This window comes from Geobacillus sp. FJAT-46040, from assembly GCF_002335725.1.
Classification (GTDB): domain Bacteria; phylum Bacillota; class Bacilli; order Bacillales; family Anoxybacillaceae; genus Geobacillus; species Geobacillus thermoleovorans.
In genome coordinates, this window is the sequence record NZ_NISS01000001.1 from 3,255,374 (window position 1) to 3,313,044 (window position 57,671).

The following is a 57,671-nucleotide window of genomic DNA, read 5'->3' on the forward strand; positions in this document are numbered from 1 at the left end:
ACCCGTGGTGCTAGTTGAGCTTTAGCGCTCAACTAGCCCAAGTGTAACCAGGGAATAAGCTAACAATATACCGTCTAGTGCCACTTCAAATCCGATAATCGAATTGGCTCGGATCCCCGTGATGTGATAGTGGTCAACCAGAACCGAGAACACCGTCTCGATCACTTTGCGTTTTTGTTGGATCCACTGCTCCCATGTCTCAGACGCACGATGTTTCTGGTTTTTTCGAGACGGAGTCCAAAGCGCCATTTGGTATTCTTCGTACAGCCTTTTTTGCAAGTCACGGCTAATGAATCCTTTGTCCCCAAAGTTATACGGGTGGGGAATTTGGGTCATCACGCTTTCGGCTGCGATTCGATCGTGGCAAGATGCTTCCGTCACCACATACCCCATCGGCAGCCCTTGATCGGTCACTTGAAGGTGCAGCTTCAACCCGTAGTACCATTGCTTTTTGGAAGCGCAATACCCGATGTCGGCGATCTCTTGAAACCGTTTAACGCGATGCATTCTTGCCGTATGGCACAACGGGAGCGGCAAGCTGTCAACGACGGCATAGGCATGATGTTGACCGCGTTTTGCCAGCTCATGCCGGATCCATTTGATGGCGAAACCAAGCGCCCGGCAACGGCGGTTGTATCGGGAGCGTTCAAGAAACGAGCCGTTTGTGAACAAATTTCCCGTGACAAAACGATGCCATGCCCGTTCGGATGTAAAACCGGGCAGCTTTCCTAAAAGATGAATGGCGATGATGACAGCGTCCTCTTGCTTGACCAAATGGCGATTTCGACGATGAAGATGCACCTGAATGCATGAAAGTTGAGCAGAAACAAAAACGAAAATGGCGGCATATTGCTTTTGAATCTTGGCTCGATCTGTAGTAAAATGAAAGTGCTCTTGCATGGGGATTCTCCTTTCGAATGGCAGGTCGCACTTTCATTCTACAGGAGATCCGCCAGCAAGGGCTATTTTTATGCTTGCTCAAGTTTATCTAGCACCACGGGTTAAGATAAATGTATTGAACCCCTTTTTGCGCCAACGAGCGGATGTAGCCGCTGGTCAGCCGTACGCCGCGCGACAAAAGGACGCTGCCGTTGGCGGCGAACAAGTCGACAGCGAGCACGTCGCCGCTTTTTGCATGAGAAATATGGATCTTTCGCATTGTTCACACACTCCGTACTTTCCACACCGATTAAGAAAAAACGCCCATGCCTATTTTACCATATTTTCCTATGATTTTCACAAAATCTTCGAAAATATTTTTGATTGAAGCAGGGGTTTGATGGGTAATGAAAAAATGTAGGGATCTATAGTTTGAAAATAAGGAGTGGTCAGCCATGATGTATCACATTCGCGGGGAAAACATCGAAGTCACGCCAGCGCTGCGCGAGTACGTGGAGAAAAAAATCGGCAAGTTGGAGCGCTATTTCGACCGCACCGATGACGTGAATGTCCATGTCAATTTAAAAGTCTACAACGATGGACAAGGGAAAATCGAAGTGACCATTCCGATGCCGCATTTGTTGCTGCGCGCTGAAGAGCGCCATGAGGATATGTATGCGGCGATCGATTTAGTAACCGATAAACTGGAGCGGCAAATCCGCAAACATAAAACGAAAGTCAATCGGAAGCTGCGTGACCGTGAGAAAGAAGCGAAGCTGGCTGCCCCTGTCTCGATCGGCGCTTCCGCAGCGGAGAATGAAGAGGAGTTTGAAATCGTGCGCACGAAACACTTCAGCTTGAAGCCGATGGACAGCGAAGAAGCGATTTTGCAGATGAACTTGTTGGGGCACAACTTCTTCATTTTCACGAACGCGGAAACGAACCGGACGAACATCGTCTACCGCCGCAAAGACGGAAAATACGGATTGATCGAGGCGAATTGAACAGCCTCCCTATGCGCATCCCCTGCTTTTTTGGGCAGGGGATGTTATAATATGCATGAGAAAAATCAAAATGGGGGAGAGCGATGGAGGAATTGTTGCGTCAAATCTTGTCCAAGTTGGACAACATGGAAAAAGGGTTTTTGGTGTTCCAAGAAGAAACTCGCCAACGGTTTGAGCAGATGGATGGCCGTTTGACGGAGATGAATGGACGCCTCGTCGGCCTCGAACAGGAAATGGGCGCGGTGAAAGAGCGGTTAGACCGTGTGGAAACGCGGTTGAATGGCGTAGAGGCCCGATTGGACGGCGTAGAGACCCGGTTGGATGGTGTAGAGTTCCGATTGGACGGCGTGGAAACGCGGTTGAATGGCGTAGAAACCCGGTTGGACGGCGTGGAAACGCGGTTGAATGGTGTGGAGACCCGGTTGGATGGTGTGGAAAACGAATTGAGGGAAGTGAAAGAGACGCTTCATCGGGTCGAAACGCAGCTTGTGGATGATGTGCAAATCTTGCTTCGCAAAATTCACGAAAAAGTGGAGGAGAAAAGTTTTGAAATTTATGCGCTGAACCGGCGGCTTCACCATGCGGAAGCGGCGATTGAGCAGCTTCAGTCCAAGGCGTGATTCCCTCTTTTGGACATGCCCCTCTCGAAAAGGCTGTTGATTTAGTGGAAAGTCGCGGAAAACAGATTCTTTCTCAAATTGAGAAGTTCTGTAAAATGACCGCTCCTGTTTCAGGCGAACGCAACGATTTCGGCGAAATTGGTCATTTTTCACCAGCCCTCTAAGCCTGTGCAACAGTTGTCACTGATCCCTGTATAATGATATGATGAAGAAGTGAGTCCATGAAAAATAAGGAGCGTTTCCTATGCTTGGAGTCTTAAAAAAAGTATTTGACCCGAACAAGCGTCAGTTGGCAAGGCTTGAGAAAATTGCCGATCAAGTCGACGCGCTCGGTCCGGAGATGGCCCGACTGTCCGATGAACAGCTGCGGCAAAAAACCGAGGAATTCAAAGCCCGCTACCAACAAGGCGAATCGCTCGATGATTTGCTTGTCGAGGCGTTTGCCGTTGTGCGCGAAGGGGCGAAGCGCGTCCTTGGCTTGTACCCATATAAAGTGCAAATTATGGGCGGCGTCGTCTTGCATGAGGGCGACATCGCCGAGATGAAAACCGGGGAAGGGAAAACGTTGACGGCGACGATGCCCGTCTATTTGAACGCCTTGACGGGGCGCGGCGTGCATGTCGTGACGGTCAACGAATACTTGGCGACGCGCGATGCGACGGAAATGGGCAAACTGTATGAGTTTTTAGGCATGACCGTCGGCTTGAACTTAAGCGGCATGTCGCGCGAGGAGAAGCAGGCGGCGTACAACGCCGACATTACGTACGGGACGAACAACGAGTTTGGCTTTGACTATTTGCGCGACAACATGGTGCTCTATAAAGAGCACATTGTGCAGCGGCCGCTCTATTATGCGATCATCGACGAGGTTGACTCGATTTTGATCGATGAAGCGCGGACGCCGCTCATCATTTCAGGGACGGCGCAGAAGTCGACCAAGCTGTATGTGCAGGCGAATGCGTTTGTCCGCACGTTGCGCAAAGATGTCGATTACACATACGATGAAAAAACGAAAAGCGTCCAGCTGACGGAAGAAGGAATCAACAAAGCGGAGCGCGCGTTTGGCATCGACAACTTGTTCGATTTGAAACACGTCACGCTCAACCACCATATTCAGCTGGCGCTAAGGGCGCACGTGACGATGCAGCGCGATGTCGACTATGTCGTGCAAGACGGAAAAGTGATCATCGTCGACCCGTTCACCGGGCGCTTGATGCACGGCCGCCGCTACAGCGATGGGCTTCATCAAGCCATTGAGGCGAAAGAGGGGCTCGAGATTCAAAACGAGTCGATGACCTTAGCCACGATCACGTTCCAAAACTATTTCCGCATGTACGAAAAATTGGCGGGGATGACGGGGACGGCGAAGACGGAAGAGGAAGAGTTCCGCAACATTTACAACATGCGCGTCGTCGTCATTCCGACGAATCGCCCGGTCATTCGTGAAGACCGTCCGGATTTGATTTATCGGACGATGGAAGGGAAGTTCCGCGCCGTGGTTGAGGACATCGCCGCCCGCCATGCGAAAGGGCAGCCCGTGCTTGTCGGCACGGTGGCGATCGAAACGTCCGAGATGTTGTCGGAGATGCTCAAAAAACGGGGCATCCCGCACAACGTCTTAAACGCGAAAAACCATGCGAAAGAGGCGGAAATCATCGCCCAAGCCGGGCAAAAAGGCGCGGTGACGATTGCGACGAACATGGCCGGGCGCGGGACGGACATTAAGCTTGGCGAAGGGGTAAAGGAGCTTGGCGGATTGGCCGTCATTGGCACGGAGCGTCACGAAAGCCGGAGGATCGATAACCAGCTGCGCGGCCGTTCCGGGCGTCAAGGCGATCCTGGGGTGTCGCAGTTTTACTTGTCGCTTGAAGACGAATTGATGCGCCGTTTCGGCTCGGAAAGCTTAATGGCGATGATGGACCGCCTTGGAATGGACGACTCGCAGCCGATCCAAAGCAAAATGGTGACACGGGCCGTTGAGTCGGCGCAAAAGCGGGTTGAAGGCAACAACTTCGACGCCCGCAAACAGCTGCTTCAATATGACGATGTCCTGCGCGAGCAGCGGGAAATCATTTACCGCCAGCGCTATGAAGTGCTCGATTCCGACAACTTGCGCGGCATTATCGAAAAGATGATCCAATCGGTCATTGAACGCGTCGTCAACGCTCATACGCCGAAAGAAGAGGTTCCGGAAGAATGGAATTTGAAAGGGCTCGTTGAGTATCTCAACGCCCATCTGCTTCCGGAAGGGGATGTAACGGAAGCTGACTTGCGCGGCAAAGAGCCCGAAGAGATGATCGAGCTCATTTGGGCGAAAGTGAAGGCGCGCTATGATGAGAAAGAAGCGCAAATCCCGCCGGAACAAATGCGCGAGTTTGAACGCGTCGTCGTCTTGCGCGCTGTCGATATGAAATGGATGAACCATATTGACGCGATGGAGCAGCTCCGCCAAGGCATCCATTTGCGCGCCTACGGGCAAGTCGACCCGTTGCGCGAATACCAAATGGAAGGCTATGCGATGTTTGAAAACATGATTGCCGCGATCGAAGAGGAAGTCGCGACGTATATCATGAAAGCGGAAATCCATCAAAACCTCGAACGCCAAGAAGTGGCGAAAGGCGAAGCCGTGCATCCGAAAGAAGACGGCGAAGAGCCGAAGCGAAAACCGGTCCGCAAGGCGGTGCGCGTCGGCCGCAACGAACCGTGCCCGTGCGGGAGCGGGAAAAAATATAAACATTGTTGCGGAAGAACGGTGTAACGGTTTATAAATAATAGGGGGGCGCTGCCTCCCTTTTGAATGGCAGATATGAACCATTGACATACTATATTCATGATGAGGTGAGGACAACATGATCGATTTGGTGGAAATTAAGCAAGAGCTTGAGAAAATGGCTAAGCGATTAGCGGAAATTAGGGGGTCTCTTTGACCTCGAAGCGAAGCAGGCGCGCATTCGCGAATTAGAAGAGCAAATGGCCGCGCCAAACTTTTGGGATGATCAAAAATCGGCGCAGGCGGTCATTTCCGAAGCGAATGCGCTCAAAGATCTCGTCGAGGAATTTTCCTCGCTTGAAGAACGGTTTGACAACTTGGAAGTGACGTACGAATTGTTCAAGGAAGAGCCGGATGACGAGCTCCAAGCTGAACTCGTCGAGGAAGCGAAAAAGCTGACAAAAGACTTCAGCGAGTTTGAGTTGCAGCTGCTGCTCAATGAGCCGTACGATCAAAACAATGCGATTTTGGAACTCCATCCCGGCGCGGGCGGCACGGAGTCGCAAGACTGGGCGTCGATGCTTTTGCGCATGTACACGCGCTGGGCGGAGAAAAAAGGGTTTAAAGTCGAGACGCTCGATTACCTCCCGGGCGAGGAAGCCGGGATTAAAAGCGTCACGCTGCTCATTAAAGGGCACAACGCTTACGGCTATTTAAAAGCGGAAAAAGGGGTGCATCGGCTGGTTCGCATCTCGCCGTTTGACGCCTCAGGCCGCCGCCATACGTCGTTCGTGTCGTGCGAGGTTGTGCCGGAATTGGATGATAACATTGAAATTGAGATCCGGCCGGAAGAGCTGAAAATCGACACGTACCGCTCAAGCGGCGCGGGCGGGCAGCACGTCAACACGACCGACTCGGCCGTGCGCATCACCCACTTGCCGACCGGGATCGTCGTCACGTGCCAATCGGAGCGGTCGCAAATCAAAAACCGCGAAAAAGCGATGAATATGTTGAAGGCGAAATTGTACCAAAAGAAACTCGAGGAGCAACAAGCCGAACTCGCTGAGCTGCGCGGCGAGCAAAAAGAAATCGGCTGGGGCAACCAAATTCGTTCGTACGTCTTCCATCCGTATTCGCTTGTCAAAGACCATCGGACGAACGTCGAGGTCGGCAATGTGCAAGCGGTGATGGATGGGGAAATTGATGTGTTTATTGACGCGTATTTGCGTGCGAAGTTGAAGTAAAGGGCGATCATCGGATCGTCCTTTTTTCCTTTATCATAGCAGACCATTATCGCGTTAACCGGCTGTCATTTACTTGCCAAAACGGGCATGCTATACTCACAGAGGAAGGTGGGGAAGCATGCGGAAGCGAAGAGAGAAGACCATGCCTCCGGCGGTGGAGGCGGCTTTGGAGTATGCGTATGTTCTGGTCGGCGCGGCAGTTGTCGCGGTGGCGTTTAACGTGTTTTTGCTGCCGAATCGGATCGCCTCGGGCGGGGTAAGCGGCATCAGCACGATTATGCACGCGCTGTTTGGCATTGAGCCTGCCTACGTCCAATGGGCGCTTAACATTCCGCTCTTTATCGCTGGCGTTGTGCTTTTGGGCCGGCAGTTTGGCGTCAAGACGTTTGTCGGAACGGTGTTTTTGCCGCTGGTCGTCTACATGACGAAAGGGATGGAGCCGGCAACGACGAATCCGCTTCTTGGCGCGATCTTTGGCGGTATCGGTGTCGGACTCGGCCTTGGCATTGTATTTCGCGGCCGCGCTTCGACGGGCGGCACCGATTTGGCGGCGCAAATCATCCATAAATATACCGGGCTGTCGCTCGGCATGTGTGTGATTTTGATTGACGGCTTGATCGTGTTGACCGCGGCGTTTGTCTTTGACATTGAGCGAGCGCTCTACGCGCTGATCGCCTTGTATGTGACGAGCAAAACGATCGACCTCGTCCAAGTCGGGCTTGGCTATTCGAAAATTGCCTTGATTATTACCAATGAAGAGGAAAAAGTGCGCCGCGCCATTTTGCACGAAATCGATCGCGGGGTAACGCGGCTGCCGGCGTACGGCGGTTACACGGAACATGAGCGGCCGGTGTTGATGTGCGTCGTCGCGCAATCGGAGTTCACAAAATTGAAACAATTGGTCCGAACCATTGATCCGACAGCGTTTGTCGTCGTGGCCAACGCCGCCGAAGTGCTTGGAGAGGGATTTCAACGTACGTAAAGCGGAAAAAATCGGTTATAATAAAGGAGAATGAAATTTTTGTTTTCTGGGGGGAGTTCGCCATGAAGTGGAAGTTGGCTGCGATGTTCCTTGGCGTTTCGCTCGCGCTTGCAGCATGTGGCGGCGGTGGCGGGGACAACGCTGGGGAGAAAAACGGCGGCAATAACAACGGTGGAGGGGATACCGTTGCCGCTGCTGAACAAATCTATCAGCAAAACTGTGCATCATGCCACGGGCAAGACCTTTCGGGCGGGGTCGGCCCGAACTTGCAAAAGGTTGGAAGCAAGTACTCCAAAGAGCAGATCAAAGAGATCATTGTCAACGGCCGCGGCGCCATGCCGGCCGGAATCATCAAAGGGGAAGACGCTGATAAAGTGGCCGAGTGGCTGGCCGCGAAAAAATAATGGATGGATGTTTCTGACTCTTTGAAAGAAAAGATCGTTTCACTCAAGGAAAGTGCACCGCCTTGTTCGCTCAAGAACGGGGCGGTGTTTTCTGTTTTTGCGTCTTTTGTCCTAGTTTCTCCATTGTTCCCCATTTGAAATATAAATGTAAAATTCGACAATAGAAAATCGTGTTATAATAATCCTTGCGGAATTTTGCGGGATTCATTCGAAACAGCTCGAGAAATGGCAACAGGAAAGTCGAAAATAGGTGATGATGATGATTGAAATGCAAGATGTATACAAAACGTATCCAAACGGCGTTGTGGCGCTAAACGGCATCAACGTTCGCATCAAGCAAGGAGAATTCGTCTACGTCGTTGGGCCCAGCGGAGCTGGGAAGTCGACGTTTATTAAAATGATGTACCGCGAGGAAAAGCCGACGAGCGGGACCATTATGGTCAACGGCGTCAACCTTGCCAAGCTGAAAGACAGCAAAGTTCCTCTTTTGCGCCGCCATATCGGCGTTGTGTTTCAAGATTTCAAGCTGCTTCCGAAGCTCAATGTCTATGAAAATGTGGCGTTTGCGTTGGAAGTCATTGAAGAATCGCCGAAAGCGATCCGCCAAAAAGTGATGGAAGTACTCGACTTAGTCGGCCTCAAACATAAAGTCCGCTCTTACCCGAACGAACTGTCCGGGGGCGAACAGCAGCGCGTTTCGATTGCCCGCTCAATCGTCAACTCCCCGAAGATCGTGATTGCCGACGAACCGACAGGAAACTTGGACCCGGAAACCTCATGGGGCATTGTGGAGCTGTTTGAAAAAATCAATGACCGGGGAACGACGATTGTGATGGCGACTCACAACAAAGAGATCGTCAACGCGACCCGGCGGCGCGTCATCGCCATCGAAAACGGGAAAATCGTCCGCGACGAGGCGAGGGGGGAATACGGCTATGACGCTTCATACGTTTAAGCGCCACGTCCGGGAGAGCATGAAAAGCCTCGGCCGCAACGGTTGGATGACATTTGCGTCCGCGAGCGCCGTTACGGTGACGCTGTTGCTTGTCGGTGTCTTTTTTGTCGTCATGTTCAACATCAACCATTTTGCCCAGAAAGTCGAAAACGATGTCGAAATTCGCGTCCATATCGAGCTGACCGCTGACAGCCGGCAAAAAAACGCTTTGCGCCGGCAAATTGAAGCCATTCCAAACGTGAAGGAAGTGCGCTATTCATCAAAGGACGAAGAGCTGAAGCGGCTGATCAAAAGCATGGGGGACGAAGGCTCGTCGTTCCGCTTATTTGAACAGGACAATCCGTTGAGCGATGTATACGTCGTGAAAGCGGCCCATCCGCAAGATACGGTGAAAATCGCCAAACAAATCGAAACATTGCCGTTCGTCCATAAAGTCAATTATGGCCAAGGGACGGTCGAGAAGCTGTTTGACGCGCTGAAAGTGGCGCGCAACGTCGGGCTCGTGCTCATTCTCGGATTGTTGTTTACGGCGATGTTTCTCATTTCCAACACGATCAAAATTACGATTTTCGCCCGCCGCCGCGAAATCGAAATTATGCGGCTCGTGGGCGCGACGAACGGGTTTATCCGCTGGCCGTTCTTTTTGGAAGGGCTATGGCTTGGAATGCTTGGCGCTCTCTTCCCGATCGCGGCGCTTTCGATCGTGTACTACAACGTGTATCAAGTGTATGAACAGTGGGTTTCCTTGCCGTTTTTTGAACTTCTTCCGTTTTCGCCGTTTATGTGGCAGTTGAGCGCACTGCTGCTGGCGATTGGCGCGGGCATCGGCGTCTGGGGAAGCGTTATGTCTGTGCGCAAGTTTTTAAAAGTATAAATGATAGAAAGGGAGAGGGGAAAGATGAAAAAGAAACGCATGTTGGCGCTCGCTGTTGCCGGGGCGCTTGGGCTGGGCATTCTCCCGCCGGCGGCGGACGCCGTCAGCACTCGTGATATCGAACAAAAGCGGAGCGAGATCGACGCGCTTCGTTCGAAACGGTCAGAGGTGCAGGAAAAAATCAGCGAGGCGCAAAAAAACATCGAAGCCCTTCAGTCGCAACAAAAACAAGTCGCCAACGATATTGAAAAGCTGAACATGGCCATTGAGGAAACGAGCGGCAAAATCCGCAACGTCAGCGCAGATATTGACCAAACGGAGCAAGCCATTGACCAATTGAAACAAGAAATTGCCGAAATTCAAGAACGGATTGAAAAGCGGAATGAAATTTTGAAGGAGCGGCTTCGTTCCTTGCAGGAAAGCGGCGGAGCGATCAGCTACTTGGAAGTGTTGCTCGGCGCGCAAAGCTTCAGCGACTTCATTGACCGGATGAGCGCCGTGACGACGATCATGGAAGCGGACCAACAAATCATCCGCGAGCAGGAAGCTGATAAAACGTTAAAAGAGAAAAAGGAAGCCGAATTGACGGAGAAGCGGAACAAGCTGCAAGCGGATTTGCAAGAATTGAAGCAGCTGCAGGCCGAACTGGCTGGCCAGCTCGAACAAAAAAATCGCCTGATGGCCGATTTGAAGCAAAAAGAGGAAGAAGAGCATGATCATAAGATGGCGCTTGAAGAAGAAAAAGAACTGATCGCCAAACAAGAAGCGGCAGTGAAACAACAGCTTGCCGAACTTGAGCGGCAAAAACGGGCCGAAGAAGAAGCGAAACAGAGAGGACGTACATATGCCTCGCCAAACGGTGGAGGAGCGTCATCAGGAGAAACGCCATCGGGCGGCAGCACACCGCCTGTGTCGAGCGGGGCCTTCACCCGTCCAGCCAACGGGCCGATCACCTCGGGCTTTGGCTACCGGTTTGGCGGCACGGACTTCCATCCGGGAGTCGACATCGGCAAGCGGGCTGCTGTCGTTCCCGTTGTGGCGGCCGCAGATGGCATCGTGTTCCGGTCCTATTATTCTAGCAGCTATGGCAACGTCATTTTCATCAGTCATGTGATTAATGGGCAAACCTATATGACCGTGTATGCTCATTTAGAAGCGCGTCTTGTTGGCGAAGGGCAGCACGTCCGCAAAGGGCAAGTTATCGGTTATATGGGTAATACTGGGAATTCGACCGGTCCGCACCTTCATTTTGAACTGCACCGCGGCGGCTGGAACCAAGGAAAAACGAATGCGGTCGATCCGCTTGACTATATTCCTTTCTAATTTCGAATGGTAGGTGGCATTGCGCAACTTGTCTGTCTATGAGGCGGACAAGTTGCGTATTTTTTTGATTGATTGGACATCAAGGAAAATGGTTTGGCTGCATCACATTCCCCCCTTGACTCTGTACCTTAGTACACTGTTTATCTTTCCGATTTGGAAGCCGGGCATGAGCTGACGTTTACTCAGCCAGAAGGGCGGAACATCTTTGTCTTTGTCATTGAGGGGGATTTGGCGTTAAACGGCGAGGCCCATCTCGAACGGCGCGATGCGGCCCGTATTACGGACACGCCGGCGCTTCGCTTGGTGACGAACGAAGGAGCGCAGTTCATGCTCATTGATTTGCCCAAAGAGAAGTAAGAGCATTTCGTTTTTGTGCGGTTCATTGGTTTGGCTTCCATTTCTAGGAGGCTGGTGATTTAATCGTGAATACGGCTTTACCATGTCATTTCTCAATTAGAAAAACCTTGTTGCATCGATCCTGCTTTTCGCCCATTCCCCCCATTGAGTAAGGGAATCAGCCGTTTTTCACCGCCCTCCTAGATCGTGCCAAGAAGACGAATCAAAAAGAGGCATCGTTCGCCGCCAAGGGCGAGGGGTGCCTCTTTTTTCCGTTCTGTATGAGTTGAGAAATCAACAAGGAGCGTGTAAACTAGTAAAGGATAGACAACGAATGAGCATACTCGGTACAAGCCTAACATATGATGGAGATAAAGGCATGGCACGGCGTTTGGGCGGTGCTTTTCCTTTTCTCATTGGCGGAAGCCGCCGCCGTCTAGGCGGCAGAGGCGTCCGCTTGCTTCACCGAAGGAGAACGAAGAGACCCCCTTTCCCTTCCGTTGCAGGCAATGGAAAGGGCAGGTTTAGGGTGAGGAGGAAGCAACGTGAAAAAATCGACGACGGCCGCACTCATGGCCATCTCGATGCTCATCGGGGCCGGCGGGACGTATGCCGGTTTGCAGCTGGCTGGCGGAGCAGAAGACGGGCCGATGCCGGCGGCCATTTCTGAGGAACTGTCCAAGACGGCCAGCGATCATGACGAAATGAAAAAAGTCCGCCAGGCGTACGAACTCATTAAAAACCGGTATGTGGAAAAAGTGGATGAAGAAACATTAACGGAAGGCGCCATTCAAGGGATGATCGACACGCTCGATGATCCGTATTCCGTCTACATGGATGCGGAAACGACGGAGCAGTTCAACGAGTCGCTCGACTCGTCGTTTGAAGGAATCGGCGCCGAAGTGAGCATGATCGACGGCAAGGTGACGATCGTGGCTCCGATCAAAAACTCGCCGGCGGAAAAAGCGGGGCTGAAGCCGAACGACCAAATTTTGCGAGTGAACGGGGAAAGCCTAGAGGGGCTTGACTTGTATGAAGCGGTGCTGAAAATCCGCGGCAAAAAAGGGACGACAGTGGAGCTTGACATTTTGCGCCCCGGCGTCAAAAACGTGATGAAAGTCAAAGTCGTCCGCGACAAAATTCCGATTCAGACGGTGTATGACTCGATCAAAACATACAACGGCAAAAAGGCGGGCTATTTGCAAATTACGTCGTTTTCGGAAAACACAGCCGCCGATTTTAAAAAGAAATTGGCGAAGCTTGAGGCCGAACATATTGATGGCTTGATCATCGATGTGCGCGGCAACCCGGGCGGCTATTTGCAAAGCGTTGAGGAAATTTTGAAACAGCTCATCCCGAAAGGCAAACCATATGTGCAAATTGAAGAACGCGATGGCGATCGGCAAAAGTTTTATTCCGATTTAACGGCGAAAAAGCCATACCCGATCGTTGTGCTCATCGACAAAGGAAGCGCATCCGCGTCAGAGATTTTGGCCGGAGCGATGAAGGAAGCGGGCGGCTACAAGCTGGTCGGCGAGGCAACGTTCGGCAAAGGGACGGTGCAGCAGGCGATTCCGATGGGCGACGGCAGCAACATCAAATTGACGCTGTACAAATGGCTGACGCCGGACGGGCATTGGATCCATAAAAAAGGGATCAAGCCGGATGTCGCGGTGGCGCAGCCGGATTATTTCCACGTCGCTCCGCTTCATGTGGAAAAACCGCTTCGGTATGACATGAACGACGAGCAAATCGCCAATGCGCAAAAAATGCTCAAAGGGCTTGGGTTCGACCCGGGCCGCACGGACGGCTACTTCAGCAAAGAAACCGAACAAGCCGTTCAAGCGTTCCAAAAAGCGAATCAGCTGCCGGTTACGGGACGAATCGATGAGACGACGGCGGATGTGCTGCAAACGAAAATCATGGAAGCCGTCCGCGATCCGAAGCATGATGTGCAGCTGAAAAAAGCGCTTGGCGTGTTGTTTCCGTCGTAAGCGAGCCAATGATGACGAGTAAAGAGAAAAGGTGCCTCTGACAACGCAGAGGCACCCTTTTCTTTGTGACTGATTTGCCTGTGGACTATCGCTGGCTTCCTACAAATGGGCTGGTGTTTTCTCCTTTTCTGATGGAAGCGGCAGCTGCACGGTTTTTTCGACCGCAAACCGGGGCCGCCGTTTCACCTCTTGATACATTTTGCCGATGTATTCCCTGATGAGGCCGAGGCTCATGAGCACCAGCCCGCCGATGAACCAAATGGAGATCATGAGCGACGTCCAGCCTGATTCGGCGTGCCCGAGAAGTTTGCTGATGAGGGCGTACAGCCCGGCTGCACCGCTCGCGAGAAAGGCCAAAAAACCGATGAGCGTAATGGCGCGAATCGGTGCGACGCTCAAGGACGTGATGCCGTCAAAGGCGAAGGCGAGCATCTTTTTGAGCGGGTATTTCGACTGTCCAGCCCACCGCTCATGCCGGTCGTAAAAGACGCACGTCGAGCGGAAGCCGACGAGCGGAACCAACCCGCGCAAAAAGAGATTGACTTCCGTGTAACGGCTCAGTTCATCTTCGCTTCGTTGAAGTGGGAGTCTTCTCGCCTAATTAAGATAAAACTGCTCGAACGATGGCGTGCCAGCGAGGCGATAGCGGATTTCCTCGTTAAACCCGCCAAGCAAAAGCAGCTGCAGCGCCAAGGCGATCGGCACGAGGCGCCGCCATGCGGTCCGTTCCTTGGCTAAGATTTGCAAGGCCAAGGCAAAATCGACGTAAATGACCATCGGCCGCAAAAAATGGAAGCGGGCGAAATTGAACGTATTCAAAAGTGAAATCCGTTCTTTCAGCGGCTGCCACCCTTTGTAAAACCAAAACGCATACCAAGCCGATAAGGCGATGTTCAACCAAAACAGCAAAAGGAAGCGCCGCTCCAATGACCCGCGCTGACGGCGGCGCAAAACGAGAAAAAACGCCGCCCAAAGCACCGGCAAGATGATCGGCCCATGGACGGTCATCACATGCGTATGGCAGAGCACATAATTTTTCAACGTTAAACGAAGACAATGGACGAAGCTGAGCCGCGAGGAGAGGAACTCGTTCCGGCTCGTCGGTTCGCCGCTGAAGACAAGCGAGTACACGAGGCGGTACTCGATGGCCAAAAAGATGCCGGTCATGAGGGCGATCGCGGCGAAAAACCGCTTGTTCCACTGCTTGCGGACAACGCCGTCAAACAGCCACACCGCCGCCATCGCGGCGAGGAAAAAGAAAAATCCGAGCACAAAGCTGGCGTAAAACGGAAGCAAGATGATCGCAAGCCATTCTTTCCATGTCGCTTCTCCGTTGCGGATCGACAGAAACGCCCAAAGCGCCAGCGGCATGCCGAGCGTGCTTAACATGCCGGACGGCCAAAACGGTGTCAGCGCAAAAGCAAGCGCCGCCCCGACGCGAATGAGCCATGATTCCGGTGAAGGCAAAAAGTGGCGCCTGAGCAGCCAATACATGCCTAAAAAGGCGAATACCCTCGTGATCGTCTGGCTGATGGCGTACGCCACCATGGAGGGAAACAAAGCGTGCAGCCACACGATGCCGCTGAATTCTGTGCCGAAGGCGTTGCGCGGCAACCCGTTGATCACTTGCGGGATGACGGCATCGATTGGGCCAAATAGTTGGCCGCTGCGAACGAGCACGCGATACCAGGCGATGTTCGAATCCATATTGTCGTGCACGCGAATATGGGCGTGTTCGCCTAACATGTACAGCGGAGAAAGGTAGAGAGCCAATACGATGAACGCGATGGCGACCGCTTTTCGTTCTCTTTGTTCCATCTCGCGCGCCCTCCTTTCCCATACGGGAAGATTGCACAACATGGTCCATTATAAACCGCTGCGATTAAAAAAGCATAAAAAATTGTAAAGAAGTAGTGAAGGGGGAGAACAAGGGGAAAGAAGCAACCAAAAAAACACCCTGCGTCAAGCAGGGAGGATGGAACCATTAGGCAAACAACCCCATCACCCGCCCAAGGCCGCGCCGTTTCTGCTTTGGTTCGTCCGATGTTTCATGGGAGGAAGGCGGCCGATTGTTCAGCTGCTGTTCAAGGCGGGCGACAAGCTGCTCCAACGCAGTGAGGCGGGCGACGATTTCTTCCATTTCTTGGCGGTGATGCAACAGTTGAATGGAGACGACGTCATCTGCTTTTTGCTCCAGTTGCTGCTCGAGTTGATCAAGGCGCAGGGAGACGCGGCTGATTTCCGGTCCGACATATTCTTGAAACAGGGCATGAATAGGAACGTTCGGCGGCGATGTTGAAGGACGGCTAGGGGCCGGCGGTGTTTTCGGTTCTGCTTTCGGCTGCGTTTCCAGCGCGGCGCCTTGTTCAAATTTGACCCGTTCGAGCAAGGCGACTGTTTTTTCATCAAACAAGTAGTGGCCGGCCTCGTTTCTCCGCAACGGAATGTTGTATTTGCGCACCCAGCGCTGGATCGTTTTCGGCGATACACCAAGGCGAATAGCGACGTCGGACGTTTTCAATTCCATCGTTTCACTCCTCCTTGTTTCGTCTTGTTTATCCTTTTTCCTCTGCATCTTTGAAAATCCTTCCCAGCCGACAAAACTAGTGTTGATTCGGCAAAGAAAGTGGAAAACAGCGAAGATTCGCCATTGGCGAAAAAAGATGGCTGTGGGCATGGGAATTGGCCATGCCATTTGGTAGAATAGAAGATAAAGAATGATGAACGACGCAAGGGGTGAAGCGGATGGCAACATGGTGGCTGGAATGGCTTGAGGGCGTCGCGTCGGTTTGGCGGCAGCCGCTTCTTTATTATGGCGCCGCGCTCGCTTTGGCCGTCGGTTGGCGGCGGGTGAAGCGGGAGCGCCGCGATTTTCATGTGCGCGTCTACAGCCTATGGCAAGAGTGGCGCGGGCTTTGGACGAAGGGATGGATGGCTGGAGCGATGTTGTCGGCGGCGGCCGTCGGCATCGGGATCGCGGTGCCGCAGGAAGCGGTTTGGACGGTGACGGTGCTGACGGTGCTCTTTAGTTTGACGATGGAAGCGCGGTTGCTGTCGCCTGCTTATACGGTTGGCGGCGCGCTTCTCGTGTTCGGTTTGGCGGAGCGAAGCAGCGCGTTGTCCCGATGGCTTCCCGATGGCATGGCGGCCGCGCCCGCTTTGGCGGTGTGGCTTGCGTTGCTTTTGCTTTCGGAAGGATGGCTCATCATTCGCACGCGAAACGAGGCGGCCTCGCCGCAGCTTGCGAAAAGCAAGCGAGGGATGACGGTCGGCCTGCAATGGACGCAGCGTCTTTGGTTTGTGCCGGTTGTGCTGCCCGTATCAGGCGGCGCGCTGCCTCCGGCTTCCTGGTGGCCGCTCGTTTCGACGGGAGACAGCTATTCATTTTGGCTCGTGCCGTTTCTTCTCGGCTTTTCCCAGCGCCGCCAGCACATGCTGCCGGCGGAAGCGGCGCGCGCGGAGGGGCGGCTTGTTGTTCGGCTGGCGTTCGTTGTCGCCCTGTTGGCCGCTTCGGGTATATGGTATCCACCGCTCGCGGTGGCGGCGGGGGCTATGGCCATCATCGGCCGCGAATGGATTGCGTTTTCCGGGCATCGCGCCGACCGCGCCCGCCCGCCCCGCTTTGCCCGCCATCCGCACGGCTTGGTGATTGTCGGCGTGCTTCCCGGCTCGAAAGCGGAAAAAATGGGGCTTTCGATCGGGGAAGTCATCATCAAAACAAACGGCGCCCCGGTGCGGACCGAAACCGAGTTTTACGAGGCGCTCCAACGCAACCGCGCGTTCTGCAAGTTGGATGTCGTCGGACATAACGGCGAAGTCCGTTTCGTCCAAGGGGCGCTCTATGAGGATGAGCATCATGAACTCGGGCTGCTGTTCGTCCGTGATCGGAACGCATCAGCGTCTGAAGCTGTTTCGTAAAGGAGAATGGATCATGTGGTTTTTGGCGGCACTCATCATTCCGTGCTTATTGGTGCTGTTGTTTGCGCGGGTGACGTACAATCGGTACATCGCTGTGCTGTTGACGACGGCGCTGCTTGTCGCTTCCTACTTGAAAGGCTATACGGATGAGCTGCATGAAATCGTCGCTGACATTGCATCGACGATCGCCGGCTTTCTTTGGGCCGGCCGCATGCTCGACTATCTGAAGCAAAAATGAAGCGGCGTTGTCGGTTCAACCGTCTGTTTTTGGAAAAAGGCATCGTCGGCTGAACCTCGGATTGTCGAAACGGAACGGAGCGAAGACGCGGACCTTGGGCATGAATGGGTCCGCTTTTTCGCGTTTTTCGGTGCGAAGCGATGGAAAACGCTGAGTGGATTGGTACGAATATGAGTTCGCATTTTTGATGCATGGATCATCACGATGTGATACAATGGGGAAAGATGGTACGAAGGAGGAGGCGAAACGGTGGAGGGCCGTTTTCAATTAGTGTCGCCATACGAACCGCAAGGCGATCAGCCGCAGGCGATCGCCAAGCTCGTTGACGGCCTGCGCCGCGGGGTGAAGCATCAAACGCTGCTTGGGGCGACGGGGACGGGCAAAACGTTTACGATCTCGAACGTGATCGCCCAAGTCAACAAACCGACGCTTGTCATCGCCCACAACAAAACGCTCGCTGGCCAATTGTACAGCGAGCTGAAAGAGTTTTTCCCGCACAACGCCGTCGAATATTTTGTCAGCTATTACGATTACTATCAGCCGGAAGCGTATGTGCCGCAGACGGATACGTACATTGAAAAAGACGCGAAAATCAACGATGAAATCGACAAATTGCGGCACTCGGCGACATCAGCCTTGTTGGAGCGCCGGGACGTGATTATCGTTGCGAGCGTGTCGTGCATTTACGGTTTAGGGTCGCCGGAAGAGTACCGCGAACTGGTCGTATCGCTGCGCGTTGGGATGGAGATCGAGCGCAACGCGTTGCTTCGGCGGCTTGTCGACATCCAATACGACCGCAATGACATCGATTTTCGCCGCGGCACGTTCCGCGTCCGCGGCGATGTTGTCGAAATTTTCCCCGCGTCGCGCGATGAACATTGCATCCGCGTCGAATTTTTCGGCGATGAAATCGAGCGCATCCGCGAGGTGGACGCCTTAACCGGCGAGGTGCTCGGCGAGCGCGAGCATGTCGCCATTTTCCCGGCGTCGCACTTCGTGACGCGCGAGGAGAAAATGCGGCTCGCCATTCAAAACATCGAACAAGAGCTTGAGGAGCGGCTTGCCGAACTGCGCGCGCAAGGAAAGCTCTTAGAGGCGCAGCGGCTTGAGCAGCGGACGCGCTATGACCTTGAAATGATGCGCGAGATGGGCTTTTGTTCCGGCATCGAAAACTACTCGCGCCATTTGGCGCTGCGGCCGCCAGGCTCGACGCCGTATACATTGCTTGACTATTTTCCGGACGATTTTTTGATCATCGTTGATGAGTCGCACGTCACCTTGCCGCAGCTGCGCGGCATGTACAACGGCGACCGGGCGCGCAAGCAAGTGCTTGTCGACCACGGCTTCCGTCTGCCGTCGGCGCTCGACAACCGGCCGCTCACGTTTGAAGAGTTCGAGCAAAAAATCAATCAAATTATTTACGTCTCAGCGACGCCGGGGCCGTATGAGCTTGAACACAGCCCGGGCGTTGTCGAACAAATCATCCGCCCGACCGGGCTTCTCGACCCAACGATCGACGTCCGCCCGACGAAAGGGCAAATCGACGATTTGATCGGCGAAATTCGCGAGCGCGTCGAGCGGAACGAGCGGACGTTGGTGACGACGCTGACGAAAAAGATGGCGGAAGATTTGACCGATTATTTGAAAGAAGCGGGGATCAAGGTGGCGTATTTGCATTCGGAAATTAAGACGCTCGAGCGCATTGAAATCATCCGCGATTTGCGGCTCGGCAAATACGATGTACTGGTCGGCATCAACTTGCTTCGCGAAGGGCTCGACATCCCAGAAGTGTCGCTTGTCGCCATTTTGGACGCCGACAAAGAAGGGTTTTTGCGCTCGGAGCGCTCGCTCATCCAGACGATCGGCCGGGCGGCGCGCAACGCGAACGGCCATGTGATCATGTACGCCGATACAGTGACGAAATCGATGGAAATCGCCATTCAAGAGACGAAGCGGCGCCGCGCGATTCAAGAAGAGTACAACCGAAAGCATGGCATAGTGCCGCGCACGGTGAAAAAGGAGATTCGCGACGTCATCCGCGCGACGTATGCGGCGGAAGAGACGGAGATGTACGAGGCAAAGCCGGCGGCAGCGATGACGAAACAAGAGCGGGAAGAGCTGATTCGAACGCTCGAAGCGGAGATGAAAGAGGCGGCCAAAGCGCTCGACTTCGAGCGGGCCGCCCAACTGCGCGACGTCATTTTCGAATTGAAAGCGGAAGGATGATGGCCGGGTGAACGGAATGGATAAAATTGTCGTCAAAGGGGCGCGCGCCCACAACTTGAAAAACATTGACGTCGAAATCCCGCGCGGCAAGCTCGTCGTCTTGACCGGGCTGTCCGGGTCGGGGAAGTCGTCGCTGGCGTTTGATACGATTTACGCGGAAGGCCAGCGGCGCTACGTCGAATCGCTGTCGGCGTACGCCCGCCAGTTTTTAGGGCAGATGGAAAAACCGGACGTCGATGCGATTGAAGGATTGTCGCCGGCCATTTCGATCGACCAAAAAACGACGAGCCGCAACCCGCGCTCAACCGTCGGCACGGTGACAGAAATTTACGATTACTTGCGGCTCCTGTTCGCCCGCATCGGCCGCCCTGTTTGTCCGACGCACGGCATTGAAATCGAATCGCAGACGGTCGAGCAAATGGTCGACCGGCTGCTTGCTTATCCAGAGCGGACGAAAATGCAAATTTTGGCGCCGATCGTCTCGGGAAAAAAAGGGACGCACGCCAAGACATTGGAGGATATTCGCAAACAAGGGTATGTGCGCGTTCGCATTGACGGCGAGATGCGCGAGTTGACGGAGGACATTGAGCTGGAAAAAAACAAAAAACATTCGATTGATGTCGTCGTCGACCGCATCATCATCAAAGACGGCATCGCATCAAGGCTTGCCGATTCGCTTGAGACGGCGCTGAAGCTCGCCGATGGCAAAGTGGTCGTTGACGTGATCGGCGAGGGGGAGCTCTTGTTCAGCGAAAAGCACGCTTGTCCGTACTGCGGCTTTTCGATCGGGGAGCTTGAACCGCGTCTGTTTTCGTTCAACAGTCCATTCGGCGCCTGCCCGGACTGCGACGGGCTCGGGGCGAAGCTCGAAGTGGATCTCGATTTGGTCATCCCGAACGATGAGCTGACGTTAAAAGAACACGCCATCGCTCCGTGGGAGCCGCAAAGCTCGCAATATTACCCGCAGCTGCTCGAAGCCGTGTGCCGCCATTACGGCATCCCGATGGACGTGCCGGTCAGAGATTTGCCGAAAGAGCAGCTCGATAAAATTTTGTACGGCAGCGGCGGAGAGCCGATTTATTTCCGCTATACGAATGATTTCGGACAAGTGCGCGAACAATACATCGCATTTGAAGGCGTCATTCCGAACGTCGAACGCCGCTATCGCGAGACGAGCTCGGACTACATCCGCGAGCAGATGGAAAAGTATATGGCGGAACAACCATGTCCGACATGCCAAGGCTACCGGCTGAAAAAAGAAAGCCTGGCCGTCCTTGTCGGCGGCAAGCATATCGGCGAGGTCACCGCCATGTCGGTGACCGAGGCGCTCGCCTTTTTTGACGGGCTCGAGCTGACCGAAAAAGAAGCGCAAATCGCCCGCCTTATTTTGCGTGAAATTCGCGACCGGCTCGGCTTTTTGCAAAACGTCGGCCTCGACTATTTGACGCTCAGCCGCTCGGCAGGAACGCTCTCCGGCGGCGAGGCGCAGCGCATCCGCTTGGCGACGCAGATCGGCTCGCGGCTGACGGGGGTGCTGTACGTGCTCGACGAGCCGTCGATCGGGCTTCATCAGCGCGACAACGACCGGCTGATCGCGACGTTGAAAAGCATGCGCGACCTCGGCAATACGCTCATTGTGGTGGAGCACGACGAGGATACCATGCTGGCCGCGGACTATTTGATTGACATTGGTCCGGGGGCGGGCATCCACGGCGGCGAGGTCGTCGCCGCCGGCACGCCGGAAGAAGTGATGAACGACCCGAACTCGCTCACCGGCCAGTATTTATCGGGGAAAAAATTCATCCCGATTCCGGCCGAGCGTCGCCGTCCGGACGGACGTTGGCTTGAGGTCGTCGGCGCGCGCGAGCATAACTTGAAAAACGTATCGGTGAAAATCCCGCTCGGCACGTTTGTCGCTGTCACCGGGGTGTCGGGCTCGGGCAAAAGCACGCTCGTGAACGAAGTGTTGTATAAGGCGCTGGCGCAAAAGCTGCACCGGGCGAAAGCAAAGCCGGGCGAGCACCGCGACATTCGCGGGCTGGAGCATCTCGATAAAGTCATTGACATCGACCAGTCGCCGATCGGCCGCACGCCACGCTCGAACCCGGCGACGTACACCGGGGTGTTTGACGACATCCGCGACGTGTTTGCCTCGACGAACGAAGCGAAAGTGCGCGGCTACAAAAAAGGGCGGTTCAGCTTCAATGTCAAAGGCGGGCGCTGCGAGGCGTGCCATGGCGATGGCATCATCAAAATTGAGATGCACTTTTTGCCGGACGTGTACGTCCCGTGCGAAGTGTGCCACGGCAAACGGTACAACCGCGAGACGCTCGAGGTGACGTATAAAGGAAAAAACATCGCCGAGGTGCTCGACATGACGGTCGAAGATGCGCTCGACTTTTTCGCCTCGATCCCGAAAATCAAACGCAAGCTCGAGACGCTCTATGACGTCGGGCTCGGTTATATGAAGCTCGGCCAGCCGGCGACGACGCTCTCGGGCGGCGAGGCGCAGCGCGTCAAGCTCGCCGCTGAGCTTCACCGCCGCTCCAACGGCCGGACGCTCTACATTTTGGACGAGCCGACGACCGGGCTTCATGTCGATGACATCGCCCGGCTGCTTGATGTGCTCCACCGGCTCGTCGACAACGGCGATACCGTGCTTGTCATTGAACATAACTTGGACGTCATCAAAACCGCGGACTATATCATTGACTTAGGTCCGGAAGGCGGCGACCGAGGCGGACAAATCGTCGCTGTCGGCACGCCGGAAGAGGTGGCCGAGGTGGAGGGGTCGCACACCGGCCGCTACTTAAAACCGATTCTCGAGCGCGACCGGGCGCGCATGCAGGCGCAATATGAAGCGGTGAAGGCGTAAAGGCCTTTGCGGCTTTGTCCGCCGCTTGGGGCACCGGCGGCCGCCGCCTTTTTTTGCCGTCGGCAGGAAACTTTTCCTAGCGGCCGTCGTATATACAGGTAAAGGAAACTTGGAAAGGGGATTGCCGATTGTCGACGAACAAAGTGTTGTCCGCGCTTTGTTATTTCAGCGTCTTTTTTGCGCCGTTCATTTTGCCGATTGTCGTCTATTTTGTTGTCGAAGATCTCGAAGTCAAACGCCATGCGAAGCGGTCGCTCGTGTCGCATTTGATTCCGGCCGTTACGATCCTCTTGTTCATTGCGTTGGCCGCGTCGCCGGTGCTGTTCGGCCATTGGGGCGAGGAATCGCTTCTTTTTGGCGGCGGGCTCGTCTGGCTTGGGTTCCTCGTTGCTGGGGCGGTAAATCTCGTTGTCATCGTTTGGAATGTCATAAAAGGGATTCAAGTGTTAAAATAAGAGAAAGCGCCCGTTTGCCGGCGAATGCCGTGGCCCCGTTTCTTTGGGACTGTAACAAGGTGTGGCCGGCGGGCGCGAGACTCGAATAAAGATGGTGATGGGATGCTCAATTGGCTGATCGGTGTGTTGATCAATACGATGTTGCTGATGGCGATTGACGGCTATTTTGACGATATTCACTTCAGCGGCATTGGCGCGGCGTTTTTGGCGAGCGTGATTTTGGCGGTGCTCAACGCCGTCGTTCGCCCTGTGCTCATCTTGTTGACGCTGCCGGTGACCGTGTTGACGCTCGGTTTGTTTTTGTTTGTCATTAACGCCATCACGCTCATGATGACTGCAGGGCTGATGGGCGATGCGTTTCAAATCGGCGGCTTTGGCACGGCGCTGCTCGCATCGATCGTCTTGTCGTTTTTCCACCTGCTCGTGCAAAAAGCGATTATCGAGCCGCTGCGCAACCGGTCGTAACGGGGGCGTGATCCATTGGAAGGCCGGTGGCGCCATGGTTTTCCGTGATCGTGTGAAAAGATGGCGAATGCGGCAAGGGGTTGCAATGGGAGAAACGATGCGGTGAAGATCGTTTCGGTTTGATGTGTTTGGCTTGATCGGGACGGGGGGAGCCGTCCCTGTTTTGTTTTCCCCGATGTTTTCCATTCAATTGCGGAACGAAACGTGTTACAATGGAAAAAGATGAAGAAAGGGGAGAAAGGCGACGTATGCCAAAAGTGCGGACGAAAGACATCATTGAACAGTTCCAGCTCGAGCTCGTCAGCGGCGCGGAGGGCATTTACCGCCCGATTACGACAAGCGATTTGTCGCGGCCGGGGATTGAAATGGCCGGCTATTTCGCCTATTACCCGGCGGAGCGTCTGCAGCTGCTCGGACGGACGGAGCTGTCGTTTTATGAAACGTTGACGCCGGAAGAAAAAAAATCGCGGATGGAACGGCTTTGCACCGACATTACGCCAGGGATCATCGTCTCGCGTGGATTGGAAGTGCCGCCGGAGCTGATCGAAGCGTCTGAGCGCCAGTCGGTGCCGGTCATGCGCTCGACGATGAAAACGACCCGCCTGTCAAGCCGATTGACAAACTATTTGGAAAGCAAGCTCGCCCCCACCACCGCGGTGCACGGGGTGCTTGTCGATGTGTACGGCGTCGGGGTGTTGATCACGGGCAAAAGCGGCGTCGGCAAAAGCGAAACGGCGCTGGAGCTCGTCAAACGCGGCCATCGGTTGGTCGCCGACGACTGTGTGGAAATCCGCCAAGAAGATGAAGATACGCTCGTCGGCAGCGCGCCGGAGCTGATCGAGCATCTGCTTGAAATTCGCGGCCTCGGCATTATTAATATGATGACGCTGTTCGGCGCAGGGGCGGTGCGGACGCATAAGCGCATTTCGCTCGTCGTCGACTTGGAGCTTTGGGATCCGGAGAAGCAGTACGATCGGCTCGGGTTGGAAGAAGAGAAAGTGAAAATTTTGGATACCGAATTGCCGAAATTAACGATTCCGGTCCGCCCAGGGCGCAACTTGGCGGTCATCGTCGAAGTGGCGGCGATGAACTTCCGGCTGAAGCAGCTCGGGGTCAACGCGGCTGAGGAGTTTTCGGCGCGATTGAGCGACGCCATCGAAGACGGCACGCACGATTACGACTGATGTTTCTTGCGTCAAAGGAATGGATCTCGTTTGGGCATGGAGCATAGGAGGTGGAAACGATGGAATCAACGATTCAGCCGCTCGACCGCGTGTTTTTGCACCTTGGCCCCATTACGATTTATTGGTATGGGGTCATTATCGGCACCGGTGTGTTGATTGGGCTATGGCTCGCGACGCGCGAAGCGGTGCGGCGCGGCTTGCCGAAAGAGACGTTTGTCGATTTGGTGTTATTTGCCGTGCCGATCGCCATTGTCTGCGCGCGGGCGTACTACGTGCTGTTTGAATGGGACTATTATTCAAAGCATTTGTCCGAGATTCCAAAAGTTTGGCAAGGCGGCCTCGCCATTCACGGCGGTTTGATCGGGGCGGTGGCGACGGGCGCGGTGTTCGCCCGCGCGCGCGGGCTGTCGTTTTGGAAGCTCGCCGATATTGCCGCACCAAGCATCATTTTAGGCCAGGCGATCGGGCGCTGGGGCAATTTTATGAACCAAGAGGCGCACGGCGGCCCTGTGTCGCGCCAGTTTCTTGAAAATTTGCATTTGCCGGATTGGATCATCAATCAAATGTACATTGACGGCCGTTATTGGCATCCGACTTTTTTATATGAGTCCCTTTGGAACCTCGTCGGCTTTTTCTTGCTTCTTTGGCTGCGGCGCGTCAATTTGCGGCGCGGCGAGCTGTTTTTGTCCTATTTGATTTGGTATTCGGTTGGCCGTTTCTGGATTGAAGGGATGCGCACCGACAGCTTGATGCTGGCCGGCAGTCTGCGCGCGGCCCAAGTCGTATCCGTGACGCTGATCGTGTTGTCGATCGCGCTGTGGATCGTGCGCCGGGCGAAAGGATGGGCGGACGCGCGCTATCGGGATGAATAGCCGTTTGAGGCGGCGAAACGTTGCGGACTTGTTCGGTTTGCGGGAAACCGCGATGAATGCAGCTCCTTCGCCGCCGCGCTTCGCAGCGGGAACAATCTTATCGGGGAGCTGCATTCCCGCTTTTTTCGGTTAGGTGCGGACGGATGAACAAGATGCGGTGCGCGGCATCCAGAGAATCAAGGTTTCACCGCACCGCGGTGATCAAGGCAAGCAAAGGAGAGAGGAGACCATGACAGGAACGTTGCAGCGCGGTGTGCTCGCCGGGCTGAAGACATCGTGGGCGCTGGGGAAAATCATTTTCCCCGTGACGCTCCTGTTGGCGTTGCTGCAGCCGACGCCGCTTTTTTCATGGATCATTGATGGGGTTACGCCGCTGATGAAATGGTTCGGCTTATCCGGCGATGCGGCTGTGCCGCTTGTGCTCGGCAATTTGCTTGGATTGTACGCCGCGATCGGGGCGATGCTGACGATCGAGTTTACAGTGAAAGAAGTGCTCATTCTCGCTGTCATGCTTTCCTTTTCTCACAACTTGATCGTCGAGTCTTCCGTCGCTTCGCGGACGGGTATGAGCGTTTGGCTCATGCTCGCCGTGCGCATTGGCTTGGCCGTTGTCTCCGGTTTGTTGATCGCCCATCTATGGGATGGGGGGCAGGAACTCGCTCAATATGGGTTTGTCTCGCCTGAAGCCGCCTCGCCGTCCGGCTGGGGAGAGATCATCTTGGCGGCGCTGAAAAAAGCGGCGACCGGCATCGTCCAGCTGGTTGCGATTGTCATTCCATTGATGACGATCATTCAAGTGTTGAAAGAACGCCACTGGATTGAGACGTTTTCGCGCTGGATGGCGCCAGCGACCAAGATGCTCGGCATGAGCGCGAACACATCGCTCACCCTTGCCGCCGGTTTTGTGTTCGGCCTCGCTTATGGGGCGGGGGTGATGATTCAGGCGGCGAAAGAAGACGGCGTCTCGAAGCGTGATTTGACGTTGGCGTTTATTTTTCTCGTTTCTTGCCATGCGGTTGTCGAAGACACGCTCATTTTCGTTCCGCTCGGCATCCCGGTCTGGCCGTTGTTGGTCATTCGCCTCGTTACGGCTGTGCTGTTGACGATGGCGGTGGCGTTCCTTTGGCGCCGTTTTGAACACCCGATGAGAAAGGAAGCCGCATCATGACGATTCGCACGATTTTATTTGACCTTGACGGAACGTTGATTGATACGAATGAGCTGATCATCCAGTCGTTTTTGCATACGCTGGAGAAGTATTATCCGGGCCGCTACGGGCGTGAGGACGTCTTGCCGTTCATCGGCCCGTCGCTGTATGAGACGTTCAGCTCGCTCGATCCGGAACGGGCCGAGGAGATGGTGAAGACGTATCGCACCTTCAACCATGCCCGCCATGACGAACTGATCCGCGAGTTTGACACCGTGTATGAGACGATCGAAGCGCTGCACCGCCATGGCTTCCGCCTCGGCGTCGTGACGACGAAAATGCACGACACCGCCCTGATGGGGTTAAGAAAAACGCGGTTGGAACCGTTTTTCTCGTGCGTCATCGGCCTTGATGACGTCAGCCGCCCCAAACCGGATTCCGAACCGATTCATAAGGCGCTTGAGGCGCTTCAGTCGAAATCGGACGAAGCGCTGATGGTCGGCGACAACTACCACGACATTTTGGCCGGCAAAAACGCCGGCGTCAAAACGGCCGGCGTCGCTTGGGCGATTAAAGGCCGCGGCTATTTGGAACAATATGAACCGGACTATATGCTGGAAAAAATGAGCGATTTGCTGGCCATTGTCGGCATCAACGAACGGAAGGAGGAAACGTCCTCCCAGTGAGACGAACGACAAAATACCCTGTCCACGGGGCGAACTCGCTCTGGCAATTGTACCGCACCGTATCGTTTTGGAAAGTGCTGAAAAACGTCATCATCATTCAAATCGGGCGCTACACGCCGTTTTTGCCGCTGAAAAACTGGCTGTACCGCACGTTTCTCGGCATGAAAATCGGCGAACAAACGGCGCTCGCCTTTATGGTCATGCCGGACATTCTCTTCCCAGAAAAAATTCACATCGGCCGCAACTGCGTCATCGGCTACAACACGACGATTCTCGCCCACGAATATTTGGTTGACGAATACCGTCTCGGCGATGTCGTGATCGGCGATGAGGTGATGATCGGCGCGAACTCGACCATTTTGCCCGGCGTGGTGATCGGCGACCGCGCCGTCGTCGCCGCCGGCACCATCGTCCATCAAGACGTCCCGCCCGGGGCGATGGCCGCGGGTTGCCCGATGCGCATCGTTCGCCGGAGTGAACCGCCTTCCGATTGAACGGGGGGCGGTTTTCCATTTTGGAATAGGAAAAAATGAAAGAAACGAAAAAAACAGAGAGTCTGTTTTTTTGCCCCCTATAAGTTAAACTTCCAGTTGGATTTATATAGGATCAATGATGAAAATATGAAACTTTAGGTGGCAGAACTAAAAATTGTTGGCTCTTCACCACAAAGTGTACTTGACAAAGAAAGACGATTATGATAGAGAAAATCAAAACATCATTTTTCCTTTTTTATACCACACATCTCTTTTTAACAGGCATTCGTGAAAAAACAGAACGTGTACGTATCCATGACCGATATGAAACCGTATCGTGGGCGTTCTATCAGTTCCGTCAACTGTTAGAGTATAAGGCACGTTTGCATGGGTCAAAAGTGATGGTGGTTGCTCCGCATTACACCTCTTTGACATGTCCAAAGTGCGGGCATACGGAAAAAGCCAATCGAAACAAGCGTACACACACCTTTTGTTGCCGAACATGCGGATATACCTCAAACGATGACCGCATTGGTGCCATGAACCTTCAACGAAAAGGAATAGAGTACATCGTTGAAGGAACGACACAGGCATGACCTGCGTCGTTGGGCAGCTGTCAACCTGCCCCTGATGCAACCCCAAGTCAAGGAAGGAGGACGAAGTCCGCTCGCACTTCTGGGGAGTTGCAAGCCCCCACTTCAAGCGTTAGCGAAGTGGGGGTAGTTGACGTCTAACCTGTTTAGGTGAGAATGGGAATAACAACTTTCGGTGAAGGTGTATAAGAGAGAGTTCACAAGATGCAAAGTCAGCGAAACACGTAAAAAGCCGCCCCGTAAATGGGGCGGCTTTTCCTTTTGGACCGCGCATGCGGCGGTCAGTTGAAAAATATTTTTGGCCGCACTTGAGTTCAAGGAACTCAAAGGGCATTATTTATCGTATGCTTGTTTTCCGAATCTCATGCAAAGAAAATAATAAAGCATTTTGACAGAAGTGTCAAGAACGGTTTTCTGGATCTTTTCTAAGTTTAGTGTACATCCTACGGATTTTTTCGTCAATCAAGTCCATTTGTTCGCTTGTTAATTTGAAAACGCCGTCTTTTGCTTTTTTGGGTTTGAAAATGCGAATTTTGCTTATAGGGCGCATTTGGTTTGGAATGGCCACTGCCTTTTTTTCGTTCAGTCCCTCAATCGTACCTAAAAAGACCGAGTCTTTATGTACATCCTGTTCTGTTTCGTTTTCGTCTAATGAAGATAAAGGAACGACGTTGACGACGGGATTGTTTTTTGAACTATCGCGAATGACAACAGCATAGTGCATGCCGCCGAATTCAGCGCCAACATTAAAGCCAAAATGCGCTAAAACGATTTCTGACCGCTTATAAGCTCTTAGGTAAGATGGGGCAAATGTTTCTTCCCAGACGAGATATTTGTTTTGTGTTTCAAGCCACTCAATAAATATTCTTCCCCGCTTTTCGTCCATATTCTCAATGATTTTTTGCAGTTCCATTAGCTGTCTATTCATTTCTCTTACCAAATCTTTATTCTCATGCAACTTTTTTAACAAGGCTTCTCCTCCCTTTCCATTATAATAGATGAACGAAATGTTGTCTCTTTAATGTTCAAATGCTTGGCGATCGCAGTCATGCTGTCTATGTCGGATTCGGCCATCATGATTTTTAAAGTGTGCTTAAGTCCTATGCCATCTAGAAATTTTTTCTAATATTTTCACTTACCAACAATTATAACACTAAAACATCGAATATTTTATAATATTCATCATTGAGCACCGTCTGATGTGAGATCGACACGCCCGCCGTGGATGTCCTTCATGGCTGCCTCCGTCATGCGGGAGAACATCACGAAGTTGACGTGGTACGTCAATACGAGCCCCCAGAATGTGCGGTGAAACGGCCATCCGGGACAAATCGACCTTCAGTTTGATGAGTGATGATGGAACCAAAGGGAGAAAGTCAAACAGGAACTCCCGGAATCGACACTGCAACTCGAAGGCTTGAGAATCTTGCTTGAAACGTCAGCGCTCCTTCTTGGTCATCCGGCGAAGATTGGCTTAGTAAAACGGGCAATCGTTGTTCTTGCACTTGTAGATGTGGTATTTTTTTGTGCTCTTTGATTTTCTCAAGCCGATTCTCGCCGACGAATATTTAGTGGACGAATACCGCCTCGGCGATGTCGTGATCGGCGATGAGGTGATGATCGGCGCGAACTCGACCATTTTGCCCGGCGTGGTGATCGGCGACCGCGCCGTCGTCACCGCCGGCACGGTCGTTCATCAAGACGTCCCGCCCGGGGCGATGGCCGCGGGTTGCCCGATGCGCATCGTCCGCCGGAATGAACCGCCTTCCAATTGAATGGGGGCGGTTTTCCATGTTGGAATAGGAAAAAAGGAAAGAAACAAAAAAGGAGAATTGCGGATTTTGACAAGATGGACTACCGCTATTTTTATTAGAAAGCAGATCACCGCCTATGCCGTGTGGAACGAAACGGACAAGCGCTTCTAGTTTTTTGAAGCGATCTTGTCCGTTTTGTTATTGGCAAAGCGTTTTCCCCTTGACGCTGTGGCCGCAAAGGAGTAAACTACTAATAACTTCACTTCTCTACCATATTAGCAAACTAAAGCATCTCGATAAAGGGCGTGGGGACATGGCAAAAAAGCTGTTCATGTTTGAAAAACCGTTAGGCATGCGCGATACGCTGCCGTTTTTATATGAGTTGAAAAAACAAGTGCGTTCGGTGATGGCGGAAGAAATTGAGCGCTGGGGGTACGAGTTTATCGAAACGCCGACGCTTGAGTATTATGAAACGGTCGGGGCGGCGTCGGCGATTGCCGATCATCGGCTGTTTAAGCTCCTCGATCAGCAAGGGCATACGCTCGTATTGCGGCCCGATATGACGGCGCCGATCGCCCGGGTGGCGGCGTCGCGGTTGTATGACGACGGCAATCCGCTCCGGCTGGCGTACAACGCCAATGTGTTCCGCGCCCAGCAGCGCGAAGGCGGGCGGCCGGCGGAGTTTGAACAGATCGGTGTGGAGTTGATCGGCGACGGCACGGTGACGGCCGACGCCGAGGTGATCAGTTTAATGGTCGCCCTGCTGAAGCGGACGGGACTCGGGCGGTTTTCGGTGGCGGTCGGCCATATCGGTTATGTCAATGCGCTGTTTTTGGAGATTTTAGGGAATGAGGAGCGGGCGAGTGTATTGCGCCGTTTTTTATATGAGAAAAATTACGTCGGCTACCGTGAACATGTGAAGTCGTGGCCGCTTTCGTCGATCGATCAAAAGCGGCTGTTGGATCTTCTTTCCTTGCGCGGTGGAACGGACGTGATTGAACAGGCGAAAACGCTCGTCACAAGCGAGAAGGGGCGGCGGGCGGCCGATGAGCTGGCGGTGCTCATGGCGGTGCTTCGGACGTACGGAGTGGCCGAGGCGGTGAAGCTCGATATGGCGCTTGTCAGCCATATGAGCTATTACACTGGCATTTTGTTTGAAGTGTACGCCGAGCAAGTGGGATTCCCGATCGGCAACGGCGGGCGGTATGATGATTTATTGGCGAAGTTCTCGCGCCCGGCGCCGGCGACGGGGTTTGGGTTGCGCGTCGATCGGTTGATTGAGGCGATTGGGGAAACGGATGTGCGCGATGACATCGAGTGCATCGTGTTCAGCCAAGAGCGGCTGGCGGAAGCGGTGGAATTGGCCGAAGCGAAACGGGCGGAAGGCAAGCGCGTCGTCTTGCAGCACATTGCCGGCATTCGTGATATTGACGCCTACAGCCAGCGCTACCGGCCGATCGTGTATTTGCTTGGCCGCAGCGGGCGCGATGGGCAGTGAACATAACAGAGAAGGCGCCGCCGGTTGGTCATCGACGCTGTTGAAAACGGCAGCGATTGGCGGGACAGAGCGGATGCGAAGAACGGACGGGAAAGGCTGCCCATGGCGGTGGAGAGCATGCGGTGTACTCAAGGCCCAGCGCCGCATTTGACATGATGAGGAGCAAGGAGGAAGAATGATGCTGACGATTGCCATGCCAAAAGGGCGCATTTTTGAAGAGGCGGTCGAGTTGCTGCGGCGGGCGGATTATGCGCTGCCGCCGGAATTTACCGAGTCGCGCAAGCTCGTCATTGATGTGCCAGAGGAAAACATGCGCTTTATTTTGGCGAAACCGATGGATGTCGTCACCTATGTCGAGCATGGGGTCGCGGATTTGGGCATTGCCGGCAAGGACGTGCTGATGGAAGAAGAACGGGATGTGTACGAACTGCTCGATTTGCACATCAGCCGCTGCCATTTGGCGGTCGCCGGGCTGCCCGGCGCCAAGATGAACGAAATCGCACCAAGGGTGGCGACGAAATACCCGAACATCGCGTCAACGTATTTTCGCGAGCAAGGCGAGCAAGTCGAAATCATCCGCCTGAACGGATCCATTGAACTCGCCCCGCTGATCGGCCTTGCCGACCGGATCGTGGACATCGTTTCCACGGGGCGGACGCTCAGAGAAAACGGGCTTGTCGAACTTGAACGGATCGCCGAGGTGACGTCGCGCCTGATTGTCAACCCGGCGAGCTACCGGCTAAACGGCGGGGACATTGAACGGTTGGTCGACCGATTGGCGGCGGTCATTCCCCAGCCGTAGGAAAAAAGGTGTGACAGAGCGGAAATGGGCGGTTTCCGAAGAATGGGTTGGTGGAGATTCGGGAATGGCGGAGCGGCGTTGACAACGCCGTTGGAAAATAGCATATAGACTCCCATGACAAAAAGATTTCGTCACCATCGAAGGGATGAAAATGCCGCTATGTCGAACTCTGAAACCTTGCACATTTTGAAGTTCGGGTATTTTCAGGATAGATGCAACGAAGAAGTTTAACATATCCTTGACGGAAAAGCGGTTTGTCCATTTTCGACTGACGGAGGATCGAACAACCGCCTGCTTCACAGACCCATATATGGGTCTTTAAGCGGCGTTGTTCGGTCGCCCGACAGTCGATCAAATACTCGGTAAAAGCTGCAAATGGTAAAGCTTCAAATTGCATCGATACAGATTGCCAATGGACGAAAACCGATGGACGTCACAGAAAGGGGAGCGAACGATGAAAATCGAACGGATCCGAGGCGGCGTCTCGCTGCGGCGCACGATTGAAAGCGGAACGGAGGAGCAGCGGCGCGCGGTGCTCGATATCATCGCCGCGGTGCGCGACCGCGGCGATGCGGCGCTGAAAGAATATACGGAACGGTTTGACGGCGTCAAGCTGGATTCGCTCAAGGTGACGGAAGAGGAAATGAAGCGCGCGCATGCGGCGATGGACGCGGAGATGCTTCAGATCATTCGCGAAGCGGCGGCCAACATTCGCGACTACCACAAACGGCAAAAGCGCGAATCATGGTGGATGACGAAAGAAGACGGCACAATTCTCGGACAAAAGGTGACGCCGCTCGATGCGGTCGGGTTGTACGTGCCAGGCGGGACGGCCGCTTATCCGTCGTCTGTGCTGATGAACGTTATTCCCGCACAAGTGGCGGGGGTGAAACGGATTGTCATCACCTCGCCGCCAAACAAAGACGGCACGCTCCCGGCTGGGGTGCTGGCTGCCGCCTATGAACTCGGCGTGACGGAAATTTACAAAGTCGGCGGCGCGCAGGCGATCGCCGCGCTTGCTTACGGGACGGAAACGATCCGGCCGGTTGACAAAATTTTCGGGCCGGGCAATATTTATGTGGCATTGGCGAAGCGGGAAGTGTTCGGGCATGTGGCGATCGACATGATCGCGGGGCCGAGCGAAATTGTCGTGCTGGCGGATGAAACGGCCCGACCGGATGAGATTGCGGCGGATTTGTTGTCGCAAGCCGAGCATGACGTGCGGGCGTCAGCGATTTTGGTGACGCCGTCGATGAAATTGGCGCTGGCGGTGGCGAGTGAAGTCGAACGACAGCTTGAAACGCTGCCGCGCCGCGGCATCGCCCAAGCGGCGCTTGAGAACTATGGCGCCATTTACGTCACGGAGACGCTTGAGGAAGCGGTCGATGTCGTGAACGAACTGGCGCCGGAGCATTTGGAAGTGATGACGGCCGAACCACTCGCGCTATTAGGGAAGCTCCGCCATGCAGGGGCGATGTTTTTCGGCCGCTTCAGCTCCGAGCCGGTCGGCGACTATTTCGCCGGGCCGAACCACGTGCTACCAACCAACGGCACGGCCAGATTCTCAAGCGGCTTGAGCGTTGACGAGTTTGTGAAAAAATCAAGCGTGATTGTTTACAGTGAAACCGCATTGAAACAACATGGCGACAAAATCGCCGCCTTTGCCCGCCTCGAGGGGCTGGAGGCGCACGCGCGTGCCATTGAGGTGCGGCTCGAGAAAGGGGAATGAATGATGGCAAGGGAAGCGATGATCGCAAGAACGACGAACGAGACGAGCATTCAGTTATCGCTTTCGTTGGATGGCGAAGGGAAGGCGGAACTGGAAACGGGCGTGCCGTTTTTAACCCATATGCTCGATTTGTTCGCCAAGCACGGCCAGTTCGATTTGCACATTGAGGCCAAAGGCGACACGCATATTGACGACCACCATACGACGGAAGACATCGGCATTTGCCTCGGGCAGGCGATCAAGGAAGCGCTTGGCGACAAAAAAGGAATCAAGCGGTACGGCAACGCGTTTGTGCCGATGGATGACGCCTTGGCGCAAGTTGTGATCGACTTGAGCAATCGCCCGCATTTTGAGTTTCGCGGCGAGTTTCCGGCAGCGAAAGTCGGCGCGTTTGATGTCGAACTCGTGCATGAGTTTTTATGGAAACTGGCGCTTGAAGCGCGGATGAACTTGCATGTTATCGTCCATTACGGGCGCAATACGCACCATATGGTCGAAGCGGTGTTTAAGGCGCTCGGGCGGGCGCTCGATGAAGCAACGATGATCGACCCGCGCGTCAAAGGCGTTCCGTCGACAAAAGGGATGCTGTAGCCGATGGAGTGGGGCGCCCCCCATGGGGAAAGAGTTCCGCAGGCGCAGGAAAGGCGGTCGGATCGAGGCAGCGCTTCCTGCGGGAAAAGCTCCATGGATGCAGGAAAGGCGACCGGATGCCAAGGAGAGGTTTGCACATGGAAGGAGCGCCGTAAAAAAGCATGCCGCCATACCGTTGTTCATTGAACAAGAGGATGGGCATGGATCAGCGAAGAAAGGAATGGGATGACGATGATCGGGATCATCGACTATGGCATGGGCAACTTATACAGCGTCAGCAAAGCGCTCGAGCGGCTCGGCTGTCCGTATGTCCTAAGCGGCGACAAAGAGGAGCTCGAGCAGGCGCGCGGGCTGATTTTGCCCGGTGTCGGCTCGTTTCGCGATGCGATGCACATTTTAAATGAGACAGGCCTAGCTGCTTTCATCCGTTCGGCGGTTGAAAACGGCACGCCGCTGCTCGGCATTTGTTTAGGGATGCAGCTGTTGTTTGACGAAAGCGAAGAAAACGGGCCGACAAAAGGGCTTGGCTTGCTTCGCGGCCGCGTCGTCCGTTTTCCGGGCGTCACGAAAACCGGCGAGCCATACAAAGTGCCGCACATGGGCTGGAACCGGCTCCGCTTTCATCGTCCGTCGCCGCTCCTTCGTGGCGTCGAGGAAGGGCATGTCTATTTTGTCCATTCGTATTATGTCATTCCAGGGGATGAGGACGTCGTGCTCGCGAGCAGTGAATATGACGTTGATGTTCCGGCGGTCGTCGGGCGCGGCTGTGTGTTTGGCACACAGTTTCATCCGGAAAAAAGCGGTGCGGTCGGCATGAGCATCTTGAACAATTATGTCGGCATCGCCACGGGAAGGGGGAACGGCTGATGGCGGCGTTTACGATTTATCCGGCGGTCGATATGCGCGGCGGCAAGTGCGTCCGCCTGCTGCAAGGCGATTACAACAAAGAAACGGTGTACGGCGATTCGCCGGTCGCGATGGCCGAGCAATTCGCCGCTCAAGGGGCGGAGTGGATTCATATGGTCGATTTGGACGGAGCGAAAGAAGGGCGCCGCGTCAACGACCGGTTTGTCATTGAAGCGGCCCGTCGTCTTTCCGTCCATGTGCAAGTGGGCGGCGGCATCCGGACGGAAGAGGATATCGTGCATTATTTAGAAAATGGGGTCGCCCGCGTCATTTTAGGAAGTGCGGCCATTTCCGACCCGCCGTTTGTGAAAAAGATGCTCCAAAAATACGGCCGCCGCATCGTGATTGGCATTGACGCCCGCGACGGCTTCGTGGCGACGGAAGGGTGGCTTGCGACGTCGAACGTCAAGGCGGAAGAGCTCGGGCGGATGCTCGCTGAGGCGGGGGCGGAGACGTTTATCTTTACGGACATTGCAACGGACGGCACGCTGTCGGGCCCGAACATCGCCGCCGCGGTCCGGTTGGCCGAGGCGACGGGAAAAGAAGTGATCGCTTCTGGCGGCGTCAGCTCGCTTGACGATTTGCGCGCGCTCTGCCAATATGCTGGACAAGGCATCGGCGGCGCGATCGTCGGCAAGGCGCTTTATACGAATCAGTTTACGCTCGCGGAAGCGCTCAAGGCGGTGAACGAGCGATGATCACGAAGCGCATCATCCCGTGCCTCGATGTGAAAGACGGGCGCGTCGTCAAAGGAGTGCAATTTGTCCAGCTGCGCGATGCCGGCGATCCGGTGGAGCTCGCGAAGGCGTACGATGAGCAAGGGGCGGACGAGCTCGTGTTTTTGGACATTTCCGCTTCCCATGAAGGGCGGAAAACGATGGTCGATGTCGTCGAGCGCGTCGCCGCCCAGCTAGCGATTCCGTTTACGGTCGGCGGCGGCATCCACTCGCTTGAGGATATGAAGCGGATGCTTCGCGCCGGGGCCGACAAAGTGTCGCTCAACACCGCCGCGGTGCTCCATCCGACCTTGATCACCGAAGGGGCGGACTTTTTCGGCTCGCAATGCATCGTCGTCGCCATTGACGCGAAATACGATGAAACGCTTGGTTCATGGCGCGTCTATACGCACGGCGGCCGCAACGCCACGAACTGGGAAGTCGTCGCTTGGGCGCAGGAAGCGGTCCGTCTTGGCGCCGGGGAGATTTTGCTGACGAGCATGGACGCGGACGGCGGCAAAAACGGTTTTGATATTGAGTTGACGCGGCGGGTGAGCGAAGCGGTCCCGATTCCGGTCATCGCCTCGGGCGGCGCCGGCAAGGCGGAGCATTTCCTCGAAGCGTTCGAAAAAGGGAAAGCAGACGCGGCGCTCGCGGCATCGATTTTCCATTACAAAGAAACGTCAGTCGGACAAGTGAAAGCGTACTTGAAAGAAAAAGGGGTGAACGTGCGATGACGGCGGACATTCGCTTTGATGAAAAAGGGCTTGTACCTGCCATCGTCCAAGATGCGCAAAGCAAGGAAGTGCTCACGCTTGCCTATATGAACAAAGAGTCGCTTAAAAAAACGCTGGAGACCGGAGAAACATGGTTTTACAGCCGCTCGCGCCAAGAACTATGGCATAAAGGGGCGACATCTGGAAACGTGCAGCGCGTTGTCGACATCCGCTACGACTGCGACGCCGACGCCCTGCTCGTTCTCGTCGAGCCGGCCGGCCCGGCTTGCCATACCGGGTCGTATTCCTGTTTTTCCCGCTCGCTGGACGGCGCGGCGCGCACGCCGGCGGCCGACCGGTTCGCGATTTTGCATGAGCTTGAACAAATCATCGCCCAGCGCGACGCCGAACGGCCGGAAGGGTCGTACACGACGTACTTGTTTGAAAAAGGCGTCGATAAAATTTTGAAGAAAGTCGGCGAAGAAGCGGCGGAAGTCATCATCGCGGCGAAAAACCGGAGCCATGACGAATTGAAATGGGAAGCGGCCGACTTGTTGTACCATTTGCTTGTGCTGTTGCGCGAACAAAAGCTGCCGCTTGACGCGGTGCTTGCGACGCTTGCCGAGCGGCACGCGCAAAAGGTGGAAGCGGGCGACAAAAAATAACAAGATGGTTAGGTGAGAAAAAGGAACGTCTGCCATCGCGCCGGCGTTCCTTTTTTGCACGGAAAAACCGCATTCCTAAAGTTTCTTGCTTGTTTTCGCCGCCGATATGGTATACTGTTGTTCGACGAATTTTACGGACGACGGAGGACAGAATGGGAAAACAACTGAAGCGATCATCACGAAAAGCGACGATTGTACCGTTCATCCAAAGCGGAGATTACTTTTTTAAAAAAGGAATGAAAGCATACGACCGAGGCGATTTGGAAAAGGCGAGGAAATATTTTGAGCGCGCCGTCCGTTTGGATGAGCGCGACGCCTCATTCGCCTTGCAGCTTGCCCTTGTGCTGTCGGAGCTTGGTGAATATCAATTTTCCAATCAATGGCTGTTCAAAATTATCCATGATTTGGACGAAACGATGTACGACTGTTTGTATTTTTTGGCGAACAATTTCGCCTGCCTCGGCTTGTTTCGTGAAGCAAGGCAATACGCGGAACGTTATTTGGCGCATGAGCCGGCCGGAGAGTTTGCCGACGATGCTGCTGACTTGCTTGAGCTGCTTCGGCTCGATGGCTCGGAATGGACGGAAGAAGAGGAGCAGCTGATGGTGCTGGAGGATCGGGCCCGCCGTTTGCTTGAGGAGGAGCGGTTTGCGGAAGCGATTGAAGCGCTTGAAGCGCTCGTCGTGCGCTATCCGGACGTTTGGTCGGCGCATAACAATTTGGCGCTTGCTTATTTTTACAGCGGCGATGTCGACAAAGCGAAACAGAAAGTGCGTGAAGTGCTCAAACGCGATCCCGGCAATTTGCATGCGCTTTGCAACGCGCTTGTCTTCGCCTATTACTTGCGTGAGGAAGAACAGGCGGCCGCGCTTTGCGAGACGCTGGCCGGTTTGTATCCGTTTTTTCGCGAGCATCAATACAAGCTCGGGGCGACATTCGCGCTTGTTGGGCGGTTCGATTTGGCGTTCCGTTGGCTGCACCGTTTGTATAAACAAGGCTTTGGCGGTGATGGGCCATTTTATTATTGGCTCGCTTGCGCTGCCTACTATACTGGCCATGAGCCGCTCGCTCGGCAAATATGGGAGGTGCTTGCCACCCTCCATCCCGAAAAACGGGGTGAGGAGCCGTGGGCCGTTTCAGCGCCGGTGGATGAGGCGCTTATCCGCTTGATGGCTTGGCTGGAGGGCGGCGAGCTGGCCGACCGTCTGTACGGATTGTACTTGTTCAGCCGCTCGCCGCAGGCGAAAGAGCCATCGATGTCGCTTGCGGTATGCCGCCTCTTGCCGTCCGATCCCCGTCTGCGCCCGTTTATCGACTGCTTTTTGTTCGGCTTAACCGACGGCCCGTCCGCTTGGGCGGCGAACATCGGCCGCATGGTCGATGCGCTTTCGGCGCATAATGAGGAAAAGGAAGCGCTCTGCCGCTTCGCCTTCGCGATGGCCGTCCATCCGTCGGCTGATCGCGAGCCATTTGCGAACGGAGCCGCGTGGGCGGCGGCGATCGAATACATGTGGCGCCGACAGCAAGGAGAGCGTGTGACGCAAAGAGAGATGGCGGCCAAATACGGCGTGTCGGCGTCGACGGTGCAAAAATACGTGCAAAAAGCGCGCCGGCTCTATACATGAGCAAATCAATAGACAGGGCGAATCGACTTCTATACGATGAAAATGGAATGATTCTCAAGCGAGGGAGTGGACGGTGTGGCAGACGAAAAGATTTACGATGTCATTATTGCCGGAGCCGGGCCGGCTGGGCTGACGGCGGCTGTCTATACATCGCGCGCCAATTTGTCGACGCTGATGATCGAGCGCGGCGTTCCGGGCGGGCAGATGGTCAACACTGAGGAAGTCGAGAACTATCCCGGCTTTGAAACGATTTTAGGCCCGGAATTGGCGGCGAAAATGTTTGAGCATGCGAAAAAATTCGGCGCGGAGTACGCATACGGCGATGTGAAAGAAATCATCGACGGCGAGGCGTACAAAACGGTCATCGTCGGCGATAAAGAGTACAAGGCCCGCGCGGTCATCATCGCCACCGGAGCGGAATATAAAAAACTCGGTGTACCGGGTGAAGCGGAGCTCGGCGGCCGCGGCGTTTCGTACTGTGCGGTGTGCGACGGGGCGTTTTTCAAAGGAAAAGATTTGGTCGTCGTGGGCGGGGGCGACTCGGCGGTCGAAGAGGGCGTTTATTTGACGCGGTTTGCCAATAAAGTGACGATCGTTCACCGCCGCGACAAGCTGCGGGCGCAAAAAATTTTGCAAGACCGGGCGTTCGCCAATGAAAAAATTGATTTCATCTGGAACCATACGGTGAAACAAATCAACGAAAAGGACGGAAAAGTCGGCAGCGTGACGCTTGTGCATACGCAAACAGGCGAGGAACGCGAATTTCCGTGCGACGGCGTTTTCATTTACATCGGGATGGTGCCGCTCTCGAAGCCGTTTGCCAATCTTGGCATCACGAATGAAAACGGCTATATCGTCACGAACGAAAAGATGGAGACGAAAGTGCCGGGCATTTTCGCCGCCGGTGATGTGCGGGAAAAAACGCTCCGGCAGATCGTGACGGCTACCGGCGACGGCAGCATCGCCGCGCAAAGCGCCCAGCATTACGTTGAGGAACTGAAAGAAAAGCTCAATAAGCAAGGGGTCAGCTGATCCGGTAACCAAATCGCAATCAAATCGTAATGGTTATTTAACCCAGATGTAACACGGGCGCAACACATTTGTCGTATGCTATAAGTAAGTAATTGACCCCCTTTTATATAGATCCTTTTTGGCGCGGGCGTTTGTCCGCGTCTCTTTTTTCTTTGCATGCGCGCTTGCATCCTGCCGCCCCGCTCGAAACGGCGGGGGATGGCGTCTTTCGGCTGGAAGCGGAATGTTGGGCCCCCGAGGTTTTTGCAGACGGGAAGCGGACGGTTTCCAGCGGTTTGAAGGTGGAGCGGCCTAACTATTTATGGTAAAATAAAGATGATTATGTGCGTGTTTGCGGATGGTTGGGGTGAACGAATTGCAACGGGTGACAAACTGCGTATTATATAAAGACGGCCAAGTGCTGCTTTTGCAAAAGCCGAGGCGCGGCTGGTGGGTCGCTCCGGGCGGGAAAATGGAGCCCGGCGAGACGGTGCGTGAAGCATGCATTCGTGAATACCGGGAAGAGACGGGCATTTATTTGAAAAATCCAGAGCTGAAAGGCGTCTTTACGATCGTGATGAAAAATGGGAATGAAACGGTGTCGGAGTGGATGATGTTTACGTTTTTCGCCGACGACTTCATTGGTGAAAACGTGCCGTCTTCCGAAGAAGGGACGCTTGCTTGGCATCAGGTGGAGACGCTTTCGACGCTGCCGATGGCCCCTGGAGACTATCATATTTTGGATTACGCCTTGAAAGGCAAAGGGGTCATGTACGGGGTGTTTGTCTATACAGAGGAATTCGAGCTGCTTTCATATCGGCTCGATCCGAGCTGATGGAGAGGAGGGGCGGAGATGGGACAAAACGGGGCGCTGCAGCCGATTCAGCTCGTCATCATCACCGGTATGTCCGGCGCGGGAAAGACGGTGGCGATTCAAAGCTTCGAAGACCTCGGCTTTTTTTGTATTGACAACTTGCCGCCGACGCTGCTGCCGAAATTTTTGGAGCTCGTCAAAGAATCCGGGAATAAAATGAACAAAGTCGCCCTTGTCATGGATTTGCGCAGCCGCGACTTTTTCGATCATTTGTTCGCCGCGCTCGATGAGCTGGGTGAGCAAGCGTGGGTCGTCCCCCAGGTGTTGTTCTTGGACGCCCAAGATTCGACGTTGGTGGCCCGCTACAAAGAAACGCGGCGGACGCATCCGCTTGCGCCGAACGAGCCCCCGCTTGAAGGAATCCGTTTGGAGCGGAAGCTGCTCGAAGAACTGAAAGGGCGGGCGCAGATCATTTACGATACGACGGGGCTCAAGCCGCGCGAGCTGCGGGAGAAAATCATCCGCCAGTTCTCATCGCACGCTCAATCCGGGTTTACCATCAACGTCATGTCGTTTGGGTTTAAGTACGGCATTCCAATTGATGCAGATTTGGTGTTTGACGTCCGCTTTTTGCCGAACCCGCATTACATTGAACATATGCGTCCGAAAACCGGGTTGGATGACGACGTATCGTCCTACGTGCTCAAGTGGGGGGAAACGCAAAAGTTTTTGGAAAAGCTCATTGACTTGTTGTCGTTTATGCTGCCGTATTACCAGCGCGAAGGAAAAAGCCAGCTGGTGATCGCCATCGGCTGCACGGGCGGGCAGCACCGTTCGGTGGCGCTCGCAGAATATATCGCCTGCCATTTTTCAGATGATTATAAAACGGTTGTCTCGCACCGGGACATGGAGAGGAGAAAGGACATACACCGATGAGAAACGAACGAGCAGCGAAACTGGTCGTCATCGGCGGCGGCACCGGGCTTCCCGTCCTGCTGAGGGGGCTGAAGCAGCATGAATTGGATTTGACCGCCATTGTCACCGTCGCCGATGATGGAGGGAGTTCCGGGCGGCTGCGCGATGAGCTGCACATTCCGCCGCCCGGGGATGTCCGCAACGTATTGGCCGCGCTGTCTGACGTCGAACCGCTCATTGTCGAGCTGTTCCAGCACCGTTTTCAAAACGGCAACGGCTTATCCGGCCATTCGCTCGGCAATTTGATTTTGGCGGCGCTCACATCGATCACCGGCGACTTTGTGAAAGCAATCCGTGAGATGAGCAAAGTGTTGAACGTGCGCGGCCAGGTGCTGCCGGCAGCGAACAAGAGCGTCGTTTTGCACGCGGAGATGGAAGACGGTTCCATCATCTCTGGCGAGTCAAAAATCCCGAGTGCGGGAAAAAAAATTAAGAGGGTGTTTTTAACGCCGGAAGACATTGAGCCGCTGCCGGAGACGGTTGATGCCATCCGCCGCGCCGATTTGATTGTCATCGGGCCGGGCAGCCTATACACAAGCATCTTGCCGAATTTGCTCGTGCCGAAAATCGGGCAGGAAGTATGCAAGGCGAAGGCGAAAAAAGTATATATATGCAACATTATGACTCAGGCCGGCGAGACGCCGCACTATACGGTGAGCGACCATGTGGAGGCGCTTCATGCTCATCTTGGCGGCCCGTTTTTGGACGCGGTGATCATCAACAGCGGAGCGATCCCGGAAGCGATCCGCCGCCGCTACGAGGCGGAGCGGGCCGAGCCGGTGCGTGACGACAGCAGCGGGCTTTCGTTGCAAGTCATCCGCGACGATATTGTCACGTACGAGGATGGGGTCATTCGCCATAATACGGCGAAAGTCGCCGCCCTTCTTCTCGGGCTTCTCCCTCACCGTTAAAGGCGGGACCCGAGTAGGCCGCAAAGCGCCATTATGGGCGGTGATGCTCCCGATGGCCGCGCCGAAAGTCAGGCACCTCCAACCGGCCGGATGCGGGGAACGAATGGAGGTGGAGCGATCGTGTCTTTTGCATCGGAAACGAAAAAGGAATTGACCCATTTAGAGGTGAAGCCTTGCTGCTTGCGCGCGGAGCTGTCGGCGCTTTTGCGCATGAACGGTTCACTGTCGTTTTCCGGCGGGCGAATGGCCATCGATGTCCAGACGGAAAATGCGGCGATCGCTCGGCGCATTTATACGTTATTGAAAAAGGGCTACGATGTCGCCGTCGAGCTGTTTGTCCGCAAGAAAATGCGCTTGAAAAAAAACAACGTCTACATCGTCCGCGTGACCGACGGTGCGGCTTCTTTGCTTCGTGAACTTCACATTGTCAACGGCGATTTTTCGCTCATCCATGACATTTCCCCGGAGCTCGTCAAGAAAAAATGCTGCAAGCGCTCGTATTTGCGCGGCGCGTTTTTGGCCGGCGGTTCGGTCAACAACCCGGAGACGTCGTCCTACCATTTGGAGATTTTTTCGCTGTATGAGGAGCATAACCGGGCGTTATGCGAATTGATGAACAGCCACTTTTTTTTAAATGCGAAAACGTTGGAACGGAAAAAGGGGTTTATTACGTATTTAAAAGAGGCGGAAAAAATCGCCGAGTTTTTGAACATCATCGGCGCCCATCAAGCGCTGCTCCGCTTTGAGGACATTCGCATCGTCCGCGATATGCGCAACTCGGTCAACCGGCTTGTCAATTGCGAAACCGCCAATTTGAACAAAACGATCGGCGCTGCGCTTCGCCAGGTGGAGAACATCCGCTACATCGACGAGACGATCGGCCTTGATTCACTGCCGGCCAAGCTGCGGGAAATCGCGAAACTTCGCATCGAGCATCAAGACGTGACGCTGAAAGAGCTCGGGGAGATGGTTGCTGGTGGAAAAATCAGCAAATCCGGCATCAACCACCGGCTGCGCAAAATTGATGAGATCGCGGAGCGGCTGCGGGCTGGAAAGCCGGTCGATTTCCATAAATCGCTGTAAAGGGGAGATGGAGAATGGTGGAAAAACAAGTGGAAGTGAAATTAAAAACCGGGCTGCAGGCGCGCCCGGCGGCGTTGTTCGTCCAAGAAGCGAACCGTTTTTCCGCTGATGTGTTTTTGGAAAAAGACGGAAAACGGGTCAACGCGAAAAGCATTATGGGCTTGATGAGCCTCGCCATCGGCCATGGAGCGGTGATCACGCTCATTGCCGACGGTCCGGATGAGCAAGAAGCGATCGAAAAGCTCGCCGCCTATGTGCAAAAGGAAAAGTAAAGCAGCGTGTGGGGCTGGCAGGGAAAGGAATGGAAAAGGCTGCTCCGTTTTTGTCGGAAGCAGCCTTTTTTCGTCAATGTCGGTGCAGGCGCAGCTCTATAGCGGTTCTGCCAACGTGTGCATGCCTTATTTTTCATCAGCGCGCGTCAGCACGCGGTCAATGATGCCGTATTCCATTGCTTTTTGCGCGGTCATAAAGTTGTCGCGGTCCGTATCGCGCTCGATCACTTCGATCGGCTGGCCGGTGTTTTCCGATAAAATGCGGTTCAATTTGTCGCGCAAGAACAAAATGCGCTTCGCTGCGATTTCGATTTCCGTCGCTTGCCCTTGGGCGCCGCCGAGCGGTTGGTGGATCATGATTTCACTGTTTGGCAAGGCGAACCGTTTCCCTTTCGCACCGGCGGCAAGCAAAAACGCCCCCATGGAAGCGGCCATGCCGATGCAAATTGTCGATACGTCCGGTTTGATGAACTGCATCGTGTCGTAAATCGCCAGGCCAGCTGTGATCGAGCCGCCCGGGCTGTTGATGTACAAGGAAATATCTTTGTCCGGGTCTTCCGCCGCCAAAAACAACAGCTGCGACACGATCGAGTTGGCCACTTGGTCGTCGATCGGGCTGCCAAGGAACACGATTCGGTCTTTCAATAAGCGCGAATAAATGTCGTACGCCCGCTCCCCGCGGTTCGTCTGTTCGATGACAGTCGGAATCAAATACATCAAAAACGCCTCCTTTTCCATCCTAATGGATCAATATGTACGCCTTCATCATACACGAATGGTCAATGAAGGTCAAACAAAACGACCTTCCCCATTCTTTATAACATATTCGCGGCTAGCGGGAACATCCCTCTTTTCATCATAACCGCTTTTTTATTTTTTTAACCAGTTGCCTGTGGCGGTGGCATTGATGTGGAAGGAACAAAGGCCTAATTTTTCCTGTTTTTTTATTGCATTTTCCCCTTGCATTTTTGCACGATCCTGCTATAATAGAACATGCGACGGAACGAATATAGAGAAATCATGAACTTCCATGCCCTCGTAGTGTAGTGGATAGCACGAGAGATTCCGGTTCTCTTAGCGTGGGTTCGAATCCTGCCGAGGGCGTTCCAACGATCCGACAAGTTCGGATTGAGATTCCCAAATCCCTTGATACGACCGCGTTTGCGGTCGTTTTTCATTTTTTGGGAATCCCGAAAAAAACGATAGAATCCGAAAAAATTTTGTACGAATTTTGCACGGCTATTTAGTACGATCCAGTTCCGCCATCGCGAGATCGACCTGCCGGGATTCTTTTTGTTCCATCTCATCTAAAATATGCGAGTACGTTTGCAGAGTAGTGACAATATGGCGGAACAGGAAACGAGTTTGGAGCAGCTGGCTTCGATTCGGTTTCGCCACCCGTCGATCACGATTCGGACCTTGTCCGCAGACAAAGCGTATGGCGCCACGGAGTATCTGGAAGCGCTCTTTCTTCATCCAGACTACAGTTTTTTGTTTTTTGTCGTGTAAATGCCACTAATAAGTGAAAGGTGCAAACCGAATCCTCCTTCCGTTTCGTCACCCGATTGGGCGGCGTTTTTTATGTAGGTGAGGTGATACACGTGTAGAAGTTGCACGAGGTATTGAACGATAACAAAAGCTAAACCACATGAAGAAAAAGGACGGAATGACCTGGGGCGACTGGATGGAGATCATGGGGTCCGGCGCGATACGTATAAACGAGTGCGCGGGGCGGTGAGGAGGAAATGGGAAGGAATAAAGACCCTTAGGTTAAAAAACATATACTTGGTATATGGTTGTAATCCTGCCGAGGCAAAACAGCCGCCTAGGCGGCTGTTTTTCTTTTAGATCAGCAGCGGACGCGCCGCTTTCCTCGAGAGGGTTCCCAAATCAAGGGCTCGGGCGGGGCATTGGGTTTTTTCGTCTGAACAGGCGCCGGTTCGGGCGGTCGCCAAGGCCGCTTTCCGCCGTCAAAAATTTCTCCTACCCCCTCCCGCTCCCGTTGTGTACAATAAAAGAAAGGGAGGCGTGACGATGAGGGCGGAGTTATGGCAAGAGCAGCGGCTGCAGCTGTCGCTGACAAAGGAACTTGTGCAGGCGATTGAACTGTTGCAATATTCCGCAGTGGATTTGGAAGCGTTTTTATATGAACAGTCGCTGGAAAACCCGTTTTTGGAAATTCGCCGCACTCGGGTGCGGCAACGGCCAAGCCGGACCGAAAGAGACCAAAAGCAATGGCTCGAGAACATTGGCGCCCGCGCAGAGACGCTTGGCGGTTATTTGCTTTCGCAGCTGCCTGCATGCAAGCTCGATGATCAAGAAGAGCGCATCGCCCGTTATCTCATTGCCTCGCTCGATGAGGACGGCTATTTGCGCGTACCGCTTGCCGAGCTGGCGGCGCGGTTTTCCGCATCGGAACAAGAGATGGAACGGGGGCTGCGCCTTGTGCAGTCGCTCGACCCGCCGGGAGTCGGCGCCCGCGATTTGGCGGAATGCCTCTTGCTGCAACTGGAACGTCTTCCTGAGCGCGACGAGCTGGCGGAGATGATCGTCCGCTACCATTTTGTCCCCTTTGCGGAAAAGTCGTGGAAAACGCTGGCCAAGCAGCTTGGCGTCAGCCTTGGCGAACTGCAACGTGTCTTCGAGCTCATTCGCACACTCGAGCCGCGGCCAGGCATTCACTATTCGAGCGAAACACCGCCTTTGGTGGTGCCGGATGTCATCGTCGTCCGCGGGGCGGAAGGGGACTGGATGGCCGCCTATAATGATGACATCCATCCGGAGCTCGAATGGAATCGGGAGTACGAGCGGCGCATCGCTGCATCCGGCGACCGGCATGCCGAACAGTTTATCAAAGAAAAATATCGGCAGTTTACATGGCTCGCGAAAAGTTTGGAGCAGCGGAAACAGACGCTTCTCCATTTGACGGCCGTCATCATCGACCGCCAGCGCTCGTGTTTGGAGTTGGGGCTTTCGGCGCTCAAGCCGATGACGATGCGCGAGGTGGCCGAGGAGCTCGGCGTTCATGAATCGACGGTGAGCCGCGCGGTCCGGCATAAATATGTGCAAACGCCGTTTGGCACCGTGGAGTTGCGCCGTTTCTTTTCAAACGCCGCGACGGCCGCAGGGGATGAAGCGGCATCGTCCGCCCGCGTGAAAGCGATCATTGAGGCCCTTATTTCCGAGGAAGATCGGCGGGCGCCGCTGTCTGACCAACAGCTTGCTGATTTGCTTCGCGATCGGCACGGCATCGCCATTTCGCGCCGCACGGTCGCCAAATACCGCGAGCAGCTGCGCATCCCGTCTTCGGCAAAGCGGAGGCAATATATCGGCCTGCCGTAACGGGCGGCCAATCGAAACGGCAACTGCTGTAGAAAGAGAGGAAGAAATGAATGCATATCCGATTGTATACGAAAACGAATTGCCCGCTCTGCGACAAAGCGAAAGCCGTTTTGACGGAGCTGCGGGCGGACTATTCGTTTACGCTGGAAGAAATTGATATTTACAAAGATGATGAACTGCTGGAAAAATATCAGCTGATGATCCCGGTTGTGGAATTGGATGGCGAAGAAATCGGCTGGGGAGCGATTGAAAAAGAAGCGGTGAGAAAACGGTTGCGGCGGGCGCAAAACAGTTGAACGGCTATCGTCCTCCTGCTATAATGAAAATGACGCGGGAGGAATTTTTTATGGCACTGCGGGACATAATATGTCATACCGGGACATAAGATGTCCCTATATTCAATCGAGGAGAAAGGATCCATGCAGCCGTTATTGGAGGCACAAAAAAAATTATTGCCTGACTTGCTTGACGTTATGCAAAAACGATATCAAATTTTGCACTCCATTTCGCTTATGGCGCCGATCGGGCGGCGGGCGCTGGCGGCGAGCCTCGGCATGAGTGAGCGGGTGCTCCGGTCGGAAACAGAATTTTTGAAAGGACAAAACTTGCTTTCCGCCGATGTGTCGGGCATGCGGTTGACGGAGGAAGGCCAGGCGCTCCTTCATACGCTCAATGATTTGATGCGGGAAGCGCTCGGACTCAAAGAGCTGGAAGCCGCGCTGCAGGAACAGCTCGGCATTCCGCGGGTGATTGTCGTTGCCGGGGATAGCGACCGTTCCCCTTGGGTAAAAAAAGAAATGGGTAGAGCGTGTGTCGCCTGCATGAAGGAGCTGCTTGAGCCCGGGGACATCGTCGCCGTGGCCGGCGGAACGACGATGGCGGCGGTCGCGGAGATGATGACGCCGGATTCGAAGCTTCGCGATGTGTTGTTCGTGCCGGCGCGCGGCGGCCTTGGCGAAGATGTCGAGAATCAGGCGAACACGATTTGTGCGAAAATGGCGGAAAAAGCGATGGGCCGCTATCGGTTGCTGCACGTGCCTGACCAGCTGAGCGATGAAGCGTACGCGTCGCTTGTCGAAGAGCCGGCGGTGAAAGAAGTGCTTGAGCTCATCCAATCATGCCGCATGGTCGTCCATGGCATCGGTGAAGCGGTGACGATGGCCAAGCGGCGGAAGACGCCGCCTGTAGAGATGGAGAACATCATCGCCCGCCATGCGGTCGCCGAGGCGTTCGGCTACTATTTCAACGAGTACGGCGACGTCGTCCATAAAGTGAAAACAGTCGGCATTCAACTTGAACACCTCCCGCATGTCGAGCATGTCATCGCCGTCGCCGGAGGGGCGTCGAAGGCGAAAGCCATTCGCGCGTACATGAAACGGGCGCCGCACTCGCTATTGGTGACGGACGAAGGAGCCGCAAAAGCGTTCGTAGGGGAGTAATCTCCCTTGCTGATACAATCCAATCGCAAGGAGGAAAATAAGATGGCAGTCAAAGTGGGAATCAATGGATTTGGCCGCATCGGACGCAACGTCTTCCGCGCGGCATTGAAAAACCCGGACATTGAAGTGGTGGCGGTGAACGATTTAACCGATGCGAATACGCTTGCTCATTTGTTGAAGTACGACTCCGTCCATGGCCGTCTGGATGCCGAAGTGTCGGTGAACGGCAACAACTTGGTCGTCAACGGCAAAGAAATCATCGTCAAGGCGGAACGCGATCCGGCGAACTTGGCGTGGGGCGAGATCGGCGTTGACATCGTCGTTGAGTCGACCGGCCGCTTCACGAAACGCGAAGACGCCGCCAAACATTTGGAAGCGGGTGCGAAAAAAGTGATCATTTCCGCACCGGCGAAAGACGAGGATATTACGATCGTCATGGGCGTCAACCAAGACAAATACGATCCGAAAGCCCATCATGTCATCTCGAACGCTTCGTGCACGACGAACTGCTTGGCGCCGTTTGCCAAAGTGCTGCATGAAAAATTCGGCATCGTCCGCGGCATGATGACGACCGTTCACTCGTACACAAACGACCAACAAATTTTGGACTTGCCGCATAAAGATTTGCGCCGGGCTCGCGCGGCCGCGGAATCGATCATTCCGACGACGACCGGGGCGGCGAAAGCTGTTGCGCTTGTCTTGCCGGAACTGAAAGGCAAATTGAACGGCATGGCAATGCGCGTGCCGACGCCGAACGTATCAGTTGTCGACTTGGTGGCGGAATTGGAAAAAGAAGTGACGGTCGAAGAAGTGAATGCCGCGTTGAAAGCAGCAGCGGAAGGCGAGCTGAAAGGCATTTTGGCCTACAGCGAAGAACCGCTCGTGTCGCGCGACTACAACGGCAGCACCGCTTCGTCGACGATCGACGCGTTGTCGACAATGGTCATTGAAGGCAAAATGGTGAAAGTCGTTTCGTGGTATGACAACGAAACGGGCTATTCGCACCGCGTCGTCGACTTGGCCGCCTACATCGCCTCGAAAGGGCTGTAAAACCAGCTTGGCGTTGAGTTTTCCATCCGTTCAAGTCTATAATAGGGAAATGGAGGGGAGCGGGGAAATGATCCCCACTCCTTTTCCTTTGTCCAAACTGCAGCCAAAAGGGGGCACGAACGATGAACAAGAAGACGATCCGCGACGTTGAGGTGAGGGGAAAGCGCGTCTTCTGCCGCGTTGATTTCAACGTGCCGATGGAAGAAGGCGCGATCACCGATGACACGCGCATTCGCGCCGCACTCCCGACGATCCGCTATTTGATCGAGCACGGGGCGAAAGTCATTTTGGCGAGCCACCTCGGCCGCCCGAAAGGAAAAGTGGTCGAAGAATTGCGTTTGGATGCCGTTGCGAAGCGGCTCGGCGAGCTGCTTGAACGGCCGGTCGCCAAAACGAATGAAGCGGTCGGCGATGAGGTGAAAGCGGCGGTCGACCGTTTGAACGAAGGCGACGTGCTCTTGCTTGAGAACGTCCGTTTTTACCCTGGCGAAGAGAAAAACGATCCAGAGCTGGCCAAAGCGTTTGCGGAGCTCGCGGATCTGTATGTCAACGATGCGTTCGGCGCCGCCCACCGCGCTCATGCGTCGACGGAAGGCATCGCCCATTACTTGCCGGCGGTGGCCGGGTTTTTGATGGAAAAAGAACTCGAAGTGCTCGGCAAAGCGCTCTCGAATCCGGACCGCCCGTTTACGGCGATCATCGGCGGCGCGAAAGTGAAAGACAAAATCGGCGTCATCGACAATTTGCTTGAAAAAGTTGACAACTTGATCATCGGCGGCGGACTGGCGTATACGTTCGTCAAAGCGCTCGGCCATGACGTCGGCAAGTCGCTGCTTGAGGAGGACAAAATCGAACTCGCCAAATCGTTTATGGAAAAGGCGAAAGAAAAAGGCGTCCGTTTTTATATGCCGGTGGACGTGGTCGTCGCCGACCGGTTTGCGAACGACGCCAACACGAAAGTCGTCGCCATCGACGCCATTCCGAGCGATTGGGAGGCGCTTGACATCGGCCCGAAAACGCGCGAATTGTACCGCGATGTCATTCGCGAGTCGAAGCTCGTTGTCTGGAACGGCCCGATGGGCGTCTTTGAAATGGAGGCGTTCGCGCACGGGACGAGAGCGGTCGCTGAAGCATTGGCGGAAGCTGCCGATACATACTCGGTCATTGGCGGCGGGGATTCGGCGGCGGCGGTTGAGAAATTCGGCTTGGCCGACAAAATGGATCATATCTCCACCGGCGGCGGCGCTTCGCTCGAGTTTATGGAAGGAAAACAGCTGCCGGGTGTCGTCGCGCTCGAAGACAAATGACCCACGGCGCCGGATTTGGCGCATGGCGGCTGACGCCGCCCATTGAAAGGAAGGGTGAACGATGAGAAAACGCATCATTGCAGGCAACTGGAAAATGCATAAAACATTGGCGGAAGCCGTTCAATTTGTCGAGAACGTAAAAGGGCACGTGCCGCCGGCCGACGAAGTCGATTCCGTCGTTTGCGCGCCGTTTCTCTTTTTGGATCGGTTGGTGCAAGCGGCAGACGGCACGGATTTAAAAATCGGGGCGCAAACGATGCACTTTGCCGATCAAGGGGCGTACACAGGCGAAGTGAGCCCGGTCATGCTGAAAGACCTCGGCGTCACGTACGTCATCCTCGGCCATTCGGAGCGCCGGCAAATGTTCGCCGAAACAGATGAGACCGTGAACAAAAAAGTGTTGGCCGCCTTCACCCGCGGGCTTATACCGATTATTTGCTGCGGCGAATCGCTTGAGGAGCGGGAAGCGGGGCAGACGAACGCCGTTGTCGCCTCGCAAGTGGAAAAAGCGCTCGCCGGCTTGACGCCGGAACAAGTGAAGCAAGCGGTCATCGCTTACGAGCCGATTTGGGCGATCGGGACGGGCAAATCATCAACACCGGAAGACGCCAACAGCGTCTGCGGCCATATCCGTTCGGTTGTTTCGCGCCTGTTTGGCCCGGAGGCGGCGGAAGCGATCCGCATCCAATACGGCGGCAGCGTCAAACCGGACAACATCCGCGACTTCTTGGCGCAAGAACAGATCGACGGCGCCTTAGTCGGCGGGGCGAGCCTCGAGCCGGCTTCATTCTTGCAATTGGTGGAGGCGGGCCGCCATGAGTAAAAAACCGGTTGCGCTCATCATTTTAGACGGATTTGCGCTGCGCGACGAAACGTACGGCAATGCGGTCGCTCAGGCGAACAAACCGAACTTTGACCGCTATTGGAACGAATACCCGCACACAACGCTCAAGGCGTGCGGCGAGGCGGTCGGGCTTCCGGAAGGGCAGATGGGCAACTCGGAAGTCGGACACTTGAACATCGGCGCCGGGCGCATTGTGTACCAAAGCTTAACGCGAGTCAACATTGCCATTCGCGAAGGCGAGTTTGACCGGAATGAAACGTTTTTGGCGGCGATGAACCATGTGAAACAACATGGGACAAGCTTGCATTTGTTCGGCTTGCTTTCCGACGGCGGGGTGCACAGCCATATTCACCATTTGTACGCCCTCTTGCGCTTGGCGGCGAAAGAAGGCGTGAAGCGTGTGTACATCCACGGCTTTTTGGACGGCCGCGACGTCGGCCCGCAAACAGCGCCGCAATACATCAAAGAACTGCAGGAAAAAATCAAGGAATATGGCGTCGGCGAAATCGCGACGTTATCGGGCCGCTACTACTCGATGGACCGCGACAAGCGGTGGGACCGCGTCGAAAAGGCGTATCGGGCGATGGTGTACGGGGAAGGGCCGACGTACCGCGATCCGCTCGAATGCATCGAGGACTCGTACAAACACGGCATTTACGACGAATTCGTCCTGCCGTCGGTCATCGTCCGCGAAGACGGCCGGCCGGTGGCGACGATTCAAGACAATGACGCGATTATCTTCTATAATTTCCGCCCTGACCGGGCGATCCAAATTTCAAACACGTTTACGAACGAAGATTTCCGCGAGTTTGACCGCGGCCCGAAACATCCGAAGCATTTGTTCTTTGTCTGCTTGACCCATTTCAGCGAAACGGTGAAAGGGTACGTGGCGTTCAAGCCGACGAACCTTGACAACACGCTTGGGGAAGTGCTGTCGCAGCACGGACTGCGCCAACTGCGCATCGCCGAGACCGAAAAATATCCGCACGTGACGTTTTTTATGAGCGGCGGCCGCGAAGAGAAATTTCCAGGCGAAGACCGGATTTTGATCAACTCGCCGAAAGTGCCGACGTATGACTTGAAGCCGGAAATGAGCGCCTATGAAGTGACCGATGCGCTGCTCAAGGAAATTGAAGCCGATAAGTACGATGCGATCATTTTGAACTACGCCAACCCGGATATGGTCGGCCATTCGGGCAAGCTCGAACCGACGATCAAGGCGGTGGAGGCAGTGGACGAATGCCTCGGCAAAGTCGTCGATGCCATTTTGGCCAAAGGCGGCATCGCCATCATCACCGCCGACCACGGCAACGCCGATGAAGTATTGACGCCGGACGGCAAGCCGCAAACGGCTCATACGACGAATCCGGTGCCGGTCATCGTGACGAAAAAAGGCATCAAGCTTAGAGACGGCGGCATCTTAGGCGATTTGGCGCCGACGATGCTTGATTTGCTCGGCTTGCCGCAGCCGAAAGAAATGACGGGGAAATCGTTGATTGTCAAATAACGATGATCTTGAGAAAACGATACGAAAAGGAGTGTGTTCCCATGTCTGCCATTATCGATGTCTACGCTCGCGAAGTGCTCGATTCGCGCGGCAACCCGACGGTGGAAGTGGAAGTGTACACAGAAGACGGCGGCTTCGGCCGCGCCTTGGTGCCGAGCGGCGCCTCGACCGGGGAATATGAAGCGGTCGAACTGCGCGACGGCGATAAAAACCGCTACCTCGGCAAAGGGGTGTTAAAAGCGGTCGAAAACGTCAACGAAATCATCGCGCCGGAAATCATCGGCCTGGAGGTCGCCGACCAAGTGGCGATCGACCGGAAGCTGATTGAATTAGACGGCACGGAAAACAAAAGCAAGCTTGGCGCCAACGCCATTTTGGGCGTCTCGCTCGCCGTGGCCCGCGCGGCAGCGGACGAGCTTGGCCTGCCGCTGTACCAATACTTAGGCGGCTTTAACGCCAAAACGCTGCCGGTGCCGATGATGAACATTTTAAACGGCGGCGCGCATGCGGACAACAACGTCGACATTCAAGAATTTATGATCATGCCGGTCGGCGCGGAAAGCTTCCGCGAAGCGCTGCGCATGGGGGCGGAAATTTTCCACAGCTTAAAAGCGGTGCTGAAAGCGAAAGGCTACAACACCGCCGTCGGCGATGAAGGCGGCTTCGCCCCGAACTTGAAATCGAACGAAGAAGCGCTGCAAACGATCATCGAAGCGATCGAAAAAGCCGGCTACAAACCGGGCGAACAAGTGATGCTCGCCATGGACGTTGCCTCGTCCGAGCTGTACAACAAAGAAGACGGCAAATATCATCTTGAAGGCGAAGGCGTTGTGAAAACGTCGGAAGAAATGGTCGCTTGGTATGAAGAGCTTGTATCGAAATATCCGATCATCTCGATCGAAGACGGGCTCGATGAAAACGACTGGGAAGGCCATAAACTGCTGACCGAGCGGCTCGGCAAAAAAGTCCAGCTTGTCGGCGACGACTTGTTTGTCACAAACACGAAAAAACTGGCCGAAGGCATTGAAAAAGGCGTCGGCAACTCGATTTTGATCAAAGTGAACCAAATCGGTACGCTCACCGAAACGTTTGACGCCATCGAAATGGCGAAACGCGCCGGCTACACCGCCGTCGTCTCGCACCGTTCCGGCGAAACGGAAGACAGCACGATCGCGGACATCGCCGTCGCCACCAACGCCGGCCAAATCAAAACGGGCGCGCCGTCGCGCACCGACCGCGTCGCGAAATACAACCAGCTGCTCCGCATTGAAGATGAACTCGGCCACACGGCCATTTACCAAGGCATCCGCTCGTTTTACAATTTGAAAAAATAACGGGAACAGGCGTCCCCAACGGAGGGGGCGCCTGTCGTTTTGACGGAGGCGAAAAGAGAATCGAATGGCCGGCGGTGATCAAGACGTCTTGACGCATTCAGGAAAGCTGCGCCTCTTCATCAGATGGGATCGTAAATAGTCGTTTTATGATGGCGCGCTTGATACATCTCGGTAATCTTTTCCATCGATACCTTCAAGAGGTTTGTGACCACACGGATGTCATGCCCGTTCGCATCCTGAAAGATCACGACGCGATGGCGCTTTTTGGAACGACATTGTTTTGTTCCGAATTGACAAGTAAAATCCGATCCTCATCAGAAACAATTTTTTGCATCAAATCAAACGAGCTGACATTGCCCTGCATAGGACAAAGCGATGGACGGAGGTGGTTTTTTCGTTTATAATATTTTTTGAATCATCAGAATATTAGGGGATGGGGATGGAACAAATGATTGTCGAGACGCGGTATGGGCGGTTGCGCGGCGGGATGAAGGAAGGTGTTTTTGTTTGGAAAGGGATTCCGTACGCGAAAGCGCCGGTCGGTGAGCGCCGGTTTCTGCCGCCGGAGCCGCCTGAGGCATGGGATGGGGTGCGGGAGGCGACTGCCTTCGGTCCTGTCGTGATGCAGCCGTCGGATCCGATTTTCAGCGGATTGCTCGGGCGGATGAGCGAGCCGCCGAGCGAAGACGGGCTGTACCTGAACGTTTGGTCGCCGGCGGCGGATGGGAAGAAGCGGCCGGTGCTCGTCTGGATTCACGGCGGCGCCTTTTTGTTCGGCTCGGGTTCTTCGCCGTGGTATGACGGGACGGCGTTTGCGAAACACGGCGATGTCGTCGTCGTGACGATCAACTACCGAATGAACGTGTTTGGCTTTTTGCATCTCGGTGATTCGTTCGGCGAAGCGTACGCGCAAGCCGGGAATCTCGGCATTTTGGACCAAGTGGCGGCGCTGCGCTGGGTGAAGGAGAACATTGCGGCGTTTGGCGGTGATCCGGACAATGTGACGATTTTCGGTGAATCGGCGGGAGCGGCGAGCGTCGGCGTGCTGTTGTCGCTTCCGGAGGCGAAGGGGCTGTTTCGGCGCGCCATGTTGCAAAGCGGTTCGGGATCGCTTCTTCTCCGTTCGCCCAAGACCGCGATGGCGATGACCGAACGCATTCTCGAGCGCGCCGGCATCCGTCCGGGCGACCGCGGCCGGCTCTTGTCGATTCCAGCCGAGGAGCTGCTGCGGTCGGCGCTGTCGCTCGGCCCAAGAATCATGTACGGTCCGGTGGTGGACGGCCGCGTATTGCGCCGCCATCCGATCGAAGCGCTCTGCGATGGGGCGGCCAGCGGCATTCCGATTCTCATCGGCGTCACGAAAGACGAGTACAACCTGTTTACCTTGACGGATCCATCGTGGACAAAGCTTGGCGAAAAAGAACTGCTTGACCGGATCAACCGTGAAGTCGGGCCTGTGCCGGAGGCGGCGATTCGCTATTATGCAGAGACGGCGGAGCCGTCGGCGCCCGCCTGGCAAACGTGGCTTCGCATCATGACGTACCGCGTGTTTGTCGAGGGGATGCTGCGGACAGCGGACGCCCAAGCGGCCCACGGAGCGGATGTGTACATGTACCGGTTTGATTATGAGACGCCGGTGTTCGGCGGACAGCTGAAAGCATGCCACGCGCTCGAGCTGCCGTTTGTGTTTCACAATCTCCATCAGCCGGGCGTCGCGAATTTCGTCGGCAATCGGCCGGAGCGCGAGGCGATCGCCAACGAAATGCATTATGCCTGGCTTTCGTTCGCCCGCACCGGCGACCCGAACGGCGCGCATTTGCCAGAGAAGTGGCCGATCTATACGAACGAGCGCAAACCGGTGTTTGTCTTTTCAGCCGCCAGCCATGTCGAGGACGACCCGTTCGGCCGCGAGCGGGCGGCATGGCAAGGACGCTAGAAGATTTGATTCGTGAGGGAGCACCGCCGTCTGCGGAAAAATGGAGCTTCGGCCTCTCTCCGCTAAACCAACAAAGGAACGGCCAACCGCCGTTCCTTGTTATTCGTTCGCCCCCTGAGAAGGAAGCCCGAACTGTTCCGCCAGCGCTGGGTCGCGGTCGATGGCCTCGATGAGCTTGCGCATGACGTTGACGTCAAACGTAAAGTTCGCCCCGATCGGCGAGGTGACGAAAATTTTCCCTTCCTTTGCCTCGCGCGCCCGTTTGAATTGGTAGCCGTCAATCGCGATGACGACTCGTTCGTCTGGTCTTGCCATTGAAGTCCCTCCAGTCGTTGCCGATTTGCTTTCTATTGTAACGTATTTCGGCTGCGGACGACAATGATCATA

At 54.7% G+C, this 57,671-nt stretch carries 52 protein-coding genes, 1 tRNA gene and 7 pseudogenes; 50 read left to right on the top strand and 10 right to left on the bottom strand.

Going from position 1 to position 57,671, the window contains the following annotated elements; translation table 11 throughout:
* Nucleotides 1–21: 21 nt before the first annotated feature.
* Both CD000_RS17345 and CD000_RS17350 read right to left on the bottom strand, forming a co-directional pair.
* Nucleotides 22–900, bottom strand: a complete 879-nt coding sequence (locus CD000_RS17345) for an IS982 family transposase (protein ID WP_096226164.1) — start codon at nt 898–900, stop codon at nt 22–24.
* Nucleotides 901–988: 88 nt separating this feature from the next.
* Nucleotides 989–1,159 (bottom strand): hypothetical protein, encoded by a 171-nt coding sequence (locus CD000_RS17350; RefSeq protein WP_233130482.1) that lies wholly within the window; start codon nt 1,157–1,159, stop codon nt 989–991.
* Between the two features lie 175 nt (nt 1,160–1,334).
* Between CD000_RS17350 and hpf the strand changes: the two genes are divergently transcribed.
* The 11 genes and pseudogenes from hpf to CD000_RS17405 all read left to right on the top strand — a co-directional run bounded on the left by hpf (nt 1,335) and on the right by CD000_RS17405 (nt 13,325).
* Nucleotides 1,335–1,883, top strand: a complete 549-nt coding sequence (gene hpf / locus CD000_RS17355) for a ribosome hibernation-promoting factor, HPF/YfiA family (RefSeq protein WP_096226165.1) — start codon at nt 1,335–1,337, stop codon at nt 1,881–1,883.
* Between the two features lie 83 nt (nt 1,884–1,966).
* Nucleotides 1,967–2,503, top strand: coding sequence for a hypothetical protein (locus tag CD000_RS17360; RefSeq protein ID WP_096226166.1), 537 nt, complete (start codon nt 1,967–1,969; stop codon nt 2,501–2,503).
* 244 nt (nt 2,504–2,747) lie between these two features.
* On the top strand, nt 2,748–5,261 hold the full coding sequence (gene secA, locus CD000_RS17365; RefSeq protein ID WP_096226167.1) for a preprotein translocase subunit SecA: 2,514 nt from the start codon (nt 2,748–2,750) through the stop codon (nt 5,259–5,261).
* Nucleotides 5,262–5,352: 91 nt separating this feature from the next.
* Nucleotides 5,353–6,457, top strand: a protein-coding gene (gene prfB, locus CD000_RS17370) for a peptide chain release factor 2 (protein WP_143425259.1) whose coding sequence is annotated in 2 segments (ribosomal slippage) — nt 5,353–5,427 and nt 5,429–6,457 — 1,104 coding nt in all. Because the reading frame shifts where the segments join, the coding sequence is not laid out codon by codon here.
* 118 nt (nt 6,458–6,575) lie between these two features.
* Complete coding sequence (locus CD000_RS17375; RefSeq protein ID WP_096226168.1) at nt 6,576–7,439, top strand: YitT family protein; 864 nt, start codon at nt 6,576–6,578, stop codon at nt 7,437–7,439.
* A 62-nt stretch (nt 7,440–7,501) separates the two neighbouring features.
* On the top strand, nt 7,502–7,843 hold the full coding sequence (gene cccB / locus CD000_RS17380) for a cytochrome c551 (protein WP_096226169.1): 342 nt from the start codon (nt 7,502–7,504) through the stop codon (nt 7,841–7,843).
* A 259-nt stretch (nt 7,844–8,102) separates the two neighbouring features.
* Entirely contained in the window at nt 8,103–8,798 is a 696-nt protein-coding gene (gene ftsE, locus CD000_RS17385) for a cell division ATP-binding protein FtsE (RefSeq protein ID WP_096226170.1), read from the top strand.
* Entirely contained in the window at nt 8,779–9,672 is an 894-nt protein-coding gene (gene ftsX / locus CD000_RS17390) for a permease-like cell division protein FtsX (RefSeq protein WP_096226171.1), read from the top strand. Before ftsE ends, ftsX begins: the two co-directional genes overlap by 20 nt.
* Before the next feature lie 24 nt (nt 9,673–9,696).
* The gene (locus CD000_RS17395; protein ID WP_096226172.1) at nt 9,697–10,995 is read left to right on the top strand and encodes a murein hydrolase activator EnvC family protein; all 1,299 of its coding nucleotides are present in this window, start codon (nt 9,697–9,699) and stop codon (nt 10,993–10,995) included.
* Nucleotides 10,996–11,130: 135 nt separating this feature from the next.
* Nucleotides 11,131–11,352 (top strand): annotated as a pseudogene (locus CD000_RS17400) (pirin family protein); the annotation flags it as partial.
* A 524-nt stretch (nt 11,353–11,876) separates the two neighbouring features.
* A complete protein-coding gene (locus tag CD000_RS17405) occupies nt 11,877–13,325 on the top strand; it encodes a S41 family peptidase (RefSeq protein WP_096226173.1) in 1,449 nt (482 codons plus the stop codon).
* A 99-nt stretch (nt 13,326–13,424) separates the two neighbouring features.
* On the opposite strand, the pseudogene CD000_RS17410 reads toward CD000_RS17405, so the two are convergent.
* The 3 genes and pseudogenes from CD000_RS17410 to CD000_RS17420 form a co-directional block, all read right to left on the bottom strand.
* Nucleotides 13,425–13,901 (bottom strand): annotated as a pseudogene (locus CD000_RS17410) (glycosyltransferase); the annotation flags it as partial.
* Between the two features lie 30 nt (nt 13,902–13,931).
* Nucleotides 13,932–15,143 (bottom strand): annotated as a pseudogene (locus tag CD000_RS17415) (DUF6044 family protein); the annotation flags it as partial.
* 166 nt (nt 15,144–15,309) lie between these two features.
* Nucleotides 15,310–15,852 (bottom strand): MerR family transcriptional regulator, encoded by a 543-nt coding sequence (locus CD000_RS17420; RefSeq protein WP_096226174.1) that lies wholly within the window; start codon nt 15,850–15,852, stop codon nt 15,310–15,312.
* A 218-nt stretch (nt 15,853–16,070) separates the two neighbouring features.
* On the opposite strand from CD000_RS17420, the gene CD000_RS17425 reads away from it, so the two are divergent.
* From CD000_RS17425 to CD000_RS17480, 12 genes and pseudogenes are all read left to right on the top strand, one after another.
* Nucleotides 16,071–17,243, top strand: a complete 1,173-nt coding sequence (locus CD000_RS17425) for a PDZ domain-containing protein (RefSeq protein WP_096226175.1) — start codon at nt 16,071–16,073, stop codon at nt 17,241–17,243.
* A 13-nt stretch (nt 17,244–17,256) separates the two neighbouring features.
* Complete coding sequence (locus CD000_RS17430; protein WP_011232557.1) at nt 17,257–17,481, top strand: CsbA family protein; 225 nt, start codon at nt 17,257–17,259, stop codon at nt 17,479–17,481.
* Nucleotides 17,482–17,730: 249 nt separating this feature from the next.
* On the top strand, nt 17,731–19,707 hold the full coding sequence (uvrB, locus tag CD000_RS17435) for an excinuclease ABC subunit UvrB (RefSeq protein ID WP_096226176.1): 1,977 nt from the start codon (nt 17,731–17,733) through the stop codon (nt 19,705–19,707).
* Between the two features lie 16 nt (nt 19,708–19,723).
* The gene (gene uvrA, locus CD000_RS17440; protein ID WP_096226318.1) at nt 19,724–22,582 is read left to right on the top strand and encodes an excinuclease ABC subunit UvrA; all 2,859 of its coding nucleotides are present in this window, start codon (nt 19,724–19,726) and stop codon (nt 22,580–22,582) included.
* Nucleotides 22,583–22,710: 128 nt separating this feature from the next.
* Complete coding sequence (locus tag CD000_RS17445; RefSeq protein WP_011232554.1) at nt 22,711–23,037, top strand: magnetosome magnetite crystal formation protein family; 327 nt, start codon at nt 22,711–22,713, stop codon at nt 23,035–23,037.
* 102 nt (nt 23,038–23,139) lie between these two features.
* Nucleotides 23,140–23,502 (top strand): phage holin family protein, encoded by a 363-nt coding sequence (locus CD000_RS17450; protein ID WP_096226177.1) that lies wholly within the window; start codon nt 23,140–23,142, stop codon nt 23,500–23,502.
* Nucleotides 23,503–23,750: 248 nt separating this feature from the next.
* Nucleotides 23,751–24,686 carry an HPr(Ser) kinase/phosphatase gene (hprK, locus tag CD000_RS17455; protein ID WP_096226178.1) on the top strand — a complete coding sequence of 312 codons (936 nt, stop codon included), beginning with the start codon at nt 23,751–23,753 and terminating at the stop codon, nt 24,684–24,686.
* A 59-nt stretch (nt 24,687–24,745) separates the two neighbouring features.
* Complete coding sequence (gene lgt / locus CD000_RS17460; protein ID WP_096226179.1) at nt 24,746–25,558, top strand: prolipoprotein diacylglyceryl transferase; 813 nt, start codon at nt 24,746–24,748, stop codon at nt 25,556–25,558.
* Between the two features lie 229 nt (nt 25,559–25,787).
* Nucleotides 25,788–26,726, top strand: coding sequence for a nucleoside recognition domain-containing protein (locus tag CD000_RS17465; RefSeq protein ID WP_096226180.1), 939 nt, complete (start codon nt 25,788–25,790; stop codon nt 26,724–26,726).
* The gene (gene ppaX, locus CD000_RS17470; RefSeq protein ID WP_096226181.1) at nt 26,723–27,391 is read left to right on the top strand and encodes a pyrophosphatase PpaX; all 669 of its coding nucleotides are present in this window, start codon (nt 26,723–26,725) and stop codon (nt 27,389–27,391) included. Before CD000_RS17465 ends, ppaX begins: the two co-directional genes overlap by 4 nt.
* Entirely contained in the window at nt 27,388–27,885 is a 498-nt protein-coding gene (locus CD000_RS17475) for an acyltransferase (RefSeq protein WP_096226182.1), read from the top strand. The genes ppaX and CD000_RS17475 overlap by 4 nt, the downstream gene beginning before the upstream one ends.
* Nucleotides 27,886–28,139: 254 nt before the next feature.
* Nucleotides 28,140–28,460 (top strand): annotated as a pseudogene (locus CD000_RS17480) (zinc ribbon domain-containing protein); the annotation flags it as partial.
* A 397-nt stretch (nt 28,461–28,857) separates the two neighbouring features.
* Here CD000_RS17480 and CD000_RS17485 read toward each other — a convergent pair.
* Both CD000_RS17485 and CD000_RS19630 read right to left on the bottom strand, forming a co-directional pair.
* Nucleotides 28,858–29,427: a type II toxin-antitoxin system PemK/MazF family toxin gene (locus CD000_RS17485; RefSeq protein WP_015375798.1), complete on the bottom strand. Its 570-nt coding sequence runs from the start codon at nt 29,425–29,427 to the stop codon at nt 28,858–28,860.
* Nucleotides 29,428–29,641: 214 nt separating this feature from the next.
* A pseudogene (locus tag CD000_RS19630) lies at nt 29,642–30,003 on the bottom strand (DDE-type integrase/transposase/recombinase); the annotation flags it as partial.
* A 4-nt stretch (nt 30,004–30,007) separates the two neighbouring features.
* On the opposite strand from CD000_RS19630, the pseudogene CD000_RS17495 reads away from it, so the two are divergent.
* The 16 genes and pseudogenes from CD000_RS17495 to CD000_RS17575 form a co-directional block, all read left to right on the top strand.
* Nucleotides 30,008–30,232, top strand: a pseudogene (locus CD000_RS17495) (acyltransferase); the annotation flags it as partial.
* Nucleotides 30,233–30,524: 292 nt separating this feature from the next.
* On the top strand, nt 30,525–31,709 hold the full coding sequence (locus CD000_RS17500) for an ATP phosphoribosyltransferase regulatory subunit (protein WP_096226183.1): 1,185 nt from the start codon (nt 30,525–30,527) through the stop codon (nt 31,707–31,709).
* Between the two features lie 178 nt (nt 31,710–31,887).
* Nucleotides 31,888–32,511, top strand: a complete 624-nt coding sequence (hisG, locus tag CD000_RS17505) for an ATP phosphoribosyltransferase (RefSeq protein WP_015375795.1) — start codon at nt 31,888–31,890, stop codon at nt 32,509–32,511.
* A gap of 454 nt (nt 32,512–32,965) precedes the next feature.
* Nucleotides 32,966–34,240: a histidinol dehydrogenase gene (hisD, locus tag CD000_RS17510; RefSeq protein ID WP_096226184.1), complete on the top strand. Its 1,275-nt coding sequence runs from the start codon at nt 32,966–32,968 to the stop codon at nt 34,238–34,240.
* Between the two features lie 3 nt (nt 34,241–34,243).
* Nucleotides 34,244–34,831, top strand: a complete 588-nt coding sequence (gene hisB / locus CD000_RS17515) for an imidazoleglycerol-phosphate dehydratase HisB (RefSeq protein WP_011232544.1) — start codon at nt 34,244–34,246, stop codon at nt 34,829–34,831.
* A 225-nt stretch (nt 34,832–35,056) separates the two neighbouring features.
* Nucleotides 35,057–35,698 (top strand): imidazole glycerol phosphate synthase subunit HisH, encoded by a 642-nt coding sequence (gene hisH, locus CD000_RS17525; RefSeq protein WP_014196729.1) that lies wholly within the window; start codon nt 35,057–35,059, stop codon nt 35,696–35,698.
* Nucleotides 35,698–36,435 (top strand): 1-(5-phosphoribosyl)-5-[(5-phosphoribosylamino)methylideneamino]imidazole-4-carboxamide isomerase, encoded by a 738-nt coding sequence (gene hisA, locus CD000_RS17530; protein ID WP_015375791.1) that lies wholly within the window; start codon nt 35,698–35,700, stop codon nt 36,433–36,435. Before hisH ends, hisA begins: the two co-directional genes overlap by 1 nt.
* Nucleotides 36,432–37,190 (top strand): imidazole glycerol phosphate synthase subunit HisF, encoded by a 759-nt coding sequence (gene hisF / locus CD000_RS17535; protein WP_014196727.1) that lies wholly within the window; start codon nt 36,432–36,434, stop codon nt 37,188–37,190. The genes hisA and hisF overlap by 4 nt, the downstream gene beginning before the upstream one ends.
* The gene (gene hisIE, locus CD000_RS17540) at nt 37,187–37,834 is read left to right on the top strand and encodes a bifunctional phosphoribosyl-AMP cyclohydrolase/phosphoribosyl-ATP diphosphatase HisIE (RefSeq protein WP_011232540.1); all 648 of its coding nucleotides are present in this window, start codon (nt 37,187–37,189) and stop codon (nt 37,832–37,834) included. Before hisF ends, hisIE begins: the two co-directional genes overlap by 4 nt.
* 152 nt (nt 37,835–37,986) lie before the next feature.
* Nucleotides 37,987–39,459, top strand: a complete 1,473-nt coding sequence (locus CD000_RS17545; RefSeq protein ID WP_096226186.1) for a tetratricopeptide repeat protein — start codon at nt 37,987–37,989, stop codon at nt 39,457–39,459.
* A gap of 75 nt (nt 39,460–39,534) precedes the next feature.
* Nucleotides 39,535–40,491 (top strand): thioredoxin-disulfide reductase, encoded by a 957-nt coding sequence (gene trxB, locus CD000_RS17550; RefSeq protein WP_011232538.1) that lies wholly within the window; start codon nt 39,535–39,537, stop codon nt 40,489–40,491.
* Between the two features lie 337 nt (nt 40,492–40,828).
* On the top strand, nt 40,829–41,305 hold the full coding sequence (locus CD000_RS17555) for an NUDIX hydrolase (RefSeq protein ID WP_014196721.1): 477 nt from the start codon (nt 40,829–40,831) through the stop codon (nt 41,303–41,305).
* 18 nt (nt 41,306–41,323) lie between these two features.
* Nucleotides 41,324–42,220, top strand: a complete 897-nt coding sequence (gene rapZ / locus CD000_RS17560; protein WP_096226187.1) for an RNase adapter RapZ — start codon at nt 41,324–41,326, stop codon at nt 42,218–42,220.
* Nucleotides 42,217–43,170, top strand: a complete 954-nt coding sequence (locus CD000_RS17565; RefSeq protein WP_011232535.1) for a gluconeogenesis factor YvcK family protein — start codon at nt 42,217–42,219, stop codon at nt 43,168–43,170. The genes rapZ and CD000_RS17565 overlap by 4 nt, the downstream gene beginning before the upstream one ends.
* Nucleotides 43,171–43,290: 120 nt before the next feature.
* Nucleotides 43,291–44,253: a DNA-binding protein WhiA gene (gene whiA / locus CD000_RS17570; protein ID WP_011232534.1), complete on the top strand. Its 963-nt coding sequence runs from the start codon at nt 43,291–43,293 to the stop codon at nt 44,251–44,253.
* A 14-nt stretch (nt 44,254–44,267) separates the two neighbouring features.
* On the top strand, nt 44,268–44,525 hold the full coding sequence (locus tag CD000_RS17575; RefSeq protein ID WP_011232533.1) for an HPr family phosphocarrier protein: 258 nt from the start codon (nt 44,268–44,270) through the stop codon (nt 44,523–44,525).
* Nucleotides 44,526–44,651: 126 nt separating this feature from the next.
* On the opposite strand, the gene clpP is transcribed toward CD000_RS17575, so the two are convergent.
* The gene (gene clpP, locus CD000_RS17580; RefSeq protein ID WP_011232532.1) at nt 44,652–45,242 is read right to left on the bottom strand and encodes an ATP-dependent Clp endopeptidase proteolytic subunit ClpP; all 591 of its coding nucleotides are present in this window, start codon (nt 45,240–45,242) and stop codon (nt 44,652–44,654) included.
* Nucleotides 45,243–45,557: 315 nt separating this feature from the next.
* Between clpP and CD000_RS17590 the strand changes: the two genes are divergently transcribed.
* The 10 genes from CD000_RS17590 (at nt 45,558) to eno (ending at nt 55,348) form a co-directional block, all read left to right on the top strand.
* Nucleotides 45,558–45,629 (top strand) — tRNA-Arg (locus tag CD000_RS17590).
* 240 nt (nt 45,630–45,869) lie between these two features.
* Nucleotides 45,870–46,034: a hypothetical protein gene (locus CD000_RS18585; RefSeq protein WP_198962547.1), complete on the top strand. Its 165-nt coding sequence runs from the start codon at nt 45,870–45,872 to the stop codon at nt 46,032–46,034.
* Nucleotides 46,035–46,559: 525 nt separating this feature from the next.
* On the top strand, nt 46,560–47,867 hold the full coding sequence (rpoN, locus tag CD000_RS17600) for an RNA polymerase factor sigma-54 (RefSeq protein ID WP_096226188.1): 1,308 nt from the start codon (nt 46,560–46,562) through the stop codon (nt 47,865–47,867).
* Between the two features lie 50 nt (nt 47,868–47,917).
* On the top strand, nt 47,918–48,163 hold the full coding sequence (locus CD000_RS17605; RefSeq protein WP_014196719.1) for a glutaredoxin family protein: 246 nt from the start codon (nt 47,918–47,920) through the stop codon (nt 48,161–48,163).
* A 123-nt stretch (nt 48,164–48,286) separates the two neighbouring features.
* Nucleotides 48,287–49,306, top strand: coding sequence for a sugar-binding transcriptional regulator (locus CD000_RS17610; protein WP_011232529.1), 1,020 nt, complete (start codon nt 48,287–48,289; stop codon nt 49,304–49,306).
* 42 nt (nt 49,307–49,348) lie between these two features.
* Entirely contained in the window at nt 49,349–50,356 is a 1,008-nt protein-coding gene (gene gap, locus CD000_RS17615; protein WP_011232528.1) for a type I glyceraldehyde-3-phosphate dehydrogenase, read from the top strand.
* Between the two features lie 122 nt (nt 50,357–50,478).
* Nucleotides 50,479–51,663, top strand: coding sequence for a phosphoglycerate kinase (locus CD000_RS17620; RefSeq protein WP_096226189.1), 1,185 nt, complete (start codon nt 50,479–50,481; stop codon nt 51,661–51,663).
* Between the two features lie 61 nt (nt 51,664–51,724).
* Nucleotides 51,725–52,486, top strand: a complete 762-nt coding sequence (tpiA, locus tag CD000_RS17625) for a triose-phosphate isomerase (RefSeq protein WP_011232526.1) — start codon at nt 51,725–51,727, stop codon at nt 52,484–52,486.
* The gene (gpmI, locus tag CD000_RS17630; RefSeq protein WP_013524585.1) at nt 52,479–54,014 is read left to right on the top strand and encodes a 2,3-bisphosphoglycerate-independent phosphoglycerate mutase; all 1,536 of its coding nucleotides are present in this window, start codon (nt 52,479–52,481) and stop codon (nt 54,012–54,014) included. The genes tpiA and gpmI overlap by 8 nt, the downstream gene beginning before the upstream one ends.
* 41 nt (nt 54,015–54,055) lie before the next feature.
* Nucleotides 54,056–55,348, top strand: coding sequence for a phosphopyruvate hydratase (gene eno, locus CD000_RS17635; protein WP_011232524.1), 1,293 nt, complete (start codon nt 54,056–54,058; stop codon nt 55,346–55,348).
* 152 nt (nt 55,349–55,500) lie between these two features.
* Here eno and CD000_RS18330 read toward each other — a convergent pair.
* Nucleotides 55,501–55,656 (bottom strand): annotated as a pseudogene (locus CD000_RS18330) (IS4 family transposase); the annotation flags it as partial.
* Between the two features lie 131 nt (nt 55,657–55,787).
* Here CD000_RS18330 and CD000_RS17640 point away from each other — a divergent pair.
* Entirely contained in the window at nt 55,788–57,284 is a 1,497-nt protein-coding gene (locus CD000_RS17640) for a carboxylesterase/lipase family protein (protein WP_096226190.1), read from the top strand.
* 99 nt (nt 57,285–57,383) lie between these two features.
* Here the strand turns inward: CD000_RS17640 and CD000_RS17645 are convergent, their stop codons facing one another.
* A complete protein-coding gene (locus CD000_RS17645; RefSeq protein ID WP_096226191.1) occupies nt 57,384–57,599 on the bottom strand; it encodes a hypothetical protein in 216 nt (71 codons plus the stop codon).
* Nucleotides 57,600–57,671 lie beyond the last annotated feature (72 nt).

Coding starts and splice junctions, on each gene's coding strand:
- CD000_RS17345 (WP_096226164.1), bottom strand. CDS start 900: ATGCAAGAGCACTTTCATTTTACTACAGATCGAGCCAAGATTCAAAAG.
- CD000_RS17350 (WP_233130482.1), bottom strand. CDS start 1,159: ATGCGAAAGATCCATATTTCTCATGCAAAAAGCGGCGACGTGCTCGCT.
- hpf (WP_096226165.1), top strand. CDS start 1,335: ATGATGTATCACATTCGCGGGGAAAACATCGAAGTCACGCCAGCGCTG.
- CD000_RS17360 (WP_096226166.1), top strand. CDS start 1,967: ATGGAGGAATTGTTGCGTCAAATCTTGTCCAAGTTGGACAACATGGAA.
- secA (WP_096226167.1), top strand. CDS start 2,748: ATGCTTGGAGTCTTAAAAAAAGTATTTGACCCGAACAAGCGTCAGTTG.
- CD000_RS17375 (WP_096226168.1), top strand. CDS start 6,576: ATGCGGAAGCGAAGAGAGAAGACCATGCCTCCGGCGGTGGAGGCGGCT.
- cccB (WP_096226169.1), top strand. CDS start 7,502: ATGAAGTGGAAGTTGGCTGCGATGTTCCTTGGCGTTTCGCTCGCGCTT.
- ftsE (WP_096226170.1), top strand. CDS start 8,103: ATGATTGAAATGCAAGATGTATACAAAACGTATCCAAACGGCGTTGTG.
- ftsX (WP_096226171.1), top strand. CDS start 8,779: ATGACGCTTCATACGTTTAAGCGCCACGTCCGGGAGAGCATGAAAAGC.
- CD000_RS17395 (WP_096226172.1), top strand. CDS start 9,697: ATGAAAAAGAAACGCATGTTGGCGCTCGCTGTTGCCGGGGCGCTTGGG.
- CD000_RS17420 (WP_096226174.1), bottom strand. CDS start 15,852: ATGGAATTGAAAACGTCCGACGTCGCTATTCGCCTTGGTGTATCGCCG.
- CD000_RS17425 (WP_096226175.1), top strand. CDS start 16,071: ATGGCAACATGGTGGCTGGAATGGCTTGAGGGCGTCGCGTCGGTTTGG.
- CD000_RS17430 (WP_011232557.1), top strand. CDS start 17,257: ATGTGGTTTTTGGCGGCACTCATCATTCCGTGCTTATTGGTGCTGTTG.
- uvrA (WP_096226318.1), top strand. CDS start 19,724: ATGGATAAAATTGTCGTCAAAGGGGCGCGCGCCCACAACTTGAAAAAC.
- CD000_RS17450 (WP_096226177.1), top strand. CDS start 23,140: ATGCTCAATTGGCTGATCGGTGTGTTGATCAATACGATGTTGCTGATG.
- hprK (WP_096226178.1), top strand. CDS start 23,751: ATGCCAAAAGTGCGGACGAAAGACATCATTGAACAGTTCCAGCTCGAG.
- lgt (WP_096226179.1), top strand. CDS start 24,746: ATGGAATCAACGATTCAGCCGCTCGACCGCGTGTTTTTGCACCTTGGC.
- CD000_RS17465 (WP_096226180.1), top strand. CDS start 25,788: ATGACAGGAACGTTGCAGCGCGGTGTGCTCGCCGGGCTGAAGACATCG.
- ppaX (WP_096226181.1), top strand. CDS start 26,723: ATGACGATTCGCACGATTTTATTTGACCTTGACGGAACGTTGATTGAT.
- CD000_RS17500 (WP_096226183.1), top strand. CDS start 30,525: ATGGCAAAAAAGCTGTTCATGTTTGAAAAACCGTTAGGCATGCGCGAT.
- hisG (WP_015375795.1), top strand. CDS start 31,888: ATGCTGACGATTGCCATGCCAAAAGGGCGCATTTTTGAAGAGGCGGTC.
- hisD (WP_096226184.1), top strand. CDS start 32,966: ATGAAAATCGAACGGATCCGAGGCGGCGTCTCGCTGCGGCGCACGATT.
- hisB (WP_011232544.1), top strand. CDS start 34,244: ATGGCAAGGGAAGCGATGATCGCAAGAACGACGAACGAGACGAGCATT.
- hisH (WP_014196729.1), top strand. CDS start 35,057: ATGACGATGATCGGGATCATCGACTATGGCATGGGCAACTTATACAGC.
- hisA (WP_015375791.1), top strand. CDS start 35,698: ATGGCGGCGTTTACGATTTATCCGGCGGTCGATATGCGCGGCGGCAAG.
- hisF (WP_014196727.1), top strand. CDS start 36,432: ATGATCACGAAGCGCATCATCCCGTGCCTCGATGTGAAAGACGGGCGC.
- hisIE (WP_011232540.1), top strand. CDS start 37,187: ATGACGGCGGACATTCGCTTTGATGAAAAAGGGCTTGTACCTGCCATC.
- CD000_RS17545 (WP_096226186.1), top strand. CDS start 37,987: ATGGGAAAACAACTGAAGCGATCATCACGAAAAGCGACGATTGTACCG.
- CD000_RS17555 (WP_014196721.1), top strand. CDS start 40,829: ATGGTTGGGGTGAACGAATTGCAACGGGTGACAAACTGCGTATTATAT.
- rapZ (WP_096226187.1), top strand. CDS start 41,324: ATGGGACAAAACGGGGCGCTGCAGCCGATTCAGCTCGTCATCATCACC.
- CD000_RS17565 (WP_011232535.1), top strand. CDS start 42,217: ATGAGAAACGAACGAGCAGCGAAACTGGTCGTCATCGGCGGCGGCACC.
- CD000_RS17575 (WP_011232533.1), top strand. CDS start 44,268: ATGGTGGAAAAACAAGTGGAAGTGAAATTAAAAACCGGGCTGCAGGCG.
- clpP (WP_011232532.1), bottom strand. CDS start 45,242: ATGTATTTGATTCCGACTGTCATCGAACAGACGAACCGCGGGGAGCGG.
- CD000_RS18585 (WP_198962547.1), top strand. CDS start 45,870: ATGGCGGAACAGGAAACGAGTTTGGAGCAGCTGGCTTCGATTCGGTTT.
- rpoN (WP_096226188.1), top strand. CDS start 46,560: ATGAGGGCGGAGTTATGGCAAGAGCAGCGGCTGCAGCTGTCGCTGACA.
- CD000_RS17605 (WP_014196719.1), top strand. CDS start 47,918: ATGCATATCCGATTGTATACGAAAACGAATTGCCCGCTCTGCGACAAA.
- CD000_RS17610 (WP_011232529.1), top strand. CDS start 48,287: ATGCAGCCGTTATTGGAGGCACAAAAAAAATTATTGCCTGACTTGCTT.
- gap (WP_011232528.1), top strand. CDS start 49,349: ATGGCAGTCAAAGTGGGAATCAATGGATTTGGCCGCATCGGACGCAAC.
- CD000_RS17620 (WP_096226189.1), top strand. CDS start 50,479: ATGAACAAGAAGACGATCCGCGACGTTGAGGTGAGGGGAAAGCGCGTC.
- tpiA (WP_011232526.1), top strand. CDS start 51,725: ATGAGAAAACGCATCATTGCAGGCAACTGGAAAATGCATAAAACATTG.
- gpmI (WP_013524585.1), top strand. CDS start 52,479: ATGAGTAAAAAACCGGTTGCGCTCATCATTTTAGACGGATTTGCGCTG.
- eno (WP_011232524.1), top strand. CDS start 54,056: ATGTCTGCCATTATCGATGTCTACGCTCGCGAAGTGCTCGATTCGCGC.
- CD000_RS17640 (WP_096226190.1), top strand. CDS start 55,788: ATGGAACAAATGATTGTCGAGACGCGGTATGGGCGGTTGCGCGGCGGG.
- CD000_RS17645 (WP_096226191.1), bottom strand. CDS start 57,599: ATGGCAAGACCAGACGAACGAGTCGTCATCGCGATTGACGGCTACCAA.